A 57671-nucleotide genomic window follows, 5' to 3' on the forward strand; every position below is an offset into this window, starting at 1 on the left:
AGAGCATCGCCCTTACAAGGCGAGGGTCACTGGTTCAAGCCCAGTAGCGACCACCACTTCTTAAGTTTTATCCTCTTTTTCATAAATCCTACGTTATCTAAGTAGCACAAATGTATCTGCGATACGCATCGCCGCTCTTCACAAAAGCATAGGCGACGTGGTTCAAGCCCAGTAGCTACCACTTCTTAAGTTTTATCCCTTTTTTTTCATAAATCCCACATTATCTAAGTAGCACAACTGTATCTGCGAAACGCATCCGAGCTTCAAGCTTAGGAACGACGATTAACTCTAGTCGCTCAATAACGTTCCTTATTCATTATTTCAGCTCTCGAAAGGTATATTTTCTCTATTGATGCTTGTTTGTACTTATAATTATGGGTAAAAGTACGATAACCTTTAATAATCAATCCTTTGAAATGCGTATATGAATCCACTGATTGCTAAAGAAACCAAAGTGCTGATCGTTGATGATCAGGTTCTCGCTAAAGGGTACATGAAGTATTCTTTGGAAGAGCTTGGTTTTAGCGATATCACCTATGTGGACAAGGTGCACCTCGCTCTTAATAAAATCCGCCATCAGCGCTACGATCTCATCGTATGCTCATACAACTTAAAACATGAGCAAGATGGGTATTACTTTTACGATGAAATAAACCGCAACGGCGAGTTACCTCTAAGTACTGCATTCGTGTTTATCAGTGCTGACACCACAGCGGATCTCGTTCAAAGTATTGTTGAGTTACAACCTGACGATTTTCTCGCTAAGCCATTTACCGTAAAAGAGTTAGACCGACGTTTGTCGCGCATTCTGGGGCGCAAACGAGCTTTACAGAATGTGTATTGGTGTATTGAAAAGAAACATTTTCCAAAGGCACTATCAGAAGTAGAAGTGTTTTTAAGTGAACCTAAAAACTCAGAGTTTTTCCCCTTAGCATTGAAAATTAAAGGTGAAGTTTTACAGCTATGCGGTCACTTTCCTCAAGCCAAGGCGTTTTACCAAGCAATTCTCAATGTTCAAACGTTTACTTGGGCTCAATTGGGCTTAGTGAAAACCTATTTACACTTGAATGAAGACGAAGCGGCAGAGAAGCTCGTACTTCGGCTCGCCTTTAAGCCAGAATCACAATTGGCCGCATATGATCTACTAATGTCGTTGCAAATTAAGCAAGGCGATTTCGATACTGCCCTTGAATGCGTTTTAATGGCATCGGAAATATCTCCTAGAAATATAAGACGTCATAAAACGGCGCTGGATTTATCTAGAATCACCCACGATTACCATACCCAATTTGATGCAGCCAAAAAAATCGTCAAATTTGCTAAAAATTCTATTCATGACACGCCTGAGCATTACTTAAATGTCGCCCGCGCCAGTATTGATTACGCCATGACAGCTGACGAAGAGCAAACGAGTGCGCTGGTTAAGCAAGCAAATGAATACATTCGTCAATCCCGTCAAGCATTTCCAAAGGCGGATATGCAAGACCAAATAAATGTAATCAATGCTCGACTCATGTATTTGGCGGACGAGAAAGATAACGCCAAAGCGTTACTTGAGCAACTAGATAACGAGAACTGGGAGAATGAAACAGTCGAAGCTTTGCTCGATAAAGCCAAAGCATTTCATGAGATAGGAATACACGAGCGTAGCCAAGAGATATTAAGTGAGATTATGCGTCGTTGTGACGAAAATGACCAAGGTAATAAAATATTTCTGCACTATGTTGAACAAGAACAAGAGGAAAAAAGTAGAATTAAACAAAGCTCCAAAGAATTGAATAACTCAGCGGTCCAGCGTTTTCAAGAAGGTGATATTGACAGTGCATTGAGTACCTTCACCGATGCCTTTACTATTATGCCTAAAACCCCCGCTATTGCGCTCAATTTACTGCAGGTGATTACTATAAAACGCTTACACACAGACGACAATTATCAAAAAACGATCCAGCGCTGCGTCCGCACAGTTGAAGCCGGCCCACTGAATGATGAACAGGAAAATCGTTACACCAAAATACGAGAACTATTAGACGACATCGCCTAGGCCTTATTGATATTTGTGGTGCATTTAGACAACGGTCTGAAAATTAATTCGACGAGGGAGATGCTCGTGACTTTGGTGGCTCCGCACAGAAATCATTAAACGTGAAATAAATGCCCAAAGGCGCTATGCATTTATTCATTGTCACAGCCCTTTGACTTGCCCCATTTGATCTGCATAACTGTTTCGCGACCAAAATGCTTTCATATAAATCGGAAATCGTATTCCAAAGTTACGCTGCCCTAATGTATTTTCGTGTGAATGATTAAACCAGCGGAGGATTTCACCTCCGCTAAGTCACTTTATTTTGTTTATTGTATTGCGCTTGAAGATAGACTTTTTGCTGAATAACCTGCGTGAGTATCTGTACGCTGGTAAGAATGTCTTGGTAGCGTAAATACAAAGGTGTGAAGCCAAACCGAAGAATATTCGGAGCTCGGAAATCGGCAATAACACCAAGCTCGATTAATGCCTGACAAATCCCATGAGCGTGTTCATGTTCAAATGCCAATTGGCTGCCTCTGTCTTTCGTCGCTCGCGGCGATACTAGTACTAAATCAGATAGTGCAACCTCTGCTTCCACTAGCGCAATAAACAGCTCACTTAACGCCTCTGATTTTTCACGTATTTGCTGCATATTCACATCGGCAAATACCTCTAATGCAGCATCCAATACACTCATAGATACCACGTTCGGCGTACCACATAGATATTGAGTAATATTATCCGCTTGCTCATATCCCTGTGCAAAAGCAAAAGGTTGCTTATGCCCCATCCATCCTTTCAGCGGTTGGGATACATGAGCTTGAAGGCGTTTAGCTACGTACACAAACGCCGGTGCGCCAGGCCCCCCGTTGAAGTACTTATAACCGCAACCGACAGCAAAATCTACGTCACATTCATCAAGCGCAATAGGCAGCGCTCCCGCACTATGGGCAAGATCCCATATCACGAAAATTCCTTGTTTATGCGCTAAGTGTGTTACGCGCTGCATATCCAGCAAACGGCCAGTGCGAAAATCAACCTGAGTCAGCATTAACACCGCCACTTCAGAAGTAAGGGCCTCTTCTAACGTGTCTTCATCAACCGTCTTAAGATGACAATGACTCTCGCCCAACAATGCTGTAAGTCCTTCAACCATGTATAGGTCAGTAGGAAAATTCCCCGCTAAAGACAATACCTGCGAGCGATTTTTCTGCAGTGTCATAGCACTTGCAAGCACTTTGAACAAATTGATAGACGTAGAATCACAGCAAATCACCTGCTCTGGTGCTGCGCCAATGAGTGGCGCAATTTTTTCACCTACGGTTGCCGGCAGGTCAATCCAAGAATGTGTATTCCAACTGGTAATGAGATCGTTGGCCCACTGATGCTCTAAAACCTGTTTACCACGCAGCGCTGCAGCAGTTGGCATGGCACCTAAAGAGTTACCATCTAAATAAACAGTATTAGCAGGAAGCGTAAATGCTTCACGTTTTTCAGCGAGAGGGTCTATTAAATCCCATTGTGCTATTTGTTCTTCACTGATGTGTGCCATTATTCACTGACCCGTTGTTTTAACGCTGACAAAAAAGCTTGATACGCATTTGTCTCAGGATGGATCCAATCAAAGTGCCCTGCCCCCTCCACAATTTGATATTCAAAACCACTCTTTAGCGCTTGGCTCTGCTCTACTATTGCATCAGCACTGCCTTGCAATAAGAGTGAATGCTCTTTTAGTACGTGATGATCGGGCGAGCCTAAAGCGTAAGCTTCTGGCTTTTGCTCAGCACTGCCACCAAAAAAAGCAGGAGTAGCAGTTTGGCAGCTGTTGTTACCTTGTGAATAACGAACCACATCAACAATAGCAGCTAGACCGATGACGCCTTTCAACTTGGCCCCGCCTTTAAAAACCTGACGTTCGGGGGCGCTGGCCAATAACGCCAAATGTCCGCCTGCTGAATGCCCAGCCAATATCACCTTGCTTAAGTCAATCGGATAATCCTTGAAGGTTTGCACAAAACTCACTCCTTTTAAGACGTCATTCAAGCTACCAGGCCAACCGCCGCCATCATCGCCTGTGCGCCGATACTCTATAGACCAAACCGCATATCCCTCTTTTGTTAACGCTTGGCTAAACGCTTCGCTGTGATCAACGCTAAAAGCGTTAAGCCAACAACCACCGTGAACAAAAACAACTAATGGTGCAGTACTTTCAATTCCTTTACCGCGCAAATTTTGCGGCAGATACAATTGACCATACTGTAATACATTACTGCCATATGCGATTTTTTCACTGGCATTGGGCGCTACATCTAACGCCATCACTTGTGCAAAGCTTACATTTTGTAAAACGGAAGCCCTCAAGACCTCAGCATTTTTTGTTACCTGCTCTTGCTCTGTTGTCTGCTTCGGTAAACTTGAGGTACAAGCGACCACAAAAAATATAAATAGCGGGAAAAGGCTGTATAAAATTTTCATTATCTCTCTAATACATTTAAGCGTAGTTGTCTTATCTAATGGCAGAAGTAGAACAGATGCAGGTAAAAATTTGAAGCGTTGAGAAATAACTAAAAGAATAATGGCAATGATAAAGCGAAGATGCTGGTAGCGGGATAACACCACCAGCGTATATGTGAGGAAAAGGAAGCCCGATATTAATCTAACATTTCAAGTGCTATTGCGGTCGCTTCACCACCACCGATACATATAGCAGCTACGCCTTTTTTCAGGTTGCGCTGCTTAAGTGCATGCAATAAAGTCACGATGATACGCGCGCCTGAGGCCCCAATCGGATGACCAAGGGCACATGCTCCACCTTTCACGTTTACCTTGGCGGGATCTAGACCAAGTTTACTCATACCCAACATAGTGACCATGGCAAAGGCTTCGTTGATTTCAAATAAATCGACATCTTCTTTTGACCAACCCGTTTTCGCGAACAGTTTTTCCATTGCACCAACAGGTGCCACGGTGAAATTTTCGGGCTCAATAGCATTTGAGCTATGCCCAACAATACGTGCCAACGGCTTGTAACCGTTTGCTTTGGCTTCTTCTTCGCTCATGACTAACAATGCAGCAGCTCCATCTGAAATAGAGCTTGAATTTGCCGCTGTAACCGTACCGTCTTTCGTAAAAGCAGGGCGTAAAGAAGGGATTTTCTCGGGGCGGGCATTTCCTGGCCCTTCATCATTTTCAATGACAACTTCACCTTTGCGAGAAGTGATTGTAACCGGCGTAATTTCGTCTTTAAACAAACCATTAGCAATCGCGTCACTGGCCTTAGTTAGCGAGCCTAATGCGAACTCATCCATTTGCTCACGTGTCACTTGCTCTTCGTCAGCTTTGGACTGAGCAAAACAGCCCATAGCTTTACCGTCATAGGCATTTTCCAAACCGTCCAGCATCATATGATCCAACATATGACCATGCCCCATACGATAACCTTCCCTCGCTTTAGGTAAGATGTACGGCGCATTAGACATACTCTCCATACCGCCCGCGATAATCGTCTTCGCGCTACCTGACTTAATTAAGTCATGTGCAAGCATGACCGCTTTCATACCAGAACCGCACACTTTATTTAACGTAATCGCACCAGTAGCAAGTGGCAAACCCGATTTAATACTCGCTTGACGAGCCGGCGCTTGGCCTAATCCAGCAGGTAAAACACAGCCCATTATGACTTCATCAACAACAGGTGCATTGTCACCAGCCTCTTTTAATGCAGCTGTAATCGCATTTGCACCAAGCTCACAGGCGCTCATTGCTGACAAGCCCCCCATAAACCCACCCATTGGTGTACGTTTAGCACTAACAATAACCACTGAATCATTACTCATGAATTAACCCCTTACATTTTTTGGTACAGTCGTATCACTTCAAGATACTAATAATTAAACAATTAATAAACAATTAATTAAACTTAAAATAAAGAGAAATACCTATTTGTACATCTTCGCGCATCTGTAGAATATTTTTCATATTTCGATGTTGACGAATTGTAACTCATACTTTACCTTTACGTTAAGTTACTCTTTACGTAAACGTAAAGCAAATATCCATTATTAAACAGAATAAGTAATTGCTAGATAACACATCAATTTGTCACAAGGCTGTTCCATGACTGAAAAACTTTACACTATTGGCGAGCTAGCAAAAGAGCTAGATATCACCTCCCGCTCTATTCGTTTTTACGAAGAGTCAGGGCTACTGAACCCCACCCGTAATGGTCAAAACAGGGTTTACAAGAAAAAAGACAAGGTTCGGCTTAAGCTAATTTTACGCGGCAAACGGCTAGGTTTTTCATTAGCTGAAACTAAAACATTGTTCGATTTATATGACAGCAATCAGAACTCAGAAGCCCAGTTAGAAACCATGTTGCTGATGACAGAACAAAAACGCGCAGTCATGGATCAGCAACTAGAAGATATTAAAGCCTTAATGATGGAACTAGACGAAGTCGAAGCCCGTTGTAAGGACGAACTCACCACGATTAAGCGAGGAAAAATCGCATGAATGCTCCTTATCCAACATTGAACTTCGGCCTAGGCGAAGACATCGATATGTTACGTGACCATGTTTATAACTTTGCTCAAGGGGAAATCGCACCTTTGGCTGAAAAGTCTGACATTGACAACAGTTTCCCTAACCAGTTATGGCCAAAGTTAGGGGAAATGGGACTGTTAGGTGTGACCGTTGCTGAGCAATATGGTGGTTCCAATATGGGATATCTAGCCCATGTTGTCGCCATGGAAGAAGTCAGCCGAGCGTCCGCCGGGATCGGCTTAAGCTATGGCGCCCATTCGAATTTGTGCGTCAATCAAATTCATAAAAATGGCTCAGATGCACAAAAAGAAAAATACCTACCCAAGCTTGTTAGCGGCGAGCATATCGGTGCATTAGCAATGAGTGAGCCTAATGCTGGCTCAGATGTGGTAAGCATGAAATTGCGGGCCGATAAAAAAGGTGACCATTACGTGCTTAACGGCAATAAAATGTGGATCACAAATGGGCCTGACGCCGACACCTACGTGATATATGCCAAAACTGATATCAGTGCAGGTTCAAAGGGCATGAGTGCTTTCATCGTTGAACGTGGCACACCAGGTTTCAGCCAAGCCCAAAAACTCGATAAGCTTGGTATGCGCTCGTCCAATACCTGCGAACTTGTATTTGAAGATTGCCCCGTACCAGCCGAAAATTTAATCCGCAATGAAGGCGATGGCGCACGGGTTCTGATGAGTGGCCTTGATTATGAGCGTCTCGTTCTTTCTGGTGGCCCTCTTGGCATTATGCAGGCGTGTATGGACTTAGTCGTGCCTTACATTCACGACCGCAAACAGTTCGGTCAATCTATCGGCGAGTTCCAATTAGTTCAAGGCAAAGTTGCTGATATGTATACCCAAATGAACGCAGCGAGAGCTTATGTTTACACAGTAGCGCGCGCTTGTGATCGCGGTGAAACCACGCGTAAAGATGCCGCAGCAGTCATACTGTATTCTGCCGAACTGGCGACGAAAATGGCCCTCGATGCCATCCAATTACTTGGTGGCAATGGGTATATCAATGAGTTTCCTGCCGGTCGTTTATTAAGAGATGCAAAATTATACGAAATTGGTGCTGGTACATCCGAGATCCGCCGCATGCTGATTGGCCGAGAGCTATTTAAAGAGTCTGCTTAAAGCGGCATTGATCAACAAAAATAAACCGTCACCATCCCATTTCCATCGCGCCATCGTTGATTCGATGGCCATCAAATTGGAGCAATAACGTGCCCCGTATTATCAGTAAAATAAACGCCAAAGCCCAAGAGTTTGCCGACAATGCAGCGCACATGCAGGGGCAAATTGATGATTTAAATGAAAAGATAGCTCTGATAAAACAAGGCGGCGGCGACAAAGCCAACAAACGCCACACCGATCGCGGTAAATTACTGCCCCGCGACCGAATCAATGAGTTACTCGATGCAGGCTCCCCTTTTCTAGAAATTTCGCAACTCGCAGCTTGGGAGGTCTACGAAGACTATGTGCCCAGTGCAGGAGTCATTGCTGGGATAGGTCGAGTATCTGGCATCGAATGCATGATTGTCGCGAACGACGCGACGGTCAAAGGCGGTACTTATTACCCATTAACGGTGAAAAAGCATTTACGTGCGCAAACCATAGCCCAGCAGAACGATTTGCCCTGTATTTACCTAGTAGACTCGGGCGGCGCTAACTTACCTCGCCAAGACGAAGTCTTTCCAGACCGTGAACATTTCGGGCGTATTTTCTTCAACCAAGCGAACATGTCGGCGCAAAACATTCCGCAAATAGCTGTAGTCATGGGAAGCTGTACCGCAGGCGGTGCTTACGTACCGGCTATGGCAGACGAGTCCATTATCGTCAAAAATCAAGGCACTATATTTCTTGGTGGCCCGCCTCTAGTCAAAGCGGCAACCGGAGAAGTGGTCACCGCGGAAGAGTTAGGCGGCGGCGACGTGCATTGCAGAACATCTGGTGTTGTAGACCATTTAGCCAATAACGATCAGCACGCTTTGCACATAGCCAGAGACGCTATTACACGGTTAAACCGAACAAAACCTCTGACGTTAGATGTTAAACCCAGCGTTGAACCTGCATACCCCAAAGAAGACATTTACGGCATTATTCCCAAGGATGCACGCCAACCTTATGATGTGCGCGAGGTCATTGCTCGGGTTGTTGATGGCTCTGAGTTTGATGAATTTAAGGCACTTTATGGTAATACCCTAATTTGTGGTTTTGCACGCATCTTCGGCTATCCAGTAGGCATTGTCGCCAACAATGGTATTCTTTTTAGTGAATCCGCTCAAAAAGGAGCTCACTTTATTGAGCTGTGTGCTCAACGTAAAATCCCCTTAGTATTTTTGCAAAATATCACTGGCTTCATGGTCGGCAAGCAATACGAGGCTGGCGGTATCGCTAAGCACGGCGCAAAAATGGTCACCGCAGTCGCCTGCGCCAAAGTCCCCAAATTTACAGTGCTCATTGGAGGCAGTTTTGGTGCCGGTAATTACGGTATGTGTGGTCGAGCGTATGACCCGCGCTTTATGTTTATGTGGCCAAATGCACGTATCTCGGTGATGGGTGGTGAACAAGCCGCCGGCGTGTTATCGCAAGTTAAGCGCGAACAGCGGGAGCGCGTCGGTGAAACTTGGAGCCAAGAGGAAGAACAGCAGTTTAAACAACCCATTGTCGATACCTACGAGCATCAAGGGCACCCCTATTACGCATCAGCTCGCCTTTGGGATGATGGCGTTATAGACCCTGCCGACACGCGCATGGTGTTGGGCCTGTGCATTTCAGCTAGCTTAAATAAACCCATTGAGGACACCCAGTTTGGGGTGTTCAGAATGTAAGGTGCATTGAATATGGATCCTAAAATGAGCCAAACTAATTATCCCTCTTCAGAGCATGTGCTTTGCGATATTGATGGGCGTGGTGTTGCCACCGTCACCCTTAATCGCCCCGACGTGCACAATGCATTTGACGATGTGCTAATAGCAGCACTAACCGAGGCATTCACTCGTTTAGACTCTGATAATACAGTGAGGGCTGTCGTTCTCGCATCGACTGGCAAGAGCTTTTGCGCTGGGGCGGACCTAAACTGGATGAAACGCATGGCAAGCTATTCATATGAGCAAAACCTCAATGATGCGAATGCATTGGCAACCATGCTTCACACCTTAAATACCCTATCGAAACCGACTATCGCCCGAGTGCAAGGTGCTGCATTTGGTGGGGCTGTAGGCTTAGTTGCCTGCTGCGATATGGCGGTGGGCAGTAAATTAAGCAAATTTTGCCTAAGCGAGGTCAAACTTGGTTTGATACCGGCCACTATTAGCCCATATGTTATTCAAGCTATTGGCGGGCGAAACGCTAGGCGTTATTTCACGACCGCTGAAGTATTTTCATCACGCCGAGCAAGACGCATTGGATTACTCAGTGAAAGCGTGACCGAAGAAGAGCTAGACAGCACCATTGAAACTCTCCTTGAACATATTCTGAAGAATGGTCCGAATGCGGTTTCTGCTGCCAAGAAATTGATAGCGGACGTGGTAGATCGCGTCCCTGATGAAACGCTTAGAAATATGACGAGCGAACGCATAGCCAATATACGGGTATCATCTGAAGGCCAAGAAGGCCTCGGTGCCTTCTTACAAAAACGTCGACCTAATTGGTATATCTCATGATTAAAAAACTTCTAATTGCCAACCGTGGCGAAATTTGCTGCCGTATTATCAACACGGCTAAACGTATGGGTATCCAAACCGTTGCGCTTTATTCTGATGCTGACAAGAACGCGTTACATGTGAAAATGGCTGACGAAGCGATACATATTGGCCCTTCGCCATCTAATCAAAGTTATTTAAAAGTGGATAAGGTGCTTGCTGCTGCTAAAGCAACCGGTGCAGATGCCATCCACCCTGGTTATGGGTTTCTATCTGAAAACGCTGAATTTGCCAAAGCCTGCGCAGATAACAATATTATCTTTGTGGGCCCGCCTGTCGGAGCGATTGAAGCAATGGGCTCAAAATCTGCTGCTAAGCACATTATGCAACAGGCCGATGTACCCTTAGTCCCAGGGTACCACGGCGACGATCAGTCACCAGCGCTGATAAAAAAACACGCCGATGACATGGGCTATCCCGTGTTACTTAAAGCGGCTGCCGGTGGTGGTGGTAAAGGAATGCGCCAAGTTTGGAGCGAAGATGAATTCGATGACGCATTAGCCGCAGCTAAACGTGAAGCTATGTCGAGTTTCAATGACGACATAATGTTAGTTGAAAAATACTTAACCCAACCGCGTCACGTTGAGGTACAAGTTTTTTGTGATCACCATGGAAACGGTGTGCATATATTCGAGCGCGACTGTTCAGTGCAAAGACGGCATCAAAAAGTCATTGAAGAAGCCCCCGCCTTTAAGATGCAACCTGAACTACGCGCAGCTATGGGCGATGCGGCTTTAAAGGCCGCCCAGGCCATTAACTATGTAGGTGCAGGTACCGTAGAGTTTTTGCTCGATACCGATGGCAGCTTCTACTTTATGGAAATGAATACTCGCTTGCAGGTAGAACATCCAGTCAGTGAGATGATTTCAGGGCAAGATTTGGTGGAATGGCAACTGCGGGTCGCCGCCAATGAAATACTGCCCAAGACACAAGACCAATTACACATTAATGGCCATGCATTTGAGGCTCGAATTTACGCCGAGGATCCAGATAATGAGTTCTTGCCTGCCACAGGTAAACTTCACCTGTTAGAAACACCGCAAGAATCAAAACACGTGCGCATTGATAGCGGTGTGGTGCAGGGTGATGAGGTATCGGTTTATTATGATCCTATGATTGCTAAGTTAATTGTGTGGGATACGGATCGAGAACGTGCTTTAGCACGCTTGAGTCAGTCTTTGGCTGAATATCGTATTGATGGTGTGATAACAAATATTCCATTCCTGCGCAGCCTTATTGACACCCAAGCGTTTAAAGATGAAGAGATCGATACCCGTTTTATCGAAACTCACCACGATGAGATTTTTCACAAAGATAAGCAAATCAACGAGCATCTAATACTGAATTTGGCCATGTACTTATCTTTAAATGAACAAGCTGTCACCTCCCCTAGTAATCAAGATAGTCAGTCTCCTTGGGGATCCGTAAGTGATTGGCGAGCGAATGAATGTTTTCAATCCAGCTACTTCATCCAGCTGCATGATGAAGTTTATGAAACTAAGGTTGAACGGCTAAAAGGTGACAACCAAGCCCCCCATCAACAGGGAACATTTATTGTTAAATTAGGGGAGCAAACTTATCAGTGCGAAGGGCAATTGGCGGGCAATCGATTACTGGCAACCGTTAATGGGCATAGTGAATGCGTCACCATCAATAAAATTGACCATGACTACGCGCTCTTTCATACCAATGGCATGACTAAATTTAGTCATATTCAGAAAGACTTAGGTGTTGCAGATGAAACCGATCAGCACGGTGCTTTTGTAGCGCCAATGAACGGCACGGTAGTGACCCTTTTAGTTGACCCAAAGCAAAGCGTTAAGAAAGGTCAAACCTTAATGATAATGGAAGCCATGAAAATGGAACATGCCATTAAAGCAACGCAAAATGGTCATGTGCAGGAATTCTACTATCAAGCTGGCGAATTGGTTGACGGCGGCACAGCCTTATTAGACTTTATAGCTGATGAGGAGCCTTTATCATGATGGGTGCTTTACCAAGTAAAGTAAAAATAGTTGAAGTAGGTCCTCGGGATGGCTTGCAAAATGAGAAAGTGAATATTGATTTAGCCACTAAAGTAACTTTAATTGAAGCGCTTGCTAAATCAGGCCTAAGCATGATTGAGACAGGCAGCTTTGTATCACCTAAGTGGGTGCCACAAATGGCTGACTCAGCTCAAGTCTTTGCTGCAATAAATCGCCAAAACGCCGTAACCTATAGTGCATTAATCCCTAATCTAAAAGGATTTGAAGCCGCGGTAGCAGCAGGCGCTGATGAAGTCGCTATTTTTGGCTCTGCTTCTGAATCCTTTTCACAAAAAAATATAAACTGCTCAATTGCTGAAAGTCTAGCGCGTTTTGAACCGGTTATCGCTGCGGCGAAAGCTAAAGATATAAAAGTACGTGGTTATGTGTCGTGCGTGCTAGGTTGCCCTTACGAAGGAGAGATAGCGCCTGGCAATGTGGCCAGTGTGGCTAAAACCTTGTTCGAGATGGGCTGCTATGAAATTTCGTTAGGCGACACTATAGGCGTAGGCACCCCTATAGCCACACAAAAAATGCTCGATGCCGTATTAGGTGTGGTGCCCCTCTGTGCTGTTGCAGTGCATTTTCACGATACCTATGGTCAAGCCTTAGCTAATATTTTGGTGGCGTTACAAATGGGGATCAACGTAATTGATAGCGCGGTAGCCGGCCTAGGCGGCTGCCCCTATGCTAAGGGTGCATCAGGTAATGTAGCGACTGAAGACGTGGTTTACATGTTACATGGAATGGGCATTGTCACAGGTGTTGATTTATCAATGTTAGCTGAGGCTGGACGAGCCGTATGTGCAAAGTTAGGCGTAGATCCTGTATCAAAAGTGGCAAACGTTTACGCTAATAAAATCCTAACTCAGTAACCTACCCATTACCGAGACGTAACCATACCAGCAGATCGCTCAACGCGAAGCGTGAATGATCTGCTGTATTAGCCACCATTTTGCCTGCTCTTTATTCGGGAAAAAGCGGTAACGTTCGCCAGCGTCGTCGTATATTTGCCCAAGGTGGCGTTTTGAAAATTCTGGCGTTGCAGAGTGCTCGATAATCAAAGCGGATGCCACTCGTCCCAACATTTTTTGTTCACGAATTACTTTTGACATAAAGACAGCAGCATCTGGCACATAAATCGGATCGCCTCTAAGTGCAACCAAAGCCCCCCATGGGCCAACACTTAGTTGTTTCAGTAAAGGCACCACCTCTAATTCAGCCTCGACCACAGATTCTAAATTCCATGGACCACAGCCCTCAACGAGCAATATGTTTTCTTCTATATCAAGTTCAACACTGCCATGCGTTGGAAATCGACTCATATACTTCCCTAAATCAATATCTTATCGAACAGTTCAATGTTAAATAAACGCAAATCAACCTGCGACGGCGTTGAACGCCATTTACACCCTTCGCGGGCCAAAGGTAACCCATAGCCCGCCAAAGATTCGCCTATGAATCGATGCGCTCACTGTTTTTGTTGAAACTCAGCTTCTGCAATAACTTTAAGGTTTTCTAAGCCCATTTGTAGGTCTTCACCGATCATTCGGTCCATAAAAAATGCCACATAGTGTAACAAGGGATTAGCCCCAACATCACCATAATCGTGCCAAATAACCACCGTTTCTCCCTCTTTATCTCGCAGGGTTAGCTCACCAGTTGAGCCAACTCCCATATCGGGGAAAACAAGGGTGTATATGAATCGTTGGTTTTCTTCTATGGCTACAATTTCCATCTCGCCATTACCTTGGCTTTCACTCTGCCAAGTAGATTTCATACCCACTGAGGAATCAGGGCCTGCGTAAGCTACTTGCATATCTGGGTCGCGTTCGAACCACACTCCCCAGTGCTGCCACTTCTTCAAATCTTTCACATGTTTAAAAATAATATCTGCAGGAGCTTCAATTCTGATGGTTCTAACCACCTTAAATTCTGATGGTAACAACCATCCGACCACTACAAAAAACAACAGTATTGCAGCGGTCCCAATTGCCATTTTTTTTAGCATGCTCTTTCCCCTTTACTCACCTGTGGCTTCTATAACATTTATTTAACTTCTTGCCATTGATTACGACTATACACTGTACATAAAACAATCAAAAATCCATATGAATCAAAACTATGCCACACGTTTACATTGCAAAGCGAGAAGAAAAGCAACGGCGTGGTGAAAATTCAATCATGCTGCCATCGCTTTAAAGCTGCACGAATAATGAAGTTCTTGCCCAATGCGCAAAAAACAACTGTGCATTTATTGTACTGTTTGAGTTTTTAGCGCCTTCAAACGTTATTAATATGTAAAAAGACATGATAAATCAGATGGAAGCAAATTGAATTTCAAGCAAGCCCGTGACACACTGAAGTTCACAGTATCTGATGACGTACACGTTACGCTGCTTGATTCTGTGTTTCCTGCGCAACGAGAACGTCTATAAATCAAATAAGAATGGAGTCAAGTGTTATGCCCAATCCAAGTCCACGTTATATTAGCAACCTGACCCGAGATACCTACGCCTTGATTTTAGCTGGCGGAAGAGGCTCCCGACTACACGAACTGACCGACTGGCGGGCTAAACCCGCTTTATATTTTGGAGGAAAATTTAGAATAATCGACTTTCCACTTTCCAACTGCATTAATTCCGGCATTAAACGCATAGGTGTGGTAACCCAATATAAATCTCATTCATTGATCCGCCACCTTGTAAGGGGTTGGGGGCATTTTAGAAAAGAGCTAGGTGAATCAGTTGAGATCTTACCTGCATCTCAACGCTCTTCAGGCAATTGGTATGAAGGTACTGCCGATGCGGTATTCCAAAATATTGATATTATTCGCGATGAAATTCCTAAATACGTGATGATTTTATCCGGTGACCACATATACAGCATGGATTATGCGAACATTCTTGCTCATCATGTGGAATCTGGGGCCAAAATGACCGTCAGTTGTATGCCTGTTCCTATTGAAGAAGCTGCTGGTGCGTTTGGGGTTATGTCCGTAGACGAAAATTATCGTATTCTTGGGTTTGAAGAAAAACCTGAAAATCCGACTCCTTTACCTAACGACCCTACCCGTTGTCTTGCCTCTATGGGTAATTACGTTTTCGACACTGAGTTCTTGTTTGAGCATTTGAAACAAGATGCGCAAAACGAAGGCTCAGAGCGTGACTTTGGTAAGGATATCATTCCGTCGATTATTAAAGATCACCCGGTATTCGCTTATCCATTTTCCAACGACGACGGTGAAGTTTCTTACTGGCGTGATGTGGGGACATTAGACTCATTTTGGTTAGCCAACATGGAATTGGTATCGCCCAAACCCCCTCTTAATCTTTACGATAAAAAGTGGCCTATTTGGACGTATCAAGAACAGTTGCCTCCCGCTAAGTTTGTCTGGGAAGAATACAACCGCTGCGGTGCGGCCATAGATTCTGTGGTCAGTGGTGGTTGCATTATATCTGGGGCAACCGTTCGCAAGAGTCTGTGTTTTTCTAACGTCCACGTTCACTCCTACAGTGAAATTGAAGAATCAGTGCTGTTACCGGATGTAGAAATAAAGCGGAATTGTAAAATCAAGAAAGCAATTATCGACCGTGGTTGTATCGTGCCTGAGGGCACTGTCATTGGTCATAACCATGATGAAGACAGAGCAAGAGGCTTCAGAGTCACAAACAAGGGTGTTGTGTTAGTTACCCGAGAAATGCTTGGACTCAAAGTAGGTATATAAAGTAATCACTTTATTTAACCCAAAAAAACCAGACGCTGTCTGGTTTTTTTATGCCCTCAATTTACTAAGTTCAGGCGAAAGCAACATTGGGTTTAAACAACTCTCGCGCGCCAGCCTTCAATTGTTCGGTTTATCAACTCAGCCGTTTCTACCGGTGACTCTAGAGGAAACATATGCCCGCCGCTAAACACTTCATGAGTGAGATGATTAGCCTTAATAAATGGCCTAATACGACGCTCTGTACAAACATGGGTTTGCGAGCCAGTGATCAGTAGCGCTGGGCAGGTAAGTTTCCCGTAGTACTTATATATATCGTGAGGGAGGTTTCTGAAAATAGAAGCCTCGACCTCAGGTTTAAAATGCAAATGTCGGTGTTGCTCTTGAACGTGGGTCACACTGCTAACATAATCAGCAATGCAGTCACTATCCATATTTTTAAACAGTGCTCTAGCTTGAAAGTAAGCCACTAAATCTTCATCTTTTCCCCACTGTTTACAGCGCGTTACTGTTTTACCCGCGGGGGTGATCTTGTCAATTAAAGGTGTGGCTTTGGCCCCCCTAAAGAAAACACGAGTTAAGCCCGTGATCATGGGCGGATCAAGCATAATCAGCCCCTTGAATAAATCAGGACGGGTACACGCAGCCATGTAAGACACCACTCCACCAAATGAATGCCCTATGCCATAAACTGGCTGATTTTGGGTAGATTCAATATGGGTGATTAACTCTTGGGTTTGATTGCCCCAGTTTTTAGAGATTGGAAACCGGCTTGTATGGCCAAATTTTTCTATAGCAGACACGCAGTATTCGCTATTGAGCGCGCTAAATAACTTACGGTAACTCCCTGCAGGGAAGCCATTTGCATGGGCAAAATGCAGATGCACATTGTTATCTTGTTCCAACCTTATCCCCTTAAATAAATAATAGCTCTATCCGTTACGTTTCTCTGCAGCAGCCCAATCAGCAGGGATTTTGCGCGCGGTCCATATGAAAGCGACAATAGCCAATACATAGGGAACTGAAACAGCCGACAAGGATAAACGCAAAGCTTCCACTTCACCATGTTCAGCGGTTAACGATTTACTTAAAATACCAATAAAAGTAGGACCACCGCCCAGTGCAATAATATTTAAGACAAAGAAGAATAATGCCGTCGACATAGCACGCACTTTAACCGGTGCCAGTGTTTGCGCCAAGGCAAACGAGGGCCCCAAATAAAAACCACTGGTAAATAGCAGCACAGTTAGCAGCATCAGAGACGTGTTTAAATCAGTAACCTGTACAGAACAAATATATGCAGGCACCCCAACTAAAAGCCCAAGAGCAGGCACCCAACCGTAGGCTCCTCTGTTAGTTTTGCCCCATTTATCCGTGATAACTCCACCGAACCAAACGCCAAATGCATATGCAGTGCCGTTGATAATGCCCACTTTGATCAGCAGGCTAGTCAGGTCCAAGTTCGGATAGGCGCGTAAATAGAAGTCCATCATCCAAGTAGAAATGGCATAGCTTCCAAATGAGGCTAAGGAAATGGCAATACACATGCCCCACCATGACGGTATCGTTAGCAGTACTTTTATGGACTGCCAGGAAGGTGTTTTAGCAGCCGCGGAATTTAAGTTCCCTCCCCTAGGCGGCTCCTTTATCGTTAACTTAAGCAAAATAGCGAGTAATACCCCTGGGATACCCACACTGAGCATAACAAGCCGCCAGTTAGCATCCCCACCTTTTAAAATAAAAGCGGAAGCAAAAAACGCCAGCATGATCCCAAATGGGATCCCTAACGAATAAATCGCTAAAGCACCTGCACGTTTCTCTTTAGGGTAAAGGTCAGACAAGATAGAGTGAGAAGGTGGACTACCACCTGCTTCACCGATCCCCACGCCAATTCTCGCAATGGCAAGTTGCGTATAGGTCGTTGCCATACCTGACAGCGCTGTGAAACCACTCCAAAGCGTGAGGGAAATCGCAACGATGTTAACGCGACTATAGCGGTCTGCCAACCAAGCAATAGGAATTCCCACCACCGTATAAAGTACCGCGAAATAGAGCCCTTTTAACCACCCTAATTGCGCGTCATTTAAACCCAAGTCAGCTTTAATGAAGGGCGATAATATACCGATGATCTGTCGGTCGATAAAATTAAAGGCATATACCAAGGTCAGTATTGTTAATACGTAGGTACGATAAGGTTTGCTCACCTGGTTAAAATCTTCCTGCTGAACTACAGGGCTTTCACTGGTATTCATTGTCATTACTGCTCCCTCTATTTAGGTATTCTGCCCCCAATAAATACCTTCATAGTAATCTTGTCGGTGTCTACATAACAAGCCATTTTGTATCAATATTGTAAAATAAATGTAAACATAACAGGCACTTATATACCTAAATAAGACGAGCAAATTGTTCTATTGAATAGCTAGGATGTTAGAATTTTTACGTGGTAGAATTACCCTAGACATCCGACCAGTTCTGCCATGTGTGCAGACCCTACATAAGTGACTGGATTTATGCATATTGATGACCTTATCGACGCGACAAACCACTATATCAATAGTGATGAAAAAGATAGAGCCCAACTCACTATCCCTAAAGAATGGGCCCAAGGGCGCACCGCATATGGTGGTTTAACTGGCGCCTTGGTATATAGCGCTATCCGTCAAAAAGTCAGTAACGATAGAGTACTTAGATCGTTTGCTTGCAATTTTGTTGGCCCAGTCATGACTGAGACATCCTTTGACATCGAAGTAGAAATATTACGAGAAGGTAGAAATGTTACGCAAGTAATAGGTAAAGCAATGCAAGATGGCAAGGTTTGTGTGATGGTGCAAGCTGCCTTTGGTGTTTCACGAGACTCAAAGATTGATGTACGCAATACCGACAAACACGCCATGCGAGCCCCTACCAAGGCAGATTTTCTGCCTCAAATCCCTAAAATAACCCCTAAATTCTTACGTCATATCGATTTGGCACGACAAGCCGGTGGCCTGCCCTTTACAGGAAGTAAAGAAAGCAAAATTGATGGTTGGATGCGCTTTACCAAGCCGCCAAAAGAACTAACTGATGCCCATCTAATCGCCCTTATCGATGGATGGCCACCCACCACATTGCAAATGCTTAAATGGCCGGCCCCTGCCAGTACCATGAGTTGGAACATTGAGTTTATTTACCCTCATTACACCTTTTCCCCTAAAGATTGGTTTGCCTACCAAGTGCGCACGCGTCAAGCTGCAGATGGCTACGCACAAACCGAAGCAAATATATGGGATACCAGAGGCCAGTTAATTGCAATCAGTAGACAAACCATTGCAGTGTTTGATTAATGAGAATAAGCCATATTGAATACCACTAAAAAGAGCGCTAGTAAGCGCTCTTTTTTATTCTATTCGGAAATATTCAGTGCCCTGCTGGGTACGATTTAGCCCAATTTAATAAATGCTGAAGGTTGACGGGCTAAAAATAGCCAAGGTACTGATCAACTGCATATTGGTAAAATCGAGCGCCGCTTCCAAATCTTCTTCATCTAAGTCGAGAATTTCATATTGCACAGGTTCGATATTATCGAGTCGATTATAGATCTCGCCGTACACATTATTAAGCGCCAAACGAGATGCAAGTTGCAGTATTTTCTCTTCATGACTTTGCGCTTTATGCAAAGAAGCATGCTGATGGGCTATAGGCCCATAAATTTCACTTGGGATCCCCCAAAGTTTGAGTAATTCCGCGCTTATTTGCGCATAGCTTAAACCAAGATGTTTATTCTGCAAGGTGACTGGGCAATGCGTCGCCGAGAACGAACTGCACTGGGCAGCAATATCTGGCGTAAGTTGCAACACGGCTAATTCGCCAATGTTGTGCAACAAACCGCACACAAACATTTTATCGGGATTTTTAGCAGAGGTCTCTTGGGCAATGTATTTTGCTAACAAGCCGCAGCTCACGCCTAGCTCCCAAAAAACACTGAAGTCCACCTCACTGTCATTCATATCTTTAAAAGCGTGTGAGATGCCGTACGCGAGCACTAAATCATAAACTGAGTCTGTGCCTATGACTTGAATCGCTTTATTAACAGTGGTTATCACGGTGGGGAATTTGTATAAGGCGCTGTTCGCGATTTTCAGAATTTGTGCTGCTACAGCCGGATCGTAATTTATAACCTCTGCCACTTCGTTGATAGAAGCACTGCCATCATCAATAAGCTGCTTTATTTTGGTGACTGAATCAGGCAGTACAAACAAATCACCTGCTTTTTCGGCATACTCAAGAGCATTCATACGCACGTTTATCCTTAATTTGGTTATGTAAGAGTGTAAGTCATCCCATCTCTAATGTTCAAGATTAATACATCTAGCGCTACGTAAATAGGAAAATGCGAGATAGTCGCGCGGTAAATTAAATTCCACTAGCAAAACCTCGATTAATTAATACTAAAGTATAAGAACAAAGAAATACTTTACACCCTATTCAAGCCAATCACTAATGATAGAAATTTAATACCAATACCAAAAAATATTTGCTCTTTCAGGACTCATCCAACTGTATTTGAACAGTGCGTGGGTGAGCAGCAACGGTTGTTCCCTTTCAGATACCGAGAACGTAGTTTAAAACCCGCAGGGAAACTCTCCTCGGGCTAATTATCTAATGGAGTTGGTATTACAAGAATCGCGATTACAGAACACCAGCACGGCAGAGATTAATCGATGCAAAAATAAAATAGGGTGTTTTAACAAAACGGGAAATTTAACGAAGAGATAAAGTAAAATGGAGATTAGATGGTGGGTCGTGCTGGATTCGAACCAGCGACCAATTGATTAAAAGTCAACTGCTCTACCAACTGAGCTAACGACCCATCTAATTGTAACGCTTTGAATTATTTGATTTAACTGGTGGGTCGTGCTGGATTCGAACCAGCGACCAATTGATTAAAAGTCAACTGCTCTACCAACTGAGCTAACGACCCATCAAATTAAATCTAACTGCAAATCAACTAAGGGAAAATATACCTTTCTTGCTTTGCTTCTCGTCTCTCGGTGACGAGGGCGCATATAATACTGAATTCGAAACTTCATGCAACCTTAAATTAAGCTTTATTTTCATTATTCGTATCGTTTGCTGAAAAAGCATACAAAACACATGTTGCGCGGTTATTTTTCACACTAAAACGAAACATTAACACTAATAAAACAGGGAATGCCGCTATTTATTTAACGGCATTTAATTTAATTTCAGCCAGCTTTCTTGCTGAAGAAGTCGGGTATTCCGCTAAAACTTTTTTCCATAATTGTTCGGCACGGGCAATATTTGAACGCTCTTGCTCACAAATACCTAATTTCAACATGGCATCCGCACGCTTCGAAGAATCCGGAAATTGATTCATCAATGTTTCAAACTGATTTGCCGCTGCCGCCCAATCTTGTTTATTAAATAACAATTGTCCTAACCAGTAATGCGCATTTGAGGCATAACTGGAATTAGGGAAGTTCTGCAGGAAGGATTGGAATTCAGGGATAGCGTCATCATACAGCTTGTCTTTTAAGATAAGGTTAACCGCTTTGTCATACGCTTGATCTTCATTCAGGCTAGTTTGAGGGTTAGGTTGGCTGACTTGATTAGTCTGATCAAACTCGTCAGTGGGCCCACTTCCATTTTGCGTCATCACAGCAGCGATACGTTTATCAATCTCTAAATACAGCTCCCGTTGACGCTCTAAGATCCGCTCTAGTTGATAATTATGCTTCTCAATACTGCCACGTAACTCATTCACTTCGTTCTGAAGCAAATCTAGCTGCTCCTGAACGCGATGTTGCTGCGCTGTTCGTGTATTAAAAAGACGCTCTAAGGTGGTTAAACGTGACTCTGTACTGCCACTGCTTACATCCGCTACAGGCGCAGGAGCCGCATTTACTGCGGCTCCAAATATCGCTGTCAGAGTAAGCGCAAGAATGCGTTTATTCATAAATCCAACTTTTATTGATATACAAGAACACCACGACGGTTTTCAGCAAATGCAGCTGCAGTGCCTGATGTGTCAACTGGCTTTTCTTCGCCATATGAAACAACAGAAACTTGAGATGCGCTCACACCAGCATTCATCAAGTATGTCTCAACTGATTTAGCACGGCGTTCACCTAACGCAATATTGTATTCAGGCGTACCGCGGTTATCACAATGGCCTTCAATCACCACTGCTTGGCCCGGGTTTTTCAACAAGAATGCAGCATGTTGGTCAAGCAAAGAGTAATACTTAGAACTGACGCTTGAACGGTCGAAATCAAAATAAACAACCTGATCATCCATCAATGCACTTTTTTCTTTCTGCATGACTTCTTCAGGAGACAACATTGGCTTCATATTGCCTGCTTGCACTTTTGCTTCTTCAGCCGCCTTGCGATCAGCTTCAGCTTGAGCAGCAGCAACACGGTTACTCTCTGCGGCTAACTCTTCTTCGCTAGGACCTGATGAACAAGCAACCATTGTCACAATAGGTAGTGCAAGTGTGATGCCTTTGAATATTTTGCTAAGTTGCATTTTCTAATTCCTTATTATTATCAAATTTATAAATAGATTGAACTTGTTACAACAAAAATGGAGACCAACTCGGCGACTTAACCTGCCCATCAGAAGCGGGTAAACGCGCCTTAAAGCGACCATCCAAGGAAACCAACGATAAAACTTGCTTGCCTTGGTGTAACGTACTGTAAATAATCATACTTCCATTTGGTGCAATACTCGGGGATTCATCCAAATAGGTTTTGGTTAATACCTGAATATTTCCGTTTTCTAAATCCTGAGCGGCAATATGGTAGTTCCCTCTAGTACGGTTGACCATAACCATGCGACCGCCGTCTGGGGTGATGGTTCCCCCAAGGTTCATTTCACCATCAAACGTTACCCTTCTGACGTTGTTACTCGCTAAATCTACGCGATATATTTGCGGTTTACCACCCCGTTCAGAACTAAATATCAAGCTCTTACCATCGGGTGTCCAGCTCGGTTCGGTATCTATCGCTCGGTTGCGAGTTATCCGCTCTAGGCGCTTAGATGCCACGTCCATCACGTAAATCTCTGGGTTACCATCTTTCGATAACACCATAGCCAATTGCCTACCGTTGGGTGAGAAAACCGGCGCACTGTTTATGCCAGGAAAATCGGTCATTTGCGTTCGGCTCATGGTGTATAAGTCTTGAATGTATATCTGCGAACGCTTATTTTCAAATGTGACATAGGCCAACTTGGTCCCATCAGGTGACCAAGAAGGTGACATCAGTGGTTCTCTAGAGCGCAGTAACATCGTCTCGTTCACACCATCATAGTCTGCAACAACGAGCTGATAAGGAAACTCGTTGGTTTTACGATCCCGCACAACAACGTAAGCAATGCGCGTCATAAAGGCACCCTTCTCGCCCGTTAATTTTTCGTACACCACATCACTGATGCGATGAGCGTATTGTCTAAATCCCTGGCTTGTAATAACAGTCTGGCGACTATCTAAAATGTGGTCGTTACTGTTGGTTAATCTACCACCGCTTAATGCTTGCCCATTGCCACCCGTGATTTGACCACGAATAGCGTCGACTAAGGTGAAGTTAACGCGATAACGATCAGGCCCTTCAGGCGTGACCGAACCCACCAAAATGGCTTCGACGCCAGTCGCTGCCCAAGCGCTATAGTCCAATTCACTGTCATCATGTGGCTGCTCTGGCATCTCAGCGCTAGCGATAGGGCTAAACTTACCACTTCGCAACAGGTCACCGCTTACGACATCGGATAAGCTCTCTGGCATTTGACCTGGGCCATTCCACTTGAATGGCACAATGGCAATTGGACGAGCGGAATCAATTCCTTCGGTGATCACAATTTCCAAACTCGCCTGGCTAGATGCAGTGAGCATCACACTTAAAAATGTTAAAACACGGGTCAATCTTGTCATTATAAATCGGGCTCTACAGTTAAATTAATATCACGGAGCTTCTCATACACATCAGCTTCCTTTGATACCGGAAGGGTACCGGCCTTGAAAACAGCAGATTTAGCGGCTCTGCATAAGATAGGATCTCCACCTAATTCTTTTACCTGAATAACCAAACCAGACGACGCTAAGCGGATATTCAATTGGCAGGATTTTCCGCGCATTGAGTTGTCAACAATTAGCTGGCGCTGAATAGCTTGATGGATCAGGGCTTGATACTTTTGTACTTCGGTTAATACTTGCTTGCTTCGCCGCTGCTGGCGCACAGCCTGCTCAGCTTCAAGCTGATCTTGCAATGCGCGCTCTTGACGCGCTTTTTCCGCAGCTTCTGCTTTTTTGCGTTGCGCCTCTTTCAAGGCTTTTTCTTCCTTCTCGCGAGCTTCCTTCGCTTTTCTAGCTTGCTCTTCCGCCTTCTTACGCTCTAACTCTTTGCGTTTACGCTCTGCCTCTGCAGCTTTCGCTTTGGCCTTTTCTTGTTCTTGCTTTTTACGCGCAGCAATTGCAGCTTGCTCAGCCTGTTTACGTTCTTCACGTTGGCGCTTGGTGCGTTGTTCTATTTCAACCGCGTCTTGCTCTTGCTGTTTACGCTTGCGCTCAGCTTCATTTGCGCGACGTTCCAGTTCAGCAATTCGGTCCTCTTCTGCCTTTTGCTTGCTCTTTTTCTGATCTTCAATCCGCTTAATCTGCTCGTCAACCGCGTTGGCATCTACCGCAACGGCCTCTATAACCGGTTGTGACGATGCCATTTCAGGCGTTTTTTGAGGCAACTTAAAATCCATGCCAGCAAAGATAAGCACCCCGAAAGCGAGGTGCAAACTCAGTGATTTAATCAAAGGTAGAGACAATTTAAACTTCATATCTGCTAAATGCTTAATTCTCAGGAGGATCAGTCATAAGACCGACAGAAGGCGCACCTGCACGCTGCAAAAGCACCATCAACTGCACAATATTGCTGTACGGCACTGCGCCATCCCCTTTCACCACGACCGGGGTTTCAGGTTCAATTCGCAAATGCGCCGCAACTAATGTGGCCACATCTACAGCTGTCATAGCCTGCTCTTGGTCTTCAGCGATGTTCAAGAAGTAATTTCCTTCTGCATCAACAGAAGCAATTAGCGGTGGCTTGCTATCATCTTCTAGCGGTTGCGCTTCTGCTTTTGGCAAGTCTACCTTGACACCTTGAGTCACCAGCGGTGCAGTTACCATAAAGATAATCAGCAACACCAACATCACATCGATGTAGGGCACAACATTGATTTCAGACACCGGACGACGGCGTTTTCTTACATACATAATCGTTGCCTATTAGCCCTGAGCTGGATCGTTGGTGACGGTATCCGCCTTTGTTACCAGCGACTGACGATGCAATATGCTGGAAAACTCTTCCATAAAGTTACCGTAGTTGTTTTCGAGCTTTTCTACCTGATGGCTGAAACGGTTATAAGCAATAACAGAAGGTATAGCGGCAAACAGACCCATAGCGGTTGCGATCAGCGCCTCAGCGATACCAGGCGCTACCATGGCTAGCGTGGCTTGCTGCACTTCGCCGAGGGCGATAAACGCATTCATGATCCCCCACACAGTGCCAAACAAACCGATATACGGGCTAATTGAACCCACAGTCGCTAGGAAAGGTAGGCGGCTTTCTAATTCGTCAATTTCCCTAGACAAGGAAACGCGCATCGCACGGTAGGTACCGTCCATTATCGCCTCAGACGGAGTAGACGACGACTTACGCAAGCGGACAAATTCTTTGAAGCCAGCACAGAATAAACTGGCCATACCTTGCACAGATTCGCGAGCAGCTAATTCTTGATAAAGGCGATTTAGATCGACCCCTGACCAAAATTTATCTTCAAATTTTTTCATATCATTTTTTGCACGGCTCAACGCCTGCGAACGCTGAAAAATAAATGTCCAAGATGCCACAGACGCGGCCAATAACAACAACATCACAAGCTGAACTAATAAGCTAGCTTGCCAAAATAATCCAAATATTGATAACTCAGCCGACACGCGAGAATTCCTCTAGTATAAATCCGGGGATGGCGATAGGTTTCATTTGCTGAAGATCCACGCACGCCACCCTAATTAAAGCACTGACCAAGCGTTGACCACTTGGACTTATTATTGTTTGTTTGAACATCAAACTTGCGCGTTTCAATTCTACTATTTCGCTTTGAATTCTCAATAGTTCATTAAACTTTGCAGGAGCTTGATTGTCCATTTCGACACGTTTGACGACAAAACCGATAGATCGTTCCAATAACCCATCTTGTTCGATTCCCATTGAGCGCAACCACTCTGTTCTGGCGCGCTCTAGAAACTTCAAATAATTTGCGTAATAAACAATTCCGCCTGCATCCGTATCTTCATAATACACCCTTATTTGGTGTTCAAATACAGCTAAGTTTTTCTGCAACATCACTTTTTTCCCAAACCATTCGTCACTACCTTCAACCAACGCATAACTATGCGATGTAAAAAATAATCATAATCCGCTAACAAAAATTAATGCGTTAAAATTCATAAGGATACATCCATTTAACTAAAAACAACGCTGGAATACAACCTAATGCACCCGGCAAATATGCATAGATATTCAGTATTTTCGCAAAAATACGTTCTACAAAGAGATTTGTAACAAAAAAAATAATAGGTCAAATAACGCACGATTAAAATAAGCCATTGTTTTCATTAAAAAAAAATAAAAAAAGACAAGTATTAACAAGTTTTACACAAATAATTCAGACTTGATACATTAGAAAATCTAATCATTGAATGGCAATTTTTCTCAATTGTGGTTCTTTGCGGCGAGGCTATAATGACCTTGTTTTCTCGATTAGCGAATGTTTCCAACCAGACGTTAATCAGATGCTGATGTCGACTCCCTGTTGACTGACATGTTCCCTGGAATTTTATTCCATTCAACTTTATTTGTTGCTTTGCCCGCATAATTTATGCGGGCTTTTTTTTGCCTATTTTTTACGATCTTAAAAGGAAAGCCGCTCCTTTAGCGATACACAAAATCAATTAGGCTCGTAATCAAAACCAAAATGCAGGTATGCCCGTTGAGACACAATTCGCCCTCTTGGGGTGCGCTGTAAAAACCCTTGTTGAATTAGAAAGGGCTCTATTACATCTTCTATTGTGTCCCGTTCTTCACCAATCGCCGCCGCTAAGTTATCAAGACCCACTGGCCCGCCCATAAATTTATCTATGATGGTAGTCAGCAATTTTCGGTCCATGTAGTCAAAGCCTTCTTTATCTACATCCAGCATATCTAGCGCAGCTGAGGCAACATCACTGCTAATTTCACCGTTTGCTTTTATTTCAGCGTAATCTCGTACCCTGCGCAGCAAGCGATTGCTAATACGCGGTGTACCGCGAGCACGCTTGGCTATTTCTATCGCGCCTTCTTCATCTAAATTCAATTCCAAAAAATGTGCAGAACGTTTTACGATTTGGGTTAAATCTTTAATATTGTAAAACTCAAGGCGCTGCACAATACCGAATCTGTCGCGTAAAGGCGACGTCAATGAGCCTGCTCGTGTTGTCGCGCCAATTAAGGTAAACGGCGGTAACTCTAGTTTGATGGACCGAGCGGCTGGCCCCTCTCCTATCATGATATCCAGTTGATAATCTTCCATCGCAGGATACAGAATTTCTTCTACCACTGGGCTGAGACGATGAATTTCATCAATGAACAACACATCGTTTTCTTCTAGATTGGTTAGCAGCGCCGCTAAGTCTCCCGCTTTTTCAAGCACAGGCCCTGAAGTTGTTTTGATACTCACGCCCATTTCATTAGCCACAATATTGGCCAAGGTGGTTTTGCCTAAGCCGGGAGGGCCAAAAATCAATAAATGATCCAGTGCATCACTGCGTTTACGCGCGGCCTGAATAAAGATATCCATTTGCTCACAAACATGGTCTTGCCCTGTGTAATCCGCCAGCATTTTAGGGCGAATAGCACGATCGATGACTTCATCTTCGCGTAGGGCGGTAGGTTGAATGAGACGATCGGCTTCTATCATGAGAATTATTTAACTTTTGGTAGTGGTTTTATATACAGTGCGTAGTCTATGAGAGTCGAGACGGATACTCAAGCAAACTACATAGACTATTTAATAACGGACTTTTAGACCTGTGTTTCCCTAACTGAAATCAGATCATTGCTCGCAATGCTTCGCGAATTAATTCTTCACTGGTGATGTCTTTAACATACACAGAGTTTATCACTTTGCTCGCTTGAGGCGCCTTATATCCAAGGGCTATCAGTGCGCTTAGGGCTTCTTCTTTCGCATCACTTGAGGTAACAAAGGTATTTTCAATACTATTATTGCCTTGCAGAGCGAAATCATCACTTGCAGATTGCTCTAAGCTTAGCTTTTTAAAGCGGTCGCGCATTTCTATCACTAAACGCTCCGCGGTTTTCTTACCGACGCCAGGTAACTTCACTAAAGCGGTGATGTCTTCGTGTGAAACGCATTGCATAAAATGCTGCCCCGACATGCCCGACAAAATCGTTAATGCCAATTTAGGCCCTACACCGCTGGCTTTAATCAACTCTCTAAATACGGCGCGCTCATTTTTATCAGCAAAGCCAAATAACAATTGTGCATCTTCGCGCACCACAAAGTGAGTATAAACGCTGGCCTCGGCGCCTACTTCAGGTAATTGATAAAAGCTGGTCATGGGGATTTGAATTTCATAACCGACCCCAGCAACATCAATGAGTACCTCTGGTGGCTGTTTTTCTACTACCGTACCGCGTATTCTGCCTATCATATTCATTCTCTAGTGTTGTTATTTATCGTAATCTGCCGCGTACAGTCTTTTTCACCTGACCTGACATCTTGATGAGGTTCTCGTTGGTGTGGCTATGGCAAAGCGCAACCGCTAGTGCATCTGCAGCATCAGCCTGAGGCGTGCCCGGTAGCTTCAAGATAAATGTGACCATGTGTTGCACTTGGCTTTTTTGTGCGTTCCCGTTGCCCACCACAGATTGCTTGATTTGCCGAGCGGAATACTCAGCTACATCGAGCCCTTGGTTAGACGCTGCCACAATTGCGGCTCCTCGGGCTTGCCCCAGTTTTAACGCCGAATCAGGGTTTTTGGCCATAAAGACTTGCTCAATAGCGAACATATCGGGTTTATATTGCAGTATTAACTGGCTGACACCATCAAATATCTGCTGTAATCGCGGCGCCAGAGCGTCTCCCTGCATGCGAATACAGCCACTGCCTAAATATTGTTGTTGCCGCCCTGCCCTTTGTATTACGCCATAACCAGTAATGCGTGAACCAGGATCGATGCCAAGAATAATTGCCACGAGTTTCAATGTACCTATTAATTATATATTGCCGATTTACGTTGGCATGTTCGCATCTGGTACGCAATATTTGATTGCAGCCCGATTTGTATCAGACCAGACTTTAGCCATGGCAGCGTTTTTTTCTAACCATTGATAGGCTAAATGCTCGGTGAGGGTGATAGCTTCATCACTCTTTACTTGTAATGAGAACACATGCTCGGTATTAAAAGGCGTGTTTGGCGGGTAGCGATGTTGCCAGATGTCACGAATGGCGTAACGATTGGTCTGTTGATGATCATATAAGTAATAACCCGCTTGCTGAATATCAATGCCGGTTTCTTCTTTGACTTCTCTTAAGGCGGTATTAATGGCCAATTCGCCGATTTCCAGCGTACCGGTCACCGATTGCCAAAAGTCAGGATCATCTTGGCGCTGCATCACTAACACTCGGCATTGGCAGTCATATATGACCACCAATGCCGATTCAGGACGCCGATAAGCATTTTTTATGGCTTGCAGAAAAATTACTCCGCGCTTGGGGCTTTTTCCTGAGCGATGTCGGTCTTAATCGACAACTCTTTCAGCTGCTCATCACTGGCAATACCAGGGGCATCCGTTAAAGGACACGCAGCAGTCGTTGTTTTAGGGAAAGCCATCACATCGCGAATAGACGTTGCACCTGTCATTAGCATTACTAAGCGGTCTAAACCAAATGCTAAACCGGCATGAGGCGGCGCACCAAATTTAAGTGCATCCAGTAAGAAGCCAAATTTCACTTCTGCTTCTTCTTCGCTGATCCCTAAGATATTAAACACTTTAGCTTGCATGTCTTGGTTATGAATACGCACCGAACCACCGCCTAATTCACAGCCGTTCAACACCATGTCATAAGCATTTGATAAAGCATTGGCAGGGTCTGCAGCAAGCTGCTCGGCCGTCATATCACGAGGAGCAGTGAACGGGTGATGTAACGCATAAAACTGGCCATCGAATTCTTCAAACATAGGGAAGTCAATCACCCAAAGCGGTTTCCACTCACCTTCAAGCAAATCTAAATCTTCACCCACTTTTAAGCGCAATGCACCCAATGCTTCTGTTACAACCGTTGCGCTGTCAGCCCCAAACAATAAAATATCACCGCTTTGTGCATCCACTCTTGATAGCACTTGCTTGGCCACATCTTCACCTAAGAATTTCAAAATAGGCGATTGCAAACCTTCTACGCCAGCATCGATATCGTTCACCTTCATCCACGCTAGGCCTTTGGCACCATAAATACCGACGAATTTAGTGTATTCGTCGATTTGCTTACGCGTCATGCTCGCACCGCCTGGTACGCGGATGACGGCTACGCGGCCTTTAGCATCATTTGCAGGGCCAGAGAACACTTTAAACTCTACACCTTTTAAGATATCCGCCACGTCAACCAACTCTAATGGGTTACGTAAATCAGGCTTGTCACTGCCAAAACGACGCATGGCATCGGCGTAAGTCATTTGCGGGAATTCGCCTAAATCAACATTAAGCATTTTCATGAACAAGTTGCGGATCATCCCTTCAGTGATTTCCATTACTTGCTCGGCACCTAAAAAGGTGGTCTCGATATCGATTTGAGTAAATTCAGGCTGACGATCGGCACGTAAATCTTCGTCACGGAAACACTTAACGATTTGGTAGTAACGGTCCATACCTGACATCATCAGCAATTGCTTAAACAATTGAGGTGACTGGGGCAACGCAAAGAACTTCCCTTTATGGGTACGACTTGGCACTAGATAATCCCGCGCGCCTTCAGGGGTCGCTTTGGTCAGCATAGGCGTTTCGATATCCAGGAAGCCGTCGCCTTCAAGGTAACTGCGCACAGCACTGGTGACTTTTGCACGAAACTTAAGTCGGTCACTCATCACAGGGCGACGAAGATCAAGGTAGCGATATTTCAAACGCTGCTCTTCTGAGTTTTCTTGATTGCTGTCCAGTGGCAATACAGCTGATTTATTCAAAATCGTTAAGCCTTTACCTAAGATTTCGATTTCGCCGGTGCCCATGTCTTTATTCACTTGTCCTTGCGGACGAGCTCGAACCAAACCTTCAATTTGAACACAAAATTCGCTACGCAAGCTGTTTGCGGTATCAAACAATTCGGCTAAGTCTGGATCGTAAACCACTTGAACGATACCTTCACGGTCACGCAAGTCGATGAAAATAACCCCACCCAAATCGCGGCGACGGTTTACCCAACCGCAAAGAGTGACTGTTTGTCCGATGTGTGATGCATTGATGTTGCCGCAATAATCTGTGCGCATGATGAAATAAGCCTCTAAACCAAGCTACTAAAATATAAGAAAAATAAGGCCGCGTAGTATATACCCAAAGCGGACAATCCCCAAGTGAACCTAGTCGGCAATTGCTAACGTTAGTTAAAATGGCTTATTTTTAAACACACAACACTTTATCTTAGTTTAGAGGTACGTTGAGCCACGCAAGTATTGCATGCTCAAGCTATGAACAGCTTACCTTTTACTGCTAGGTTATTTGGGCTTTCGAAGATGGCGTTATCGTATCAAACTATAAGTTTAAGACTGTTGGCCGATAACAATGTAACGTCTCTTTACTCTTAGCATTGAACTACCAAGATAATGATTCATTTTTCTACCTAGCGTTACAAATATAAACTCACTGTTTCTAACGGAAAAATTACATGTCTATACAAAGAAAATTTATTTCTTCCATCTTAGCCTTAATCGTCCTCTTCGGTGCTATCAGTATTACGGTCACAATCGTCACCGTAACGTCTGATATACATTTGAGAGTTGAGAGAGATACCACCCAGACAAGCGGTAAGATAAAGAGCTTGTTAACCGTTATTGACTCCATTATGAGTGATAGGGTTAACAATAGCATGGCACTATTGAAACAGCAGGCAAGCGCTCTTGGCCCCCCTAAATTAGGCTCGCTGGTCAATATAAAAGATCTTGAAATTCCAGATCTTGTGTTAGGACAATCCACTCAAGCAAACCAACATGCTCTGGTTGATAGTGTGACGAATATTATGTCTGGTACAGCGACCATTTTTGTAAAAAATGGAAGTGATTATGTACGAATATCAACCAATGTGATGAAAGACAAACAGCGCGCGATTGGCACGAAGCTTTCTCCTACTGGTAGTGCGATAAAAAACATAAATCAAGGTAAAGCTTACTATGGTCAAGTCGACATCTTAGGGAAGCCCTATATTACAGGCTACGAACCAATATTCGCTACCAACGGTGAGGTAATTGGAATTTGGTACGTCGGATACTCTGCAGATTTGAAAGAGCTAGAATCTGCACTGGCTAAACAGACTATTCTGAATGAGGGGTTTGTTGCTCTTAGAGATGTAACGGGAAATATTCGTCTTCATTCCCAACACTTATCCGAAAGTGCTATTAACGCTATAATCAATGAAAGGGATGAGAAATGGACGCTCACCACAGTTCCTTTTAATGCATGGGGTTACGACATTTTACTGGGGTATTCTAATGAAGAAATAACCGACACAATATTTACTGAAATTACTAAAATTGTATTTATAACATTATTTATTGCGGCAGTTATTATCTTAGTGCTTATTGTATTAGTGAAAAAAATAGTGGGTGAACCACTGTACAAATATACCAAAGCTATAGAAGATATAGCTCAAGGCGAAGGGGATCTCACTATAAGATTCAATTCATCCAAATCAGATGAACTTGGTCGCATGTCAAATGCTTTAGACAGTCTTTTAGACCGCATTCAGTTGACTATAAGCGATGTTACTCAGGCATCAGTGGAACTATTGGAGTCTGCGAGAGAACTTACAACAATATCTACCCAGGCTAGCGATCTCGTGGTTCATCAAAGCGCTCAAACCGAACAAGTTTCTCTCGCTCTACATGATATGAACAATACAGCCCTGTCTTTGGGCGAAAGTGCTAGGAATGCAGAGGATGCCGCAAAAGCGGCGGACGGAGAGGCACAAGTGAGTTCCACTGAGCTAGCACACATTATCGATTCTATTTCTCGTCAAGCAGATGAGGTAGAAAACTCCGCCGAAGTTGTTAATGAGCTTACAAATGCTAGTGCTGAAATCACGGGGGTTTTAGAGGTCATCCAAAATATCGCTGAGCAGACTAATTTACTTGCTTTGAATGCAGCAATTGAAGCTGCAAGAGCAGGAGAACATGGAAGAGGCTTTGCTGTAGTAGCCGACGAAGTTCGCACACTAGCCAGTAGAACACAGAGATCAACAGAAGAAATTAGGGCCATGATCGAGCGTTTACATCACGGTGCCAAGCAAACTACTGAGATGATAGCCCAAAATAAAGAAAACTCACTCGTTAACGTCGAAAGCACTAGAAAAGCTGGGGTAGCAGTAGATGATGTGTTGCGTTCGGTGGCAAAAATTTCAGATTACAACATCCAAATAGCAAGTGCAGTGAACCACCAGAAGCAAGCTTCAGCAGATATCAGTGGACGTGTAGCGAGCATTCACACATCTGGAAACGAAAATGCCGAGCATGTCAAAAACACTAAACTGGCGAGTGAAAATCTCAAAGCTATAGTCGAAAAAATGCTAGTAAAGTTAAAATACTATAAAGTCTAATAGTACAGTTTATTCGTTATGAACGTGTTAAACAGCCCCTAGTGTACTGTTTAATACGAAGCACTTTAAAACAACACTGTGCAGATAGCTGGTTAATACAAAGGGCCTACATATCAAAGCTGGAGATAACAAAACTGTTAACGGACACAGAGCAGGGTGTTGTGTGACATATTACTGCTTATCGCTGCTATGCTAAGAGTTAATATAGGCTGTCCTATTTGGACCCATGATGCTTGGTTTAGCAGTATTTACCCGCCCAAAAGCAGTAACAGAACCGCCCTGCAATCTTATAGCGGGCTGTTTAATAGCGTAGAATGCAATAGCAGTTTTTATCATTTACCCAATCAAGACACCCTTAAAAAATGGCGCGACAGCGTGCCTGATGATTTTCGCTTTGTTCTAAAGTTACCCCGCAGTATTAGTCATTCGGGTCAACTAGATGCATGCACAGACGAACTAAAGCACACTATCGATAACCTGAGTTTGCTAGGCGAAACCCTTGGCGGCGTTATGTTACAGCTACCAAAACAATTTACCCCATCACATATCAACCAACTTGAAGTGCTCCTTGATACCATCCCAACAGATTTACCTATGAGTGTGGAAGTCCGCCAATCGGCGTTTTTTCAAAAAGGTGAACACGAAAAACTGTTGAATCAGTTGTTGCTGTCACATAAAGCAGACCGAGTGATAATGGACACCCGCGCCCTTTTTGCTTGTGAGCCAAGTCAATACACTGGAGATGAGCGTGAATTAGTCATCGATGTTCAACGTAAAAAGCCGCGCGTACCCACCAATGTTATCGCTACCGGCGATACTCCTGTCGTGCGTTTCGTTGGGCATCAACAGATTGACAAATGCGCATCGTTTTACCGGCCGTGGATCAACAAGATAAAACACTGGCTGGATGAGGGTAAAAGCCCATCTATTTTCTTTCATATGCCTGATAATAAAGATGCACCTTGGTTAGCGGCGGCCTTTATTCATGACTATAACCTCACCTACCCTGATGCTCCTTTGCCTGCACTGGTATTATCAGCATCGCAAAACAGCCATCAGCAGATATCTATATTTGATTCGCTAAGCCCTTAATTAATAAATAAGGCTGTTGCTCACTGCACGAAAACTAAAAAACGCCCGAAGTGAATCACTGCCGGTCGCCTAGCTAATTAAGCAAATCGACCTATTTAGGTGATTTAGCTGGTTTAGCAAACATGCCGGTTTGTCTGATTGAATCGCTTATCTAAACAATACCTTTTCTTGTTTGAACCAGTACACACAAAACCCTAGCAGTAATGCAGCAATCAATGCCGTTGAGCCAAAAATAGCAATCAACTGAAAATAGTCCATGGTACCTTTTACCAGCTCTTTCATGGCCAGCGCTACATTTGTTAAAGGCACCCAAGCCCAACCGCCTTTAAGTTCAACTCCTGGCATCAGTGCCACCATGACCGGTATGATAACGAAAATGACTAAAGGCCCCATGTAACTCTGGGCTTCCTTAAAACTGCGAGCATAAATTGAAATACTCAACAATACTGCCGCAAAAATAGCCACCAGCGGGATCAGCATCAAAAACATCAATACAAAATCAATAATGCCAATTTGACTCATGAAGTCAGCCACGAACTGCATAGCAAAGCCGCGGCTGAGGACTAATCCCCATACTGCCATGCTGACGACGGTAATCAATGCGGTGGTAGCGCCAGCACAGGCGATCGTTAAAAATTTACCTAAAACGATTTTCGTACGATCGATAGGCGAAATAAGCAGCGTTTCTAATGTGCCTCGCTCTTTTTCACCGGCACCAATGTCGGTCGCAGGAAACATCGCCCCTTGAAAGCACAATATAAAGAGTAAATATGGCAGCATACCGCCTATTTTCTCGCCCCAACTCTCCCGTTGATCCGCTGTGCTTATTTGCTCTAAAACAATGGGGGTTAACAAAGCATCTTGCTGCACCGAGGTGACACCAAGTTCAGAAAACGCTGATGTTTGATACGCATCAGCATACTTTTGCACTAGTGAATTCACCCGGTTGCGCACCATGTTTAATCCCGCGTCATTTAAATGAAGTGTTATGGTTAACTGGCCGCTTTGAAGAATATCTGCACTGTAGTTTTCTGGCAGCACCATGACAAAATCAACGGTGTCACTGTTAATTAACGCCGTGTAATCGGCGCTATTGGCAATATCTACACGCTCAAATTTATCTGACGCTGCTAAATCATTTGTTAGCTCTGGCGCATACTGGTCGTTCACCAACGCGTATTTCAGGACTTTGCTTTCCGCTTTTTCAAAAGCCTGAGCGGTAAAATACGCCATGCCGCCAAAAATTAACGGGAAAATGAGGATCGGTAATGCAATCATAAAAAACAGCGTTTTACGGTCGCGCAGCAATTCTTTTATTTCTTTAAAAAAGACTAACCACATAGTATTTCCCTCCTTATTGACGTTCAGTGTTAATGCTGGTTAAAAACGCTTGATGCAACGAACCATCCGCTAGCTGAGTAAACGCGTTCAGCTCCCCGTCAAATTTGCTCAACCCTTGGTCGATAACCGCAACGCGGTCGCATAATTCGCTCACTTCATCTAAATGATGGGTAGAGAATATCACCGGCGTGCCTTGCTCTTTTAGGCCGCGAATAAAGCGCAGCACGGTTTGAGTCGCCATAATATCTAGGCCGGTTGTCGGCTCATCCAGGATCACAACTTCGGGGTCATGTACCACAGCACGGGCAATAGCAACTTTTTGTTTCATACCGGTAGAGAAGTTCTCACTGCGCCGGTCTAAAAATGTATGCATATCAAGGAGCTCGGCAAGTGCCTCAATTTTTTGTTTGATTTGTGCTGGCGTCATACCATGCAATTTAGCGAAGTATTCAATGTTCTCACGACCAGAAAGCCGCCCGTACAAGCCCGTCGAGCCCGATAGGAAACCTATCTTTTTGCGCGCCATTACCGGATTTACCAGCACATCCGTGCCATTAATGGTAATGCTGCCGCTGTCGGGTTTAAGTGCGGTGGACAACATGCGTAGTGTCGTGGTTTTGCCAGCACCATTTGGGCCAAGCAAACCCAATACTTCCCCTTGCTGGCAGGTTAAGGACACATCAATGACAGAATGAAAAAAGCGCCCTTTGAGTCTGGGATCTTTACGTTCTTGCTCACTGAGTTTTTTAGGATTTTCTACTGAAAACTTTTTGGCTAAGCCAACTATCTCGATCATTCCTTTACCTTTTTTAACTCGCGACTGCTTGTTCGCACACGGCTATTTTTCGCTCACGGCTGTTTTTTGCTCAAGGCCGCTGCTTGCCTTGGGTTGCAAAGAGTTTGTTACTTTAGCTCAATTAGCTACAACCTAGTAGCTGAAAAATGCGACAATCATGTTTAAAATCATAACATTAGTTATTTACACAGCCACAGAATAGGTTAAACAAGGACACGTTTCATGCTCTCACCTCTCAATCCCTTCACTGCCTGTATTGGTGTACTGCGCCATCCTAAGGCAACGTTTGCCCAGTTAAAAGAGCAACATAACTGGTCGTGGTTGCCATTTCTGTTGGTCACACTTGCCGCTATTTTACCGGTTTATTACTATTTTCAGGTGGTTGATTTTCAGTGGTATAAAGAGGTCATTATTGACAGTCAATTTGCCAATATCAGCCCTGGAGAACAACAAGCGATCAGCGCGTCACTCGATGCAACTAAAAGTATTGTTGGCACCGTGATTACCCCTGTGATTATGTTATTGATATTAGTGTCTATTATTGCTTTCTATCTAAATGTGGTGACCAAATCAGATCCTGATAACATCAAGAGTTTTAGTGACTGGTTTGGTTTTACTTGGTGGATCTTATTGCCATCGTGCGTGGGCGCACTGTTTAGCGGCGTCATTCTTGTTTGGCTAGATCATGGGCAAATTAGCTTTGATGCCGTGTCTCCTAGCGCTTTATCGTTCCTATTTGCTATTCCTGTTTCATCCGAATGGTTTGGTTTAGCCAGTAGCATCAAGCTGGAAATATTTTGGAGCATGTACCTACTCGCCATAGGCGTTAGCCAGTGGGTCACGTTAAGTCGGCGTAGAGCATTAGTGATTGCGTTTGCCCCTTGCCTGACTCTTTGGCTAGTTTGGGCGTTAATTATCGCCTTTTACTAAATGCATTTGGTTGTCAGGTTTGATAAAGGATGATGTGCTTAACGACGTTTTGGGCGAAAATAATCGGTATTTTGATAGAATTGTGCGTCCGTATTTAATTCACTCCACTGGGCAATCCCCAAAAGCGGTAAAGGTAATAACGGTTTAGCTTGTTTGAATAGTTCAGTGGTGTTTATCATCGTACACAAGCACTGGTCTACTTCAGCGTTTTGCTCCAGCATGCTTCGCTGAGCAAATCCTGGCTCAACACGTACCGCCAGCCATTTACCTGTTAACCCAATAAACGGGTCGAGCAACATTTCATAGTTGGCATGGCCAAACATGCGGGCATGAATACCTTCTCCCCACTGCGCTCTATTCTGGTACAACGCCTCAGTCCAGTTATGCTCACGCAGTAACTCAGTCACCTTTTTACCCACTGATGATTCAACCGCCAATATCACTCCACATTCATCGAAGTGAGTTATGTGGTTGCGCTGGCGACTACGTGGGCTAAGACCGTTCTGTTTAATGTCTTCAACATGCAGTTGGTTTAGACGCTTTTTGCTGAGAGGATATTGCAACCATACCAAGCCGTTGAACAAGTCATGCCAACCGTTAGCTCTGGTAGGGATATGCCCTTGTTTGAAAATAATTTGTTCGTAGTAATTATCAGTGGGGGGCAAAGCGTCTTGGTCGATAAAATCCGGGACGCTTCGATCATCTGCTAAAAATCGTTGTTTCAAAGTATTTAACCCTTCAGCATTTGGCCAATCAGAAAAGTCACTGAGAAAAAACTGGGCGTTCAAACGGGCTAACGGAGCGCAAGATAACTGCTGTGTAAAGGGTTTATTCCAAGGTAACGACATAAAAAGAAAAACAAAATTCGTTGCGAGTAAGTTGATGAGTGGCATTATATCAACTCCTTTGTGTCTCGTATCCACAGAATACACATAGGCATGACATAATTTAAAACTAGGTGAATATAACAATGAAAAGAATTCAACTGGCCGCTATCCCGTTAATCAGCGCAACTTTGTTTGCCTGTGGAGTAAATAGCGACAACACTTCTACGTCCAGTGCAGATAACGACTTTAGCCTTGCGTATCAGAACATTACAGATGCAACGCTCAAAGCACACACCAAAACTTTAGCCTCTGATGAATTTGAAGGGCGCTCACCCACCTCAAAAGGTGAGAAAGTCACTCTTGATTATCTAGTCAGCAACTTTAAGCAAATGGGCTATCAACCGGGTAACGGTGACAGCTACTTGCAAGCGGTTAATTTATTAGAAATGACCGCCTCACCGGACATGACCATGACCATAGGTGACAATCAGTTCGCCTATAAAAAAGGCATGATTGCCTCAACAAAACGCGAGCAACAGCAAGTCAACGTGACTGACTCGGACGTGGTATTTGTTGGCTTTGGCGTTAACGCCCCAGAATACGATTGGAATGACTATGAGGGCCTTGATGTTAAAGGCAAAACAGTGGTAATTCTGGTCAACGACCCAGGCTTTGAGCGCCCTGACAGCGGTAGATTTCAAGGTAAAACCATGACCTATTATGGGCGCTGGACTTACAAATACGAAGAAGCAAGCCGTCAGGGTGCAGCTGCAGCAATCATAGTGCATGAAACAGCCCCTGCATCTTACGGCTGGTCTGTGGTAGCAAATAGTTGGAGTGGTCCACAATACAGCTTAGTCAGCGAAAACGGCAATGCAGAGCGGGTTGCGGTAGAAGGCTGGTTATCGAATGATGCGGCAAAACAGGTTTTCTCGGCTGCCGGATTAAACTTTACCGAAGAAAAAGCCAAAGCCTTAAAAGGCCCCTATCACACTAGCCTAAAACAAAAAGCTTCAGTGACGGTAAACAGCACGATGAAAAAGTCGGTTAGCTACAACGTGATGGCGACCCTGCCTGGCTCAGAAACACCTGACGAGCATGTCATTTACACTGCTCACTGGGATCACTTAGGTAAAGATGACAGCAAAGAAGGCGACAATATATACAACGGCGCCCACGACAATGCCACCGGTACCGCCAGCGCGCTTGCTATCGCCAGAGCCTATAAAGCGCTGAACTCGGCACCAAAACGCTCCGTCGACTTTCTTATTGTCACCGCTGAAGAACAAGGCTTGTTGGGCTCACAGTACTATGCTCAGCATCCAATTATTCCGCTTAATAAGACAGTAGCGAATATTAATATGGACGCCATGAACGTTCTGGGGCGCACGAAAGATGTTTCAGTTGTTGGCATGGGCAAGTCAGAACTGGAGACCTACTTGGCTAAAGCCGCAGCGCGTCAAGACAGAACATTAACCCAAGAATCACGCCCTGAGGCCGGCTCATATTATCGCTCGGATCATTTCAGCTTTGCCAAACAAGGGGTGCCAGCTTTGTATGCAAAAGGGGGAAACACCCCTATCGATGAGCAAACCGCACAGTACAAAAAGCGCACTAAAGTATTGATTACAGGGTGTTATCACCAAGTTTGCGATCAATTCCGTGAAAACTGGGATTTTTCAGGTGTACGTGAAGATGCTCAACTGTTGTTCGAAGTAGGATATGACATTGCCCAATCGGCGGATTGGCCTAAGTGGAATGCCAGCAGCGAGTTTCAACGTAAGTAATTTTCTGCTGCTAAATTTCCCCATCAAAACCGGTTGGTGAGTTTTTCAACCAACCGGTCATTTGCCTTTTATCAGACGAAATTATGTTTGATTAATGCTAATAAACAGCCGTTAATCTAACTAATAGCCAACAAGTGTAAAAAAATTACAGTTTCCCCTTGCTTTTTTTTCTCATACTGGCAAATTCAAGGGCGCAAGAAAGTAATAATAAATACTATAACCAGCACTTTCCCCGCACGCATGTTTGGTTTTCAATGAAACCAAGCGAATCAGCTATATGAGTTAGTAACAAATAACCAAGAGAGAAGCCTTTTTATGTGTGGTATTTTCGGCATTCTGGACATCAAAACTGATGTATCAGAACTTAGAACGCAAGCATTAGAACTTTCCAAATTACTGCGCCATCGCGGTCCTGACTGGTCAGGTGTATGGAATAATGATAATGCTATTTTGTGTCACGAGCGCTTAGCGATCGTTGACGTTGACAAAGGCGCGCAACCACTTATCAGCCGAGATAATAATAATGTACTTGCCGTTAATGGTGAGATATACAACCACAAGGCTCTTGAGCAAAACCTCGCTCAACCATATGATTTTAGAACAAAATCTGACTGTGAAGTCATTCTTCCTTTGTATGAACAGCAAGGCGTTGAGTTTATCGACCAACTGCAAGGTATGTTCGCATTCGTACTGTACGATCAAGCACAAGATGCCTACCTTATCGCTCGTGACCACATGGGCATTATTCCGTTGTACACAGGTTTTGACGAGCACGGCAACTTCTACGTAGCCTCTGAAATGAAGTCATTAGTGCCTGTTTGCAAAACGGTACAAGAATTCCCTCCTGGGCATTACCTGTGGAGTAAATCAGGCGAGCTGAAAAAATACTATCAGCGCGACTGGATGAATTACGAAAATATTAAAGACAACACCACTGACTTAAATGATTTAAAAGTAGCGTTTGAAAAATCAGTAAAGTCGCACTTGATGTCTGATGTGCCTTACGGCGTATTACTTTCAGGTGGTTTAGATTCATCATTAGTATCTGCTATAGCAGCTAAATACGTGGCTAAGCGTGTTGAAGACAATGACGAGTCTGATGCTTGGTGGCCGCGTTTGCACTCATTCGCTGTGGGTCTTGAAGGCGCGCCGGATTTAATCGCTGCACAAAAAGTAGCGGATATGATTGGCACTGTGCATCATGAAGTACATTTCACCGTGCAAGAAGGCTTAGATGCCATTCGTGACGTGATTTACCACCTTGAAACTTATGATGTCACAACTATTCGTGCAGCCACACCTATGTACCTAATGAGCCGCAAAATCAAGGCTATGGGCATTAAAATGGTGTTGTCAGGTGAAGGCGCGGATGAAATTTTTGGTGGCTATTTGTATTTCCACAAAGCGCCAAATGCCAAAGAGTTCCATGAAGAAACCGTGCGTAAACTTGAGCGTTTACACATGTTTGATTGCGCTCGAGCAAATAAATCCACCTCAGCTTGGGGCGTAGAAGCACGCGTACCTTTCCTTGATAAAGAGTTCTTGGATGTAGCCATGCGCTTAAACCCACAAGACAAAATGTGTCTTGACGGCAAAATGGAAAAATGGATTTTACGTAAAGCATTTGATAATGGTGAGTACTTGCCTGCTGAAGTGCTATGGCGTCAAAAAGAGCAGTTCAGCGATGGCGTAGGCTATTCATGGATTGACTCGATTAAAGAAAAAGTTGAGCAAGACATCACTGATCAACAACTAGCGACGGCTGCGTTCCGTTTCCCTATCAACACACCGGATACGAAAGAAGGATACTACTTCCGTACTGTGTTTGAGTCTTTCTTCCCGCAAGAAAGTGCCGCACACTGTGTACCAGGTGGCAAGTCAATCGCCTGCAGTACAGTAGAAGCTCTTGAGTGGGATGCAAGCTTTAAAGGCAATGCTGACCCTTCAGGCCGAGCGATGCGAGATGTGCATAACCAAGCTAACTAGTTTGTCATTGTCATCAGCAAGAATTTAAAAACCGCTTCGGCGGTTTTTTTGTGCCTGCTAATCTGTGAATCATGTATCAGTGGGAGTAAGGGGAAGTCTGTGAGTAGGTAAAATACAAAAACAGCCATAAAAAAGGAGCTTACGCCCCTTCTTCACTCATTTATAAAATGACAATAGCAATTAAAACGTCACTATTTCTTCATCAATTAAGTGACCTACGACTGGACTTTCTTGGGCATCAACAAAAGCCTTATCAATTGCTTTTGAACGGCCGCTTGTCACTTTACGGTAATTCGGATGAGTATAAATATAAGTCTGCTTCGACTTCAGTGCTTCCAGCACGCGCTGTGCAAGTACGCTAGCGGGTATGCCCGACTCTACCGCCAAGGTGGCAGCATTAGCCCCTGCTTGTAATTTCTTTTTATCTTGACGATCTGTGGGGGCAACCGTGTATTTTTCTTGGCGATTACGATGAGATTCGTGAATACGGGTTTTTACGAATGCAGGGCATAACGCCGATACGTGAATATTGTGAGGTGCAAGCTCTACCGCCCAGCTTTCTGTCATTGACACCACGGCCGCTTTTGAGGCGCAGTACGCTCCGGCATAAGGCATCCCCAACATGCCGGCCATAGAGGCTACATTAACTACCCAGCCGCCTTCACCATGCTCTTTTATGGCGGGCACGCACGCCTGCGCACCGTACAAAACGCCCATGACGTTAACATCCATTACCCAGCGCCACGTTTCGTGTTCAGTATCTTCAATCTTACCGGGTATGCCGCCCACACCAGCATTATTAATCACCATATGCACATTGCCATAAGTATCTTTTGCCCGAGCGACCACATCTTGCCATTGCTTATAGTCTGTCACGTCTAATTCGCAGGCTAGCACATTGACGCCCTTGTCTAGCAGCGACTGTCTAGATACCGCCAATGCCTTAATATCAATGTCGCCCATTACAATATTCATACCCTGTTTGCCTAAGGCTTCGGCTAAAGCGAGACCTATCCCACCAGCAGCACCAGAGATGATGGCTGTTTTACCCATAAATTCAATCGACATTGCTATTCCTCATTCAATGGTGCCTAGCCGGTTCAAGCAATACCCGTCTGGCATGAAAACCCGCCCGCGTGATCTTCTTTGTATTTAGAGTAAATCTGCTTTTAAGATTTATATACTTTATTTGCCTAATTCACCTGACTTCACCAGATGAATAGAAAATCCATATTAAAGGATGCTCTCAATGCTTCAGAATATCTGGTTTACCACTTGAATACTGAACACCTCCCCCAACATTTATTGGTAGCAAAAGTATCGTGGCGGCTGCATTAGCTGCTTATCGCTTTTATCGTTTAGTGACACTTATGCTTCACTCTAAATAGGCAGCAGCGTTGGTTCACTAGCCGTCTTCAATATTCATAACCGGAGTAATATCTTTATGTCTCAGCCCAGTACCTTTACCGCTTTGCTTGTTGAAGAGCAAGATGACAAAACATTTAGCAAGCATATCGTGCAGCGCAGCATCAGTGATTTACCAGACAATGATTTGCTTATTGAAGTGCACTACTCATCACTTAACTATAAAGATGCTATGTCCGCCAGCGGCAACAAACGCATTAGCCAGCACTTTCCGCACACACCGGGCATAGATGCCGCCGGCATCGTTATAAGCGACAAATCAGGCACGTTTAACGCAGGCGATGAGGTATTGGTGTTCGGGTATGACTTAGGCATGAACACTCCGGGCGGCCTTGGCCAAGTAATATCTATACCAGCTGATTGGGCAGTTGCCTGCCCTGAAAGCTTGTCGTTAAAAGAAGCCATGACATATGGTACTGGCGGACTTACCGCAGCGCTTTGCATCCAAAAACTTGAGCAAATGGGCGCCAAGCCCAGTGATGGCACTGTGGCAATAACGGGTGCTACCGGCGGTGTGGGCACAATTAGCATCGCACTACTCAAGCAATTAGGATATGAGGCGATAGCGTTTTCAGGAAAGCCCGAACAATCAGATAAATTAAAAGCACTTGGTGCCAGTGAAATTCTGCACAGAGACAGTCTTTTAGAGGTTAAAGACGCCCTTGCAGGTAAGCCTACTTGGGCACATGCCATTGATACCTTAGGGGGGGATTATCTAACGGGCTTGTTAAAACAGCTTAAGCCTGGCGGCGGCGTGGCTTCAGTAGGTTTAGCAGCCTCAGCTGATATTGCCATGAGTGTTATTCCTTTTATCACTCGCGGTATATCCCTACTGGGTGTCGACTCTGTGTATATTCCCTTAGAAGACAAGAAGCACATTTGGCAGCGGGTAGCGACCGACATGAAGCTACCTAATTTAGACAGCTATCAACAAGAAATTACCTTGAGCCAAACACCTGAATACTTGGATAAGTTCTTACAAGGCAAAGTGGTTGGCCGCTATGTGGTCAATGTAAAAGAGGCTTAAGAAGAATAAAGAATACAGCAGTTGAGCGAGGTTTGGTATCAAGTATCGAATTGCGCCAACGCTGCATTTTACGCACAAAGGGCACGGTGAAATATTCCACCGTGGCCTTTTTTTCATTGCCTATTTTTATGGGTTATTGCTAGTAACAGTGATACAAGAAACCCCGCTCTACATCCGCTACTTTTCAGATCCAGATGCGAGATCGTCAAATTGATACCACAACTCTTTTCGTTCAAGAGGCGTCACAGACGGTAAAAAGCTATTTTCTAATTCAAATACATGCCTAGAAGACATCTTAGCCCTATTCAACTTGTCCTGAAATGTGCGCATAAAAAGCTCTTCAAATGAGCCATCGGCAATGGCTTTTTCTAATCCTTGTTCTAATAAATTAGCCAGCGGTCTGCTCTTTTTATTGACGAAAAAGTACATAGCCTCTGGATATCGAATGGCGATTTCTTTCTCTACCATCAAATCAGCATTGTATGCAGGATTATCAATTTCATCCCATATCTCAACAACAGAGCGCGGAAAAAAGTCCCCTTGTGCACGGCGCAATAAATTAAATAAGTTGCCATAAGAATTATCAGCAGTAACGTTGAATCCATTAGCTTGCAGCACCTTAGTATCGGGCCAGTCACGCCCTTGCACCGGGATAAGCTTTATGAGGTGCTCCAGTTTTTGAACATATTGAAAGCGCGCTGGCATATCGTCACGTATCAGCAACAAACGCCAGCCAATTAATCCTTTGTAAATGGGGATGCGGATCGGCAGAAGTTGTTGCTCTCGCTGCTTGTCCGTAACACTCCAAACAACGTTAACGTCACGGCTGTCCATCAAGCGTTTTAGGGCTTTATTTTGCAGCATGATGCGCTCTGATGGCATAAGGGAATACTGCACCCCTGTTTTCTCAAGTGCTAGCGAAAGAAGTTTCACTGGGTAATTAGAACGCTTGTCTGATTCAGACATCGGCTTAGGATAAGTGATGCGCCACGTTGCCCCATGCACTGTAAAAGACAACAACACGCTAAGCAGGATAATTAGTTTAGCCACTAACTTCGCTCTCATTATCATTCGAGAAAAAGCTGAAAATAGATTTTCGATCATCATCTACTACAGCCACAATAATTTTCAAGGAGCCATCTTTTACTTGCTGCAAGGTATAAGAGGTAGCACAGGTAAAAATAACCTGTTTGTCTTTATCTAAAAACTGCCAGCGCATTTTCAAAAAATGTAGCGAGTCAGACAAGCGGATCGCCTGAGTCAAATTAGGTTTATGGTATACAATTTCAGCTTCTTGTAACCGTTTCACCATCACATGGCAAGATTTCGCTAAATCTTCGCCATGAATAAATACGCGTTTGTCATGATCATTCATCACAACCGTGGGTAATAAGCAAAAATCAATTAAACGCTCCTCATCTCGACGATCAAGCGCGTGGGCATAGTCTTGTAAAAATTTTATTGCATCACGTTGCATATAAAAACCTTTGTTATTCAATTCCAATGAATTTGTGAGTTTGTAGAGATAGCCGCCAATTGCGGGCGATACAGGTTTTAATGCACAGTTCAGTTGCTCTTTTTTGTTGGCTTATAGGCTGCAAGTATATTAAGGGTTTTGGGTTGTCAGAGCCCACTAGCAGCGTCAATACATGTTCTAATTCTTCAATGTGCTTTTCCATGGCGACGGGATGTTTTATCTCGTTCGCACGGTGCATAGCACTTTTTAACACATCACGTTTACCTGGCATATTAACTTTGGGTGACACGGTCACCCACGTGTCAGGATGGGTCAAGATTTCATAGGTACCGCTGGTTTCAATTTGTACACTAAAACCATTTTCAATCAAAACACTAGAAAGATTGGTTAAATCATACATACAAGGTTCGCCACCAGTAAGAATAATATTACTTGCTGTATATCCATGCTGCTCAAATAAGGCCAACAATTGCTCGGGAGTATGTTCAAACCATTGCGCGGTATCTTCATTTTGCGCCATCACAACGGGCGCCGCTACTTTTAAGTTTTGGTCTATTTCCCAAGTGTGTTTTGTATCGCACCAAGGGCAGCCAACAGGGCAACCCTGAAGACGAATAAAAATAGAAGGCACACCAGTATGAGCGCCTTCTCCTTGCAGAGATTCAAAAACCTCGTTTATCTTGTATGTATTCAACAGCTTTCCTGTGGTTTTACTAAGGGTTATCTGGGATTTATCAACCGGATAGCTTAACATTAGCATCTTGAAACAGTCGATTATAGAGAAGTGGAACAAATGGTACAAAAGGTGGTGGTAATTTTTTCAGGAGGCATGGATTCTTTTACCGTGCTGAATATGGCTGTCAAAGAGGGCTATGAAGTACATGCCCTGTCTTTCAACTACGGACAGCGTCATAGCAAAGAATTAGATTACGCCAGTCGTGCCTGCAAAACCCTGGGGGTGGCTCATAAAATTATTGATATATCCGCAATCAATGAGCTCATTGGTGGCTCGTCCCTTACCTCAGATGTAGATATCCCAGAAGGGCATTATGCCGAAGAGAGCATGAAGTCAACTGTGGTCCCTAATCGCAATATGATTTTATTATCCATGGCCGTAGGTTACGCCGTTTCATTGGATGCAAATAAGGTGTATTACGGGGCTCATTCAGGTGATCATGACATTTACCCTGATTGCCGCCCTGAGTTTGTTGAACGCATGAATGACGTCTGTGCAATTGCCAACTATGAAAAAGTGGAAATCGTGTCTCCCTTTTTGTATCAAAGTAAAATAGATATTTTAACCGCTGGGTTAAACATGGGACTGGATTATAACCTGACATGGACGTGTTATAACGGCCGAGAAAAGGCCTGTGGAAAATGCGGCGCCTGCCAAGAGCGCTTAGAGGCCTTTGAAAAAAATAACGCGAAAGACCCATTAGAATACGAATAAAAGCTAACCAGATTACGGGCTGTTATGACTCAGTGGGGATATTTCCCCACTTAAAGCCTAATCAATTCGCTTGGGAATGCGTCAGTTTTGCACAATCAACACTTGCAGCAAAACTGCTTACTCAATCAGGTAAAAGCTTAATAAGAGCGGATTACCCGAATTACTAAAGCTTACTTTTCAGTTTGCTGAATAAAATAAGCTACTTCCTTGATCAGATGACGCAAGACAGGATTTAAGCGCGTATTTTTACCGTTCATCATGAACAACTCGTGGTTAAATTCAAACTGGCGGTTTTTAATCGACACCAATCCTAAGTCTTTGCCCTGATGTTCAACCATGTAATCAGGTAGCAACCCCATGTATTCACCCGTCATGATTGCTGATAAGCAACCATCATACGAGTCTGAAAAAGTTTGAATAGACAAACGTCGCTCACCGTCAATGTAATTTCCAGAAGACAATCCAGAAATGCCAATAGCAGGGTAATCATCAATACGCACGGTGTCCGGTAAGCCGTCTGCATACTTTGCCAATGGATGCGTAGGCGCACAATATAATCGCCCGCGACATTTCACATCTATCGGGTGAAATGTGACCGACTCAGGCTTGACCATATCGTAGGTCGACAGCACTAAATGACATTCGCCAGATAACGCCACATGCTCAACTTCGTTGTATAAACGCGTTTGGATATTAACGTGTATATCATTGAATTTTTTCATGGTGCTTTTGACTGCTTTACTCACTGCAAGATGATAATTGAGTGGCAAGCCAGCCATCATCACTAAGGTAATATGCCCTGAGTAATCGTCGTGTAAGCTTTTTAAGTTGAATACAAAATTATCGAAAGAGTTAAAAATACGTTTGGTTTCTTGAAAGACAACCTCGCCTTCCTTACTCATCTGGAATCCACCGCGTCCACGATGACACAACACAAGATCAAGGCGATCTTCTAACTTCTTAATAGCGGCACTGATGTTCGGTCGCTGCATACGCAATACAGACTCAGCTGCCGTGAAGCCATTACACGAAGCAACGGCGTAAAACACACGTAAAAGTTTTATATCAGACTCTTGCAGTCGATTAATCATGGTTAGCACCACTTATAGGTATAGTTATTGATACTAAAGAACATAATAGGCAAGGCGAAATGTGATTACAATGTAAATATCATGAAAGCGAAGCGAACCTTCGCGAAAAACCGCGAAAGTTCGAATAACGTTCAAAAAACGGCCATTTTATTTACCTAACGTCTTGCATTGGCCGTTTATTATTGTCAGCAAAAAAGGGTTACGGCTTAGCTATGACATATCCACTAGCTTCTTGCGCAAGTTTTCCACTTCATCTCTAAGAGATGCCGCTTGTTCGAATTCCAGATCTTTCGCCATTTGGAACATTTTCTTTTCAAGCTCGGCGATATTCTTCATCAGCTCAGGGGCACTCATGCCGTTATACTTCTTGCCAGACTCAGCTACTTTACGCAACATGACTTTCCCTTGGCCAGAGCCCTCCCCTACATCCATGATGTCGGTAATAGGTTTATTGAGCTGAGTAGGCACAATATTGTGTTTTTTATTGTGTTCCCGCTGTTTTTCGCGACGCCGGTCGGTTTCATCCATCGCGCGCTGCATCGAACCGGTTATCCGATCGGCATATAGGATAGCGCGGCCATTAATGTGCCTAGCCGCTCGACCTATGGTTTGAATAAGTGAGCGATCGGAACGTAAAAAGCCTTCTTTGTCTGCATCGAGTATGGCGACCAGCGACACCTCAGGCATATCTAAGCCCTCTCGCAACAAGTTAATCCCCACTAATACATCGAACTTACCCAAGCGTAAATCACGTATGATCTCGATCCGCTCAACTGTATCTATGTCTGAGTGAAGATACCGTGCTTTCACGTTGTGTTCGTCTAGATATTCACTTAAATCCTCTGACATTCGCTTCGTCAGCGTGGTCACGAGGACCCTTTCATTAAGGGCTACGCACTTTTCGATTTCCGATAGTAAATCATCAACTTGGGTGCCCACCGGGCGGATTTCAATTTCAGGATCGATCAACCCCGTCGGTCGCACGACCTGTTCGACAATGTCATCTGGGGTTTTAGCTAGCTCATATTTACCTGGCGTGGCTGAGACGTAAATCGTTTGTGGAGCAATTTGTTCAAACTCATCGAATTTCAACGGGCGGTTATCAAGTGCTGAGGGCAGCCTAAATCCGTATTCCACTAGGGTTTCTTTACGCGAGCGATCGCCTTTATACATAGCGCCAATTTGCGAAACGGTAACGTGAGACTCATCGATAAACATCAAACCATCAGCCGGAAAGTAATCAATTAAGGTCGGTGGTGGATCGCCCGGCGTACGGCCAGACAAATAACGAGAGTAATTCTCGATGCCTGAGCAATACCCTAGCTCTTGCATCATTTCCATATCAAACTGGCATCGCTGACTAATACGCTGCTCCTCAACCAGCTTATTGACAGACAGTAATTGTGCCTTACGCTCTTTCAGTTCTTCTTTTATATGCTCTACAGCATCAAGAATTTTTTCTCTGGGCGTAACATAATGGGTTTTAGGGAAAATAGTTGCTCTGGCAACGGTCTTTTCAACCGCCCCCGTCAACGGGTCGAAAATACTGATCCGTTCGACTTCTTCGTCAAATAATTCCACCCGCACAGCTTCCCGCTCAGAGTCAGCAGGAAATATATCAATGACATCACCGCGCACACGAAAAGTACCGCGCTCGAATGCAATGTCATTACGGCTATATTGAATTTCAGCCAAGCGGCGCAAAATATCACGCTGATTCATGATATCGCCTTGGCGAAAATGCAACAGCATCTTCATATATGAATCAGGGTCGCCCAGGCCGTAAATTGCAGACACACTAGAAACAATGACGACGTCTCTGCGTTCCATCAATGCTTTTGTCGCCGACAAACGCATCTGCTCAATATGCGCATTTATCGAGGCATCTTTTTCAATAAAGGTATCACTCGACGGCACGTAAGCCTCAGGTTGATAGTAATCGTAATAAGAAACAAAATACTCTACTGCATTATTCGGGAAAAACTCCTTCATTTCACCATACAGCTGGGCTGCTAAGGTCTTGTTATGTGCAAGAATTAAGGTCGGTCTTTGCACCTCATTAATCACATTAGCCATAGTAAAGGTTTTACCAGAGCCGGTTACACCCAACAGTGTTTGAGCAGCCAGACCACTTTCCAGCCCATCGACCAACGCCTGAATGGCTTTAGGTTGGTCCCCTGCCGGTGAATAATTAGACGTAAGTTGAAAGGCACGTGCCATGAATACTCCTTGAAAAGGTAAAAGAACGATTAAGTTATGTGGCAATGCGCTTAGCAAGGGAACGGCAGAACCACAAATAGGCGATCGTGGCCGTTATTATGTTGGCTAAAATGCCAGCCCAAAACATACCTTTTAAATCGAATAAGTAACTACCCAAGTAAGATATGGGTACAAAGAAAACAAACAAGCGCAAAACACTCATGATCAAAGCCGACATAGGTAAATGCATCGCATTAAATGACGAGTTGGTTAAAATCACAATGCCTTGTACACCATATCCTAATGGAACGATCATCAAATAAGTTTGAATCAGCTCGATGACGTCAGGCTCAGTAGAAAACGCGCTGGCGATAACACCGGATAAAAAATAAAACAGAACAAAGACCAATAACTGCCAAACAATTACAAATCGCACACAAAGTTGGTAAGCCTTTGATACTCGCGAAAGGTTATTTGCTCCGTAATTTTGACTAATAAAGGGCGGTAATGACATGGATAAAGCCAATATAACAATGCTAGCAATAGACTCTAGTCTCCCTCCTACCCCCCAAGCAGCAACGGCTCCTGGGCCGTATCCTGCGACCACGGCGGTAAGGATCCCCCCAGCCACCGGAGTTAACATATTTGCACCTGCTGCAGGCAATCCAATTTTTAGAATGCCGCTGATAGCGTGCTTTAGCTCTGGAATATTTAGTAAGCGAGATAGTATGAGCTGACGCTTATAAGCGAGTAAATAAAGAATATATACTAGGCCTAACGCCCAAGCGATTAAGGTAGCAAGCGCCGCACCCTGCATCCCCATAGCGGGAATAGGCCCCCAACCGAATATCAGAATAGGATCTAAAATAACGTTAACCAGCCCACCGCCCGCCATAACATAACTGGGTGTTTTGGTATCTCCTGACGCCCGCAGGATACTATTGCCCACCATAGGCATCGCCAAAAAAACACCTGCAGCGTACCAAACCACCATATATTGTTGGATATACTCTAGAAGATTTTCACTGGCACCCAATAAGGTAAAAATGGGGTCAATGGTAAACACCCCAATTAACGCTAGTACAACTGCTAATACGAAGGCCAGCATCAATGCACCTGTACCAGACAACTGCGCTTCACTATGACTATTACTTCCTAGAAACCTAGCAATAACCGCTGATGTCCCTATGCCTAGACCAATATGTAAACTGATGAGCGTAAAAGTGACAGGAAAAGTAAAACTGATGGCCGCGAGCTCATCAGTTCCCAACAACCCAATAAAAAAGGTATCAACCAATCCGAAAGACATCATCATAATCATGCCCACGAGCATCGGGACTGTCATACTTTGAAGTGTTTTACCTATGGGGTTATTTAACAGATCGCGACTGCCTGAAGACTCAGATTTTTGACTCACTCTAGGGGTTCCTTCGTTAACAAGCCAGCTATACTAAGCTAACGCATTTCATATGACTAACGAAAAGCTGTATCAAAATACGAGCACGCCCACTGTCACGGAAAAAGATAAGAAAATACGGTTATATAAATTAAATTCAGCACCGCACACGCAAACCCCGCGAACTGTATGTGAAAAGTGACAGTATTTGATCAACTGCTGTGCACTCAGCATCAATTTGTAGATGAATTGATCATTAAGTTGTTACTTTTGCGGCAAAAACAGTAGGCATAAATCCAGTAATTTCAAGCACTATTTTTATAAAACTTTAGTTGCAATTGAAAACAACACACAAGCAAAAAAGCCCTGAGCGAAAATCACTCAAGCTAAGCCTAAAATGTCCAACAATCGACTTAAGGCAATGATTTATATAATAAAAAATAAAAAAGCAAAAGATTTTAATAATTCGTATTGACAACGAATTCACTAGGCTGGCGGGATGCATTGCAAATTCATACACATAGTTATCCACAGATATAGTGGATAACTATCCCCGCCTCAACAAATCCGTGAACTTGAATGATAATTGCACGATCCATTTGTAAGTCATCACTAACCTCTAGCAGTCTTACAATAGGTTACAGTTTTATTAAGCACTGATTATACATACAGTAATCGTTGTAGTTTAAATAACTATTCGTTATATAGAAACCCGTTATTATTATTTTCGCCTTAAATCCTCGTCCATTTGTGCTGAGAACAAAGTAGTTAAAAAAATAAGTGCCCCTAGGGCAGTATCCCGACTGAGCAATATTTAAGGAAATGTTTTATTTTTTGGTTTTAATAATAGAAATTAACCTCCGTATATTTTAGAAACGTTCAACTCTTGTACGATTAACCCAGCAGATTGTACGAATAAAAATCAATTGATAAATAAACCTGCAAAAAGCCTAAAAATAGTTGTAATCAGTGTTGACACAAGACGGGATGCTCATTAATATTCGCCCCCGTTGAAACGGCCTCCAAGGCAACGCTCCACTAGAGTAATAACTCTATTAAAGTGAGTTTCAATAGGCGTTATACGATTCCCCCTTAGCTCAGTTGGTTAGAGCGACGGACTGTTAATCCGCAGGTCCCCCGTTCGAATCGGGGAGGGGGAGCCAACGTGATATAAGCAATTTTTATATTAGTTGGCTCAATAAGATTGATTCGAAACGTATTATATTCCTCTTGGGTTTATAAGTTTGATATATGATTCCCCCTTAGCTCAGTTGGTTAGAGCGACGGACTGTTAATCCGCAGGTCCCCCGTTCGAATCGGGGAGGGGGAGCCAATCAGGCTCAATATCTGTTTTATCCTCTCATATTATATTCTCAATTTACCTTCAAAAGTTTTTGCATATCAAGTTGTTAATCGCCTTGAATACTTGGATAATACTGCACACTTTCTCGATGATGCATTCAGCTCGACCAACTTATATTCAATACAGTTAATGTCGAATTGCTTTTTATCTATGTTCATTAACGGGAGTAATTGGTTTTAGTGCGCGGTAAGGTGTAATTTTGCTGCTGATAAACGAGATATATTGCGTTAACGCTGATTAATCGTATTGTGCCTTCTATATACACCTGATTGGATACACCTTATGGGTAAACCTTAACGCCTAGTTTATCCATAGACTGATATCGCTGCATTAATGCACTATTTTAAACAGGTTTCATTATTTTGATATTGCTTCTAGGTTGCAATCAACATGACTGAATTTTTACTTTTACTGATCGGGACCGTGCTAGTTAATAACTTCGTATTGGTTCAATTCCTTGGTTTATGCCCTTTTATGGGAGTCTCAGGGAAGCTCGAAACAGCCATTGGTATGTCCATGGCGACCACTTTCGTATTAACCCTAGCGTCACTTTCTAGTTATTTGGTCGAGCACTACATTTTGTTGCCTTTAGGCATTGAGTACCTGCGCACACTGAGCTTTATTCTTGTTATTGCTGTGGTTGTACAATTTACTGAAATGGTCGTGCACAAAACCAGCCCTACTCTATATCGCTTGTTAGGTATCTTCTTGCCGTTGATCACTACGAACTGCGCGGTATTGGGTGTAGCGCTACTGAACATCAACCATGATCACAATTTTATTGAATCGGTTATCTACGGGTTTGGGGCAGCCGTTGGTTTTTCATTAGTTCTCATTTTATTCGCTGCGATGCGCGAGCGTTTAGCAGTGGCAGATGTACCCGCGCCGTTTAAAGGCGCCTCTATTAGTATGATAACCGCAGGGTTAATGTCCTTAGCCTTTTTAGGTTTTACTGGTTTGGTGAAATTTTAATGAGCTTTATGTGGGCCATTTTTACCGCACTTATCGCAGTAGGGCTGCTTGCCTTGGTATTTGGAGCCATACTCGGTTTCGCATCAATACGCTTTAAGGTTGAAGGCGACCCTTTAGTTGAACAAATCGATGAATTATTGCCACAAACCCAATGTGGTCAGTGTGGGTACCCGGGGTGTAAACCATACGCCCAAGCCATTGCTGATGGTGATGATATCAATAAATGCCCACCCGGAGGGGACGCCACCATAAAGCGTCTGGCCGATTTGATGGGAGTCGAAGCCACTTCTCTCGATGCAGCTCATGGCAGTGAAGACATTAAAAAAGTCGCGTTTATTCGCGAAGATGAGTGTATAGGTTGCACAAAATGCATTCAGGCTTGCCCCGTTGACGCGATTTTAGGCGCCGCTAAGCAAATGCATACCGTAATAACTGACGAATGTACTGGCTGCGATTTATGTGTCGACCCCTGCCCTGTTGATTGTATTGACATGATCCCCACGCAGACCACGCCATCATCATGGCGCTGGAATATTGAAAGTATCCCCGTTAAGCAGGTGAGCTAATGAATCGTGTATTAATTCCTGCTTACGAAGAAATCGTGACGCGTGTACAGAACAACAAATTATGGGATTTCCCGGGCGGGGTTTTTCCTGCACAGCAAAAAGAATTATCCAATCAACAACCGATTGAAAGTATCTCACTACCTGAACGACTGTATATTCCCCTTAAGCAGCACATCGGAGTCGAAGGGCAATTAATCGTTGCGCCAGGCGAGCAAGTATTAAAAGGCCAACCTCTGACTCGCAGCGCAAACCCATTTTCAGTGCCGGTACATGCGCCAACTTCGGGCACTGTTGTAAGTATCGGCCCGCATATTTCAGCGCATCCGTCTGCGTTACCCGAACAAACCCTGATCATCGAACCTGATAATTTAGACAAATGGACAATGCTGAGTCCGTTACAAGACTATCAATCACTGCCCAAAGTGTCAGTGCTTGAAGCGATTTGTAATGCAGGCATATCAGGGATGGGGGGTGCAGGGTTTCCTACGCATATAAAAGCGGCACCGAAGAAAGATGTCGAGTTCATTATTATCAATGGTGTCGAGTGTGAGCCCTACATCACCGCTGATGACCGTTTAATGCGAGAGCACGCTTGGCAAATTCGTCAAGGTATCGATGTCTTGTGCCATTTGTTATCCCCTAAGCAAGTTTATATTGCGATTGAAGACAACAAACCCGAAGCCATAGAAGCGATGCGCGTAGCGTGCCAGCAAAGCGAACAATATAAAGTGGTTCCTATTGCGACCAAATACCCAGCGGGTGGCGAGAAGCAACTGATCCAAGTCATCACCAATAGAGAAGTCCCCAAACAAGGCTTGCCTATAGATGTGGGGGTGATCATGCATAATGTAGGAACTTGTTTTGCTATTGCTGATGCGATTTTTAGCGGCAAACCGTTAATACAACGCGTAGTCACAATTACGGGCAAGGCAGTAGAAACCCCAAAAAATGTTTGGGCGTTAATCGGCTCCCCTGTAGCGCATTTGCTTTCCTCTGCTGGTTATGTGGCCCACAGGCAGGCGCAAAAACACATTATTATGGGCGGGCCTATGATGGGCTTTACAGTGGCAAGCGATCAAGTACCCGTGGTTAAGATAACGAACTGCTTGTTACTCCCCACATCTGATGAAATGGCGGAGCCTGAAGCAGAACAACCTTGTATTCGCTGTAGCGCATGTGCTGATGCGTGCCCTGTATCCCTGTTACCACAACAGTTGTTCTGGCACAGCAAAGCCAAAGAATTAGACAAAGCGCAAGAATTCAATTTGTTTGATTGCATAGAATGCGGCGCTTGTGCGTATGTATGCCCTAGTGAAATTTCGCTTGTGCATTACTACCGCGTAGCAAAAGCCGAAATTCGAGTGGAGCAAGAAGAAAAGCAAAAATCAGACAAAGCGAGAGAGCGCTTTGAAAGCCGAGCGGCACGTTTGGTGCGAGAACAAGAAGCCCGAGATGAAAAGCATCGCAAAGCAGCGGAAGCGCGCAAGTCAGCCATGCAAAATAAAGGCAATGACGCTCAAGATAAAATTGCCGCAGCGCTTGCCCGGGCCAAAGCTAAAAAAGCCGAGCAAGCACAAGCAACGGCAAATAATGCTGATGTCATTGCTGACCAAGAAACACAACCCAAAGCAACTGAGCCCACGAGAGCAGCAAACGCCGAATCAGCACCGCAAAAATCTGGTACTTCAAAAGATGATCGCGTGGCAGCTGCTATTGCTAGAGCGAAAGCCAAAAAAGCACAGCGCTCAGCGCCGAGTGACGCTGATGTGAGCTCTGAGCAAGTAGCGCAGCCCGAGGCAGCAGAGGACTCATCAGTAAATAGCGCAGAATCAGCACCGCAAAAATCTGGTACTTCAAAAGATGACCGCGTGGCAGCTGCTATTGCTAGAGCGAAAGCCAAAAATGCACAGCGCTCAGCGCCGAGTGACGCTGATGTAAGCTCTGAGCACGTAGCGCAGCCCGAGGCAGCAGAGGACTCAGCAATAAATAGCGCAGAAACAGCAGCCCATAAGTCTGG

At 44.2% G+C, this 57671-nt stretch carries 49 protein-coding genes and 4 tRNA genes (1 of these 53 running past the window's edge); 21 read left to right on the forward strand and 32 right to left on the reverse strand.

Features of this window, described 5'->3' with window-relative positions; genetic code table 11:
* The first annotated feature begins 424 nt into the window (after positions 1–424).
* On the forward strand, positions 425–2041 hold the full coding sequence (locus GMES_RS15065; RefSeq protein ID WP_006993593.1) for a response regulator: 1617 nt from the start codon (positions 425–427) through the stop codon (positions 2039–2041).
* A gap of 289 nt (positions 2042–2330) precedes the next feature.
* On the opposite strand, the gene kynU is transcribed toward GMES_RS15065, so the two are convergent.
* From kynU to GMES_RS15080, 3 genes are all read right to left on the reverse strand, one after another.
* A complete protein-coding gene (gene kynU / locus GMES_RS15070; protein ID WP_006993594.1) occupies positions 2331–3575 on the reverse strand; it encodes a kynureninase in 1245 nt (414 codons plus the stop codon).
* Positions 3575–4498, reverse strand: a complete 924-nt coding sequence (locus GMES_RS15075; RefSeq protein WP_006993595.1) for an alpha/beta fold hydrolase — start codon at positions 4496–4498, stop codon at positions 3575–3577. The genes kynU and GMES_RS15075 overlap by 1 nt, the downstream gene beginning before the upstream one ends.
* Positions 4499–4674: 176 nt before the next feature.
* Positions 4675–5859, reverse strand: a complete 1185-nt coding sequence (locus tag GMES_RS15080) for a thiolase family protein (protein ID WP_006993596.1) — start codon at positions 5857–5859, stop codon at positions 4675–4677.
* A 280-nt stretch (positions 5860–6139) separates the two neighbouring features.
* On the opposite strand from GMES_RS15080, the gene GMES_RS15085 reads away from it, so the two are divergent.
* The 6 genes from GMES_RS15085 to GMES_RS15110 all read left to right on the forward strand — a co-directional run bounded on the left by GMES_RS15085 (position 6140) and on the right by GMES_RS15110 (position 13170).
* Positions 6140–6535 carry a MerR family transcriptional regulator gene (locus tag GMES_RS15085; protein WP_006993597.1) on the forward strand — a complete coding sequence of 132 codons (396 nt, stop codon included), beginning with the start codon at positions 6140–6142 and terminating at the stop codon, positions 6533–6535.
* Positions 6532–7701 carry an isovaleryl-CoA dehydrogenase gene (locus GMES_RS15090; RefSeq protein ID WP_006993598.1) on the forward strand — a complete coding sequence of 390 codons (1170 nt, stop codon included), beginning with the start codon at positions 6532–6534 and terminating at the stop codon, positions 7699–7701. The genes GMES_RS15085 and GMES_RS15090 overlap by 4 nt, the downstream gene beginning before the upstream one ends.
* 89 nt (positions 7702–7790) lie before the next feature.
* Positions 7791–9398, forward strand: a complete 1608-nt coding sequence (locus tag GMES_RS15095) for a carboxyl transferase domain-containing protein (RefSeq protein ID WP_006993599.1) — start codon at positions 7791–7793, stop codon at positions 9396–9398.
* Positions 9399–9410: 12 nt separating this feature from the next.
* Positions 9411–10232, forward strand: a complete 822-nt coding sequence (locus GMES_RS15100) for an enoyl-CoA hydratase/isomerase family protein (protein ID WP_006993600.1) — start codon at positions 9411–9413, stop codon at positions 10230–10232.
* Positions 10229–12256, forward strand: a complete 2028-nt coding sequence (locus GMES_RS15105) for an acetyl/propionyl/methylcrotonyl-CoA carboxylase subunit alpha (protein WP_006993601.1) — start codon at positions 10229–10231, stop codon at positions 12254–12256. The genes GMES_RS15100 and GMES_RS15105 overlap by 4 nt, the downstream gene beginning before the upstream one ends.
* On the forward strand, positions 12253–13170 hold the full coding sequence (locus tag GMES_RS15110) for a hydroxymethylglutaryl-CoA lyase (RefSeq protein WP_006993602.1): 918 nt from the start codon (positions 12253–12255) through the stop codon (positions 13168–13170). Before GMES_RS15105 ends, GMES_RS15110 begins: the two co-directional genes overlap by 4 nt.
* 39 nt (positions 13171–13209) lie before the next feature.
* Here GMES_RS15110 and GMES_RS15115 read toward each other — a convergent pair whose 3' ends face one another.
* Positions 13210–13620: a hypothetical protein gene (locus GMES_RS15115; protein WP_006993603.1), complete on the reverse strand. Its 411-nt coding sequence runs from the start codon at positions 13618–13620 to the stop codon at positions 13210–13212.
* A gap of 146 nt (positions 13621–13766) precedes the next feature.
* Positions 13767–14306, reverse strand: coding sequence for an SRPBCC family protein (locus tag GMES_RS15120; RefSeq protein ID WP_033186076.1), 540 nt, complete (start codon positions 14304–14306; stop codon positions 13767–13769).
* Positions 14307–14759: 453 nt separating this feature from the next.
* Here GMES_RS15120 and glgC point away from each other — a divergent pair, with 453 nt between their 5' ends.
* The gene (gene glgC, locus GMES_RS15125) at positions 14760–16022 is read left to right on the forward strand and encodes a glucose-1-phosphate adenylyltransferase (protein WP_006993607.1); all 1263 of its coding nucleotides are present in this window, start codon (positions 14760–14762) and stop codon (positions 16020–16022) included.
* A gap of 92 nt (positions 16023–16114) precedes the next feature.
* On the opposite strand, the gene GMES_RS15130 is transcribed toward glgC, so the two are convergent.
* Together GMES_RS15130 and GMES_RS15135 are read right to left on the reverse strand one after the other, a co-directional pair.
* Positions 16115–16924, reverse strand: a complete 810-nt coding sequence (locus GMES_RS15130) for an alpha/beta fold hydrolase (protein WP_006993608.1) — start codon at positions 16922–16924, stop codon at positions 16115–16117.
* Between the two features lie 27 nt (positions 16925–16951).
* Positions 16952–18277 carry a spinster family MFS transporter gene (locus GMES_RS15135; protein ID WP_006993609.1) on the reverse strand — a complete coding sequence of 442 codons (1326 nt, stop codon included), beginning with the start codon at positions 18275–18277 and terminating at the stop codon, positions 16952–16954.
* A gap of 255 nt (positions 18278–18532) precedes the next feature.
* On the opposite strand from GMES_RS15135, the gene GMES_RS15140 reads away from it, so the two are divergent.
* Positions 18533–19345, forward strand: coding sequence for an acyl-CoA thioesterase (locus tag GMES_RS15140; protein ID WP_006993610.1), 813 nt, complete (start codon positions 18533–18535; stop codon positions 19343–19345).
* A 105-nt stretch (positions 19346–19450) separates the two neighbouring features.
* On the opposite strand, the gene GMES_RS15145 is transcribed toward GMES_RS15140, so the two are convergent.
* The 15 genes from GMES_RS15145 to aspS form a co-directional block, all read right to left on the reverse strand.
* Complete coding sequence (locus GMES_RS15145; RefSeq protein WP_006993611.1) at positions 19451–20296, reverse strand: HDOD domain-containing protein; 846 nt, start codon at positions 20294–20296, stop codon at positions 19451–19453.
* Between the two features lie 499 nt (positions 20297–20795).
* A tRNA-Lys gene (locus tag GMES_RS15150) sits at positions 20796–20871 on the reverse strand.
* Between the two features lie 35 nt (positions 20872–20906).
* Positions 20907–20982: transfer RNA gene (locus GMES_RS15155), tRNA-Lys, on the reverse strand.
* 240 nt (positions 20983–21222) lie between these two features.
* Positions 21223–21978, reverse strand: a complete 756-nt coding sequence (ybgF, locus tag GMES_RS15160; protein ID WP_006993612.1) for a tol-pal system protein YbgF — start codon at positions 21976–21978, stop codon at positions 21223–21225.
* An 11-nt stretch (positions 21979–21989) separates the two neighbouring features.
* Positions 21990–22550, reverse strand: a complete 561-nt coding sequence (pal, locus tag GMES_RS15165) for a peptidoglycan-associated lipoprotein Pal (RefSeq protein WP_006993613.1) — start codon at positions 22548–22550, stop codon at positions 21990–21992.
* Positions 22551–22596: 46 nt separating this feature from the next.
* Positions 22597–23952 carry a Tol-Pal system beta propeller repeat protein TolB gene (gene tolB, locus GMES_RS15170; protein ID WP_006993614.1) on the reverse strand — a complete coding sequence of 452 codons (1356 nt, stop codon included), beginning with the start codon at positions 23950–23952 and terminating at the stop codon, positions 22597–22599.
* Positions 23952–24848, reverse strand: a complete 897-nt coding sequence (gene tolA / locus GMES_RS15175) for a cell envelope integrity protein TolA (RefSeq protein ID WP_006993615.1) — start codon at positions 24846–24848, stop codon at positions 23952–23954. The genes tolB and tolA overlap by 1 nt, the downstream gene beginning before the upstream one ends.
* Before the next feature lie 13 nt (positions 24849–24861).
* Positions 24862–25284 carry a protein TolR gene (tolR, locus tag GMES_RS15180; protein WP_006993616.1) on the reverse strand — a complete coding sequence of 141 codons (423 nt, stop codon included), beginning with the start codon at positions 25282–25284 and terminating at the stop codon, positions 24862–24864.
* 12 nt (positions 25285–25296) lie between these two features.
* Entirely contained in the window at positions 25297–26007 is a 711-nt protein-coding gene (gene tolQ / locus GMES_RS15185) for a protein TolQ (RefSeq protein ID WP_006993617.1), read from the reverse strand.
* Positions 25997–26416, reverse strand: a complete 420-nt coding sequence (ybgC, locus tag GMES_RS15190) for a tol-pal system-associated acyl-CoA thioesterase (protein ID WP_006993618.1) — start codon at positions 26414–26416, stop codon at positions 25997–25999. The genes tolQ and ybgC overlap by 11 nt, the downstream gene beginning before the upstream one ends.
* Before the next feature lie 604 nt (positions 26417–27020).
* A complete protein-coding gene (ruvB, locus tag GMES_RS15195; protein WP_006993619.1) occupies positions 27021–28028 on the reverse strand; it encodes a Holliday junction branch migration DNA helicase RuvB in 1008 nt (335 codons plus the stop codon).
* A 130-nt stretch (positions 28029–28158) separates the two neighbouring features.
* The gene (ruvA, locus tag GMES_RS15200) at positions 28159–28782 is read right to left on the reverse strand and encodes a Holliday junction branch migration protein RuvA (RefSeq protein WP_006993620.1); all 624 of its coding nucleotides are present in this window, start codon (positions 28780–28782) and stop codon (positions 28159–28161) included.
* A 22-nt stretch (positions 28783–28804) separates the two neighbouring features.
* Positions 28805–29326 carry a crossover junction endodeoxyribonuclease RuvC gene (gene ruvC, locus GMES_RS15205; RefSeq protein WP_006993621.1) on the reverse strand — a complete coding sequence of 174 codons (522 nt, stop codon included), beginning with the start codon at positions 29324–29326 and terminating at the stop codon, positions 28805–28807.
* 36 nt (positions 29327–29362) lie between these two features.
* Entirely contained in the window at positions 29363–29818 is a 456-nt protein-coding gene (gene nudB, locus GMES_RS15210; RefSeq protein WP_081974804.1) for a dihydroneopterin triphosphate diphosphatase, read from the reverse strand.
* A gap of 14 nt (positions 29819–29832) precedes the next feature.
* A complete protein-coding gene (gene aspS, locus GMES_RS15215; RefSeq protein WP_006993623.1) occupies positions 29833–31611 on the reverse strand; it encodes an aspartate--tRNA ligase in 1779 nt (592 codons plus the stop codon).
* Between the two features lie 395 nt (positions 31612–32006).
* Here aspS and GMES_RS15220 point away from each other — a divergent pair, with 395 nt between their 5' ends.
* Both GMES_RS15220 and GMES_RS15225 read left to right on the forward strand, forming a co-directional pair.
* On the forward strand, positions 32007–33929 hold the full coding sequence (locus GMES_RS15220) for a methyl-accepting chemotaxis protein (RefSeq protein WP_006993624.1): 1923 nt from the start codon (positions 32007–32009) through the stop codon (positions 33927–33929).
* 189 nt (positions 33930–34118) lie between these two features.
* Positions 34119–35021 carry a DUF72 domain-containing protein gene (locus GMES_RS15225; RefSeq protein WP_039987585.1) on the forward strand — a complete coding sequence of 301 codons (903 nt, stop codon included), beginning with the start codon at positions 34119–34121 and terminating at the stop codon, positions 35019–35021.
* 147 nt (positions 35022–35168) lie between these two features.
* Here the strand turns inward: GMES_RS15225 and GMES_RS15230 are convergent, their stop codons facing one another.
* A complete protein-coding gene (locus GMES_RS15230) occupies positions 35169–36362 on the reverse strand; it encodes an ABC transporter permease (RefSeq protein ID WP_006993626.1) in 1194 nt (397 codons plus the stop codon).
* A 13-nt stretch (positions 36363–36375) separates the two neighbouring features.
* The gene (locus tag GMES_RS15235; RefSeq protein WP_006993627.1) at positions 36376–37158 is read right to left on the reverse strand and encodes an ABC transporter ATP-binding protein; all 783 of its coding nucleotides are present in this window, start codon (positions 37156–37158) and stop codon (positions 36376–36378) included.
* A gap of 222 nt (positions 37159–37380) precedes the next feature.
* On the opposite strand from GMES_RS15235, the gene GMES_RS15240 reads away from it, so the two are divergent.
* Entirely contained in the window at positions 37381–38088 is a 708-nt protein-coding gene (locus tag GMES_RS15240) for a Yip1 family protein (protein WP_006993629.1), read from the forward strand.
* Positions 38089–38126: 38 nt separating this feature from the next.
* On the opposite strand, the gene GMES_RS15245 is transcribed toward GMES_RS15240, so the two are convergent.
* Positions 38127–38981: a DUF3025 domain-containing protein gene (locus GMES_RS15245; RefSeq protein ID WP_006993630.1), complete on the reverse strand. Its 855-nt coding sequence runs from the start codon at positions 38979–38981 to the stop codon at positions 38127–38129.
* A 77-nt stretch (positions 38982–39058) separates the two neighbouring features.
* Here GMES_RS15245 and GMES_RS15250 point away from each other — a divergent pair, with 77 nt between their 5' ends.
* Together GMES_RS15250 and asnB are read left to right on the forward strand one after the other, a co-directional pair.
* Positions 39059–40702 (forward strand): M28 family metallopeptidase, encoded by a 1644-nt coding sequence (locus GMES_RS15250; protein ID WP_006993631.1) that lies wholly within the window; start codon positions 39059–39061, stop codon positions 40700–40702.
* A gap of 315 nt (positions 40703–41017) precedes the next feature.
* Positions 41018–42688 carry an asparagine synthase B gene (gene asnB / locus GMES_RS15255; RefSeq protein ID WP_006993632.1) on the forward strand — a complete coding sequence of 557 codons (1671 nt, stop codon included), beginning with the start codon at positions 41018–41020 and terminating at the stop codon, positions 42686–42688.
* A 180-nt stretch (positions 42689–42868) separates the two neighbouring features.
* Here asnB and GMES_RS15260 read toward each other — a convergent pair whose 3' ends face one another.
* Complete coding sequence (locus GMES_RS15260) at positions 42869–43756, reverse strand: SDR family NAD(P)-dependent oxidoreductase (RefSeq protein ID WP_006993633.1); 888 nt, start codon at positions 43754–43756, stop codon at positions 42869–42871.
* 376 nt (positions 43757–44132) lie between these two features.
* Between GMES_RS15260 and GMES_RS15265 the strand changes: the two genes are divergently transcribed.
* Complete coding sequence (locus tag GMES_RS15265; protein ID WP_006993634.1) at positions 44133–45140, forward strand: YhdH/YhfP family quinone oxidoreductase; 1008 nt, start codon at positions 44133–44135, stop codon at positions 45138–45140.
* 177 nt (positions 45141–45317) lie between these two features.
* On the opposite strand, the gene GMES_RS15270 is transcribed toward GMES_RS15265, so the two are convergent.
* From GMES_RS15270 to queE, 3 genes are all read right to left on the reverse strand, one after another.
* Entirely contained in the window at positions 45318–46106 is a 789-nt protein-coding gene (locus tag GMES_RS15270; RefSeq protein WP_033186193.1) for a transporter substrate-binding domain-containing protein, read from the reverse strand.
* Between the two features lie 76 nt (positions 46107–46182).
* Entirely contained in the window at positions 46183–46617 is a 435-nt protein-coding gene (locus GMES_RS15275; RefSeq protein ID WP_006993637.1) for a DUF6841 family protein, read from the reverse strand.
* Between the two features lie 13 nt (positions 46618–46630).
* A complete protein-coding gene (gene queE, locus GMES_RS15280; protein ID WP_006993638.1) occupies positions 46631–47371 on the reverse strand; it encodes a 7-carboxy-7-deazaguanine synthase QueE in 741 nt (246 codons plus the stop codon).
* 39 nt (positions 47372–47410) lie between these two features.
* Here queE and queC point away from each other — a divergent pair, with 39 nt between their 5' ends.
* Complete coding sequence (gene queC / locus GMES_RS15285; protein WP_006993639.1) at positions 47411–48067, forward strand: 7-cyano-7-deazaguanine synthase QueC; 657 nt, start codon at positions 47411–47413, stop codon at positions 48065–48067.
* Positions 48068–48237: 170 nt separating this feature from the next.
* On the opposite strand, the gene GMES_RS15290 is transcribed toward queC, so the two are convergent.
* From GMES_RS15290 to GMES_RS15300, 3 genes are all read right to left on the reverse strand, one after another.
* Complete coding sequence (locus GMES_RS15290; protein WP_006993641.1) at positions 48238–49158, reverse strand: LysR family transcriptional regulator; 921 nt, start codon at positions 49156–49158, stop codon at positions 48238–48240.
* Positions 49159–49368: 210 nt separating this feature from the next.
* Positions 49369–51378 (reverse strand): excinuclease ABC subunit UvrB, encoded by a 2010-nt coding sequence (gene uvrB, locus GMES_RS15295; RefSeq protein WP_006993643.1) that lies wholly within the window; start codon positions 51376–51378, stop codon positions 49369–49371.
* A 34-nt stretch (positions 51379–51412) separates the two neighbouring features.
* Positions 51413–52774 carry an MATE family efflux transporter gene (locus tag GMES_RS15300; protein ID WP_006993644.1) on the reverse strand — a complete coding sequence of 454 codons (1362 nt, stop codon included), beginning with the start codon at positions 52772–52774 and terminating at the stop codon, positions 51413–51415.
* 1065 nt (positions 52775–53839) lie between these two features.
* Here GMES_RS15300 and GMES_RS15305 point away from each other — a divergent pair.
* From GMES_RS15305 to rsxC, 5 genes are all read left to right on the forward strand, one after another.
* Positions 53840–53916 (forward strand) — tRNA-Asn (locus GMES_RS15305).
* 93 nt (positions 53917–54009) lie between these two features.
* Positions 54010–54086: transfer RNA gene (locus GMES_RS15310), tRNA-Asn, on the forward strand.
* A gap of 420 nt (positions 54087–54506) precedes the next feature.
* The gene (gene rsxA, locus GMES_RS15315) at positions 54507–55088 is read left to right on the forward strand and encodes an electron transport complex subunit RsxA (protein ID WP_007989830.1); all 582 of its coding nucleotides are present in this window, start codon (positions 54507–54509) and stop codon (positions 55086–55088) included.
* On the forward strand, positions 55088–55654 hold the full coding sequence (rsxB, locus tag GMES_RS15320) for an electron transport complex subunit RsxB (protein WP_033186061.1): 567 nt from the start codon (positions 55088–55090) through the stop codon (positions 55652–55654). Before rsxA ends, rsxB begins: the two co-directional genes overlap by 1 nt.
* On the forward strand, positions 55654–57671 hold the 5' portion of the coding sequence (gene rsxC / locus GMES_RS15325; protein ID WP_006993648.1) for an electron transport complex subunit RsxC. 847 nt of this gene lie beyond the right edge of the window; only the first 2018 of its 2865 coding nucleotides appear in the window; its start codon is at positions 55654–55656; its stop codon lies beyond the right edge, outside the window. The genes rsxB and rsxC overlap by 1 nt, the downstream gene beginning before the upstream one ends.

Origin of the sequence: Paraglaciecola mesophila KMM 241 (assembly GCF_000315015.1) — a bacterium.
Lineage (GTDB): Bacteria > Pseudomonadota > Gammaproteobacteria > Enterobacterales > Alteromonadaceae > Paraglaciecola > Paraglaciecola mesophila.

Bases quoted from the DNA above. Each gene is read 5' to 3' on its own strand.
- GMES_RS15225 (WP_039987585.1), top strand. From the start codon at position 34,119: ATGCTAAGAGTTAATATAGGCTGTCCTATTTGGACCCATGATGCTTGG.
- GMES_RS15105 (WP_006993601.1), top strand. From the start codon at position 10,229: ATGATTAAAAAACTTCTAATTGCCAACCGTGGCGAAATTTGCTGCCGT.
- pal (WP_006993613.1), bottom strand. From the start codon at position 22,550: ATGCAACTTAGCAAAATATTCAAAGGCATCACACTTGCACTACCTATT.
- GMES_RS15080 (WP_006993596.1), bottom strand. From the start codon at position 5,859: ATGAGTAATGATTCAGTGGTTATTGTTAGTGCTAAACGTACACCAATG.
- GMES_RS15290 (WP_006993641.1), bottom strand. From the start codon at position 49,158: ATGATTAATCGACTGCAAGAGTCTGATATAAAACTTTTACGTGTGTTT.
- GMES_RS15240 (WP_006993629.1), top strand. From the start codon at position 37,381: ATGCTCTCACCTCTCAATCCCTTCACTGCCTGTATTGGTGTACTGCGC.
- asnB (WP_006993632.1), top strand. From the start codon at position 41,018: ATGTGTGGTATTTTCGGCATTCTGGACATCAAAACTGATGTATCAGAA.
- ybgC (WP_006993618.1), bottom strand. From the start codon at position 26,416: ATGTTGCAGAAAAACTTAGCTGTATTTGAACACCAAATAAGGGTGTAT.
- GMES_RS15265 (WP_006993634.1), top strand. From the start codon at position 44,133: ATGTCTCAGCCCAGTACCTTTACCGCTTTGCTTGTTGAAGAGCAAGAT.
- GMES_RS15220 (WP_006993624.1), top strand. From the start codon at position 32,007: ATGTCTATACAAAGAAAATTTATTTCTTCCATCTTAGCCTTAATCGTC.
- glgC (WP_006993607.1), top strand. From the start codon at position 14,760: ATGCCCAATCCAAGTCCACGTTATATTAGCAACCTGACCCGAGATACC.
- GMES_RS15120 (WP_033186076.1), bottom strand. From the start codon at position 14,306: ATGCTAAAAAAAATGGCAATTGGGACCGCTGCAATACTGTTGTTTTTT.
- GMES_RS15235 (WP_006993627.1), bottom strand. From the start codon at position 37,158: ATGATCGAGATAGTTGGCTTAGCCAAAAAGTTTTCAGTAGAAAATCCT.
- kynU (WP_006993594.1), bottom strand. From the start codon at position 3,575: ATGGCACACATCAGTGAAGAACAAATAGCACAATGGGATTTAATAGAC.
- GMES_RS15145 (WP_006993611.1), bottom strand. From the start codon at position 20,296: ATGAATGCTCTTGAGTATGCCGAAAAAGCAGGTGATTTGTTTGTACTG.
- ybgF (WP_006993612.1), bottom strand. From the start codon at position 21,978: ATGAATAAACGCATTCTTGCGCTTACTCTGACAGCGATATTTGGAGCC.
- GMES_RS15260 (WP_006993633.1), bottom strand. From the start codon at position 43,756: ATGTCGATTGAATTTATGGGTAAAACAGCCATCATCTCTGGTGCTGCT.
- ruvB (WP_006993619.1), bottom strand. From the start codon at position 28,028: ATGATAGAAGCCGATCGTCTCATTCAACCTACCGCCCTACGCGAAGAT.
- GMES_RS15275 (WP_006993637.1), bottom strand. From the start codon at position 46,617: ATGCAACGTGATGCAATAAAATTTTTACAAGACTATGCCCACGCGCTT.
- ruvA (WP_006993620.1), bottom strand. From the start codon at position 28,782: ATGATAGGCAGAATACGCGGTACGGTAGTAGAAAAACAGCCACCAGAG.
- queE (WP_006993638.1), bottom strand. From the start codon at position 47,371: ATGTTAAGCTATCCGGTTGATAAATCCCAGATAACCCTTAGTAAAACC.
- GMES_RS15270 (WP_033186193.1), bottom strand. From the start codon at position 46,106: ATGTCTGAATCAGACAAGCGTTCTAATTACCCAGTGAAACTTCTTTCG.
- GMES_RS15140 (WP_006993610.1), top strand. From the start codon at position 18,533: ATGCATATTGATGACCTTATCGACGCGACAAACCACTATATCAATAGT.
- GMES_RS15075 (WP_006993595.1), bottom strand. From the start codon at position 4,498: ATGAAAATTTTATACAGCCTTTTCCCGCTATTTATATTTTTTGTGGTC.
- rsxA (WP_007989830.1), top strand. From the start codon at position 54,507: ATGACTGAATTTTTACTTTTACTGATCGGGACCGTGCTAGTTAATAAC.
- GMES_RS15245 (WP_006993630.1), bottom strand. From the start codon at position 38,981: ATGCCACTCATCAACTTACTCGCAACGAATTTTGTTTTTCTTTTTATG.
- GMES_RS15115 (WP_006993603.1), bottom strand. From the start codon at position 13,620: ATGAGTCGATTTCCAACGCATGGCAGTGTTGAACTTGATATAGAAGAA.
- uvrB (WP_006993643.1), bottom strand. From the start codon at position 51,378: ATGGCACGTGCCTTTCAACTTACGTCTAATTATTCACCGGCAGGGGAC.
- tolR (WP_006993616.1), bottom strand. From the start codon at position 25,284: ATGTATGTAAGAAAACGCCGTCGTCCGGTGTCTGAAATCAATGTTGTG.
- GMES_RS15250 (WP_006993631.1), top strand. From the start codon at position 39,059: ATGAAAAGAATTCAACTGGCCGCTATCCCGTTAATCAGCGCAACTTTG.
- tolA (WP_006993615.1), bottom strand. From the start codon at position 24,848: ATGAAGTTTAAATTGTCTCTACCTTTGATTAAATCACTGAGTTTGCAC.
- GMES_RS15135 (WP_006993609.1), bottom strand. From the start codon at position 18,277: ATGACAATGAATACCAGTGAAAGCCCTGTAGTTCAGCAGGAAGATTTT.
- tolB (WP_006993614.1), bottom strand. From the start codon at position 23,952: ATGACAAGATTGACCCGTGTTTTAACATTTTTAAGTGTGATGCTCACT.
- GMES_RS15090 (WP_006993598.1), top strand. From the start codon at position 6,532: ATGAATGCTCCTTATCCAACATTGAACTTCGGCCTAGGCGAAGACATC.
- aspS (WP_006993623.1), bottom strand. From the start codon at position 31,611: ATGCGCACAGATTATTGCGGCAACATCAATGCATCACACATCGGACAA.
- queC (WP_006993639.1), top strand. From the start codon at position 47,411: ATGGTACAAAAGGTGGTGGTAATTTTTTCAGGAGGCATGGATTCTTTT.
- GMES_RS15065 (WP_006993593.1), top strand. From the start codon at position 425: ATGAATCCACTGATTGCTAAAGAAACCAAAGTGCTGATCGTTGATGAT.
- GMES_RS15110 (WP_006993602.1), top strand. From the start codon at position 12,253: ATGATGGGTGCTTTACCAAGTAAAGTAAAAATAGTTGAAGTAGGTCCT.
- GMES_RS15100 (WP_006993600.1), top strand. From the start codon at position 9,411: ATGGATCCTAAAATGAGCCAAACTAATTATCCCTCTTCAGAGCATGTG.
- rsxB (WP_033186061.1), top strand. From the start codon at position 55,088: ATGAGCTTTATGTGGGCCATTTTTACCGCACTTATCGCAGTAGGGCTG.
- GMES_RS15085 (WP_006993597.1), top strand. From the start codon at position 6,140: ATGACTGAAAAACTTTACACTATTGGCGAGCTAGCAAAAGAGCTAGAT.
- GMES_RS15230 (WP_006993626.1), bottom strand. From the start codon at position 36,362: ATGTGGTTAGTCTTTTTTAAAGAAATAAAAGAATTGCTGCGCGACCGT.